At 70.5% G+C, this 57,323-nt stretch carries 50 protein-coding genes and 2 pseudogenes (1 of these 52 cut by a window edge); 30 read left to right on the forward strand and 22 right to left on the reverse strand.

Annotation, left to right across the window (positions count from 1 at the left end):
- Window positions 1–100: 100 nt before the first annotated feature.
- Entirely contained in the window at window positions 101–898 is a 798-nt protein-coding gene (ppk2, locus tag HNR40_RS47030; protein WP_184973611.1) for a polyphosphate kinase 2, read from the forward strand.
- A 46-nt stretch (window positions 899–944) separates the two neighbouring features.
- On the opposite strand, the gene HNR40_RS47035 is transcribed toward ppk2, so the two are convergent.
- The gene (locus tag HNR40_RS47035) at window positions 945–1,619 is read right to left on the reverse strand and encodes a DUF4386 family protein (protein WP_184973613.1); all 675 of its coding nucleotides are present in this window, start codon (window positions 1,617–1,619) and stop codon (window positions 945–947) included.
- 55 nt (window positions 1,620–1,674) lie between these two features.
- On the opposite strand from HNR40_RS47035, the gene HNR40_RS47040 reads away from it, so the two are divergent.
- Complete coding sequence (locus HNR40_RS47040; RefSeq protein ID WP_221341677.1) at window positions 1,675–2,283, forward strand: TetR/AcrR family transcriptional regulator; 609 nt, start codon at window positions 1,675–1,677, stop codon at window positions 2,281–2,283.
- 31 nt (window positions 2,284–2,314) lie between these two features.
- Here HNR40_RS47040 and HNR40_RS47045 read toward each other — a convergent pair whose 3' ends face one another.
- The 7 genes from HNR40_RS47045 to HNR40_RS47075 are packed head-to-tail and all read right to left on the reverse strand — an operon-like array spanning window position 2,315 to window position 9,982.
- Window positions 2,315–3,316 carry an Lrp/AsnC family transcriptional regulator gene (locus HNR40_RS47045; protein WP_184973614.1) on the reverse strand — a complete coding sequence of 334 codons (1,002 nt, stop codon included), beginning with the start codon at window positions 3,314–3,316 and terminating at the stop codon, window positions 2,315–2,317.
- Between the two features lie 55 nt (window positions 3,317–3,371).
- Window positions 3,372–4,211 (reverse strand): alpha/beta fold hydrolase, encoded by an 840-nt coding sequence (locus HNR40_RS47050; RefSeq protein ID WP_184973616.1) that lies wholly within the window; start codon window positions 4,209–4,211, stop codon window positions 3,372–3,374.
- A gap of 9 nt (window positions 4,212–4,220) precedes the next feature.
- Window positions 4,221–5,390 (reverse strand): M24 family metallopeptidase, encoded by a 1,170-nt coding sequence (locus tag HNR40_RS47055; protein ID WP_184973618.1) that lies wholly within the window; start codon window positions 5,388–5,390, stop codon window positions 4,221–4,223.
- Window positions 5,387–6,241, reverse strand: coding sequence for an ABC transporter permease (locus HNR40_RS47060; protein WP_184973620.1), 855 nt, complete (start codon window positions 6,239–6,241; stop codon window positions 5,387–5,389). Before HNR40_RS47060 ends, HNR40_RS47055 begins: the two co-directional genes overlap by 4 nt.
- Window positions 6,238–7,191: an ABC transporter permease gene (locus HNR40_RS47065; protein ID WP_184973622.1), complete on the reverse strand. Its 954-nt coding sequence runs from the start codon at window positions 7,189–7,191 to the stop codon at window positions 6,238–6,240. The genes HNR40_RS47060 and HNR40_RS47065 overlap by 4 nt, the downstream gene beginning before the upstream one ends.
- A gap of 5 nt (window positions 7,192–7,196) precedes the next feature.
- On the reverse strand, window positions 7,197–8,774 hold the full coding sequence (locus HNR40_RS47070; protein ID WP_184973623.1) for an ABC transporter substrate-binding protein: 1,578 nt from the start codon (window positions 8,772–8,774) through the stop codon (window positions 7,197–7,199).
- A complete protein-coding gene (locus tag HNR40_RS47075) occupies window positions 8,774–9,982 on the reverse strand; it encodes a dipeptidase (protein ID WP_312896790.1) in 1,209 nt (402 codons plus the stop codon). Before HNR40_RS47075 ends, HNR40_RS47070 begins: the two co-directional genes overlap by 1 nt.
- A gap of 128 nt (window positions 9,983–10,110) precedes the next feature.
- On the opposite strand from HNR40_RS47075, the gene HNR40_RS47080 reads away from it, so the two are divergent.
- The 3 genes from HNR40_RS47080 (at window position 10,111) to HNR40_RS47090 (ending at window position 12,838) form a co-directional block, all read left to right on the forward strand.
- Window positions 10,111–11,103 (forward strand): ABC transporter ATP-binding protein, encoded by a 993-nt coding sequence (locus tag HNR40_RS47080; protein ID WP_221341678.1) that lies wholly within the window; start codon window positions 10,111–10,113, stop codon window positions 11,101–11,103.
- The gene (locus tag HNR40_RS47085) at window positions 11,093–12,049 is read left to right on the forward strand and encodes an ABC transporter ATP-binding protein (RefSeq protein WP_184973630.1); all 957 of its coding nucleotides are present in this window, start codon (window positions 11,093–11,095) and stop codon (window positions 12,047–12,049) included. Before HNR40_RS47080 ends, HNR40_RS47085 begins: the two co-directional genes overlap by 11 nt.
- Window positions 12,050–12,433: 384 nt before the next feature.
- On the forward strand, window positions 12,434–12,838 hold the full coding sequence (locus tag HNR40_RS47090; RefSeq protein ID WP_184973631.1) for a RidA family protein: 405 nt from the start codon (window positions 12,434–12,436) through the stop codon (window positions 12,836–12,838).
- Between the two features lie 163 nt (window positions 12,839–13,001).
- Here the strand turns inward: HNR40_RS47090 and HNR40_RS47095 are convergent, their stop codons facing one another.
- On the reverse strand, window positions 13,002–13,499 hold the full coding sequence (locus tag HNR40_RS47095; protein ID WP_221341679.1) for an SRPBCC family protein: 498 nt from the start codon (window positions 13,497–13,499) through the stop codon (window positions 13,002–13,004).
- A 508-nt stretch (window positions 13,500–14,007) separates the two neighbouring features.
- A complete protein-coding gene (locus HNR40_RS47100) occupies window positions 14,008–15,771 on the reverse strand; it encodes an alpha/beta fold hydrolase (RefSeq protein WP_184973633.1) in 1,764 nt (587 codons plus the stop codon).
- Window positions 15,772–15,910: 139 nt separating this feature from the next.
- Here HNR40_RS47100 and HNR40_RS47105 point away from each other — a divergent pair, with 139 nt between their 5' ends.
- From HNR40_RS47105 to HNR40_RS47115, 3 genes are all read left to right on the forward strand, one after another.
- On the forward strand, window positions 15,911–16,153 hold the full coding sequence (locus tag HNR40_RS47105; protein WP_184973635.1) for a ribbon-helix-helix domain-containing protein: 243 nt from the start codon (window positions 15,911–15,913) through the stop codon (window positions 16,151–16,153).
- A complete protein-coding gene (locus HNR40_RS47110) occupies window positions 16,150–16,605 on the forward strand; it encodes an SRPBCC family protein (RefSeq protein ID WP_184973637.1) in 456 nt (151 codons plus the stop codon). The genes HNR40_RS47105 and HNR40_RS47110 overlap by 4 nt, the downstream gene beginning before the upstream one ends.
- A 278-nt stretch (window positions 16,606–16,883) precedes the next feature.
- Window positions 16,884–17,027, forward strand: coding sequence for a hypothetical protein (locus tag HNR40_RS47115; RefSeq protein ID WP_184973639.1), 144 nt, complete (start codon window positions 16,884–16,886; stop codon window positions 17,025–17,027).
- An 85-nt stretch (window positions 17,028–17,112) separates the two neighbouring features.
- Here HNR40_RS47115 and HNR40_RS47120 read toward each other — a convergent pair whose 3' ends face one another.
- On the reverse strand, window positions 17,113–17,628 hold the full coding sequence (locus HNR40_RS47120; RefSeq protein ID WP_184973641.1) for a MarR family winged helix-turn-helix transcriptional regulator: 516 nt from the start codon (window positions 17,626–17,628) through the stop codon (window positions 17,113–17,115).
- A gap of 47 nt (window positions 17,629–17,675) precedes the next feature.
- The gene (locus tag HNR40_RS56885; protein ID WP_221341680.1) at window positions 17,676–18,860 is read right to left on the reverse strand and encodes a PP2C family protein-serine/threonine phosphatase; all 1,185 of its coding nucleotides are present in this window, start codon (window positions 18,858–18,860) and stop codon (window positions 17,676–17,678) included.
- A 128-nt stretch (window positions 18,861–18,988) separates the two neighbouring features.
- On the opposite strand from HNR40_RS56885, the gene HNR40_RS47130 reads away from it, so the two are divergent.
- The 4 genes from HNR40_RS47130 to HNR40_RS47145 all read left to right on the forward strand — a co-directional run bounded on the left by HNR40_RS47130 (window position 18,989) and on the right by HNR40_RS47145 (window position 27,299).
- Complete coding sequence (locus HNR40_RS47130; protein WP_184973645.1) at window positions 18,989–23,230, forward strand: HAMP domain-containing protein; 4,242 nt, start codon at window positions 18,989–18,991, stop codon at window positions 23,228–23,230.
- Window positions 23,231–23,307: 77 nt separating this feature from the next.
- Entirely contained in the window at window positions 23,308–25,596 is a 2,289-nt protein-coding gene (locus HNR40_RS47135; protein WP_246510662.1) for a SpoIIE family protein phosphatase, read from the forward strand.
- Window positions 25,597–25,766: 170 nt separating this feature from the next.
- Window positions 25,767–26,957, forward strand: coding sequence for an aromatic acid exporter family protein (locus HNR40_RS47140; protein ID WP_184973649.1), 1,191 nt, complete (start codon window positions 25,767–25,769; stop codon window positions 26,955–26,957).
- A gap of 108 nt (window positions 26,958–27,065) precedes the next feature.
- On the forward strand, window positions 27,066–27,299 hold the full coding sequence (locus tag HNR40_RS47145; RefSeq protein ID WP_184973651.1) for a DUF4235 domain-containing protein: 234 nt from the start codon (window positions 27,066–27,068) through the stop codon (window positions 27,297–27,299).
- 146 nt (window positions 27,300–27,445) lie between these two features.
- Here the strand turns inward: HNR40_RS47145 and HNR40_RS47150 are convergent, their stop codons facing one another.
- The gene (locus HNR40_RS47150; RefSeq protein ID WP_221341682.1) at window positions 27,446–27,973 is read right to left on the reverse strand and encodes a hypothetical protein; all 528 of its coding nucleotides are present in this window, start codon (window positions 27,971–27,973) and stop codon (window positions 27,446–27,448) included.
- Window positions 27,974–28,095: 122 nt separating this feature from the next.
- On the reverse strand, window positions 28,096–29,346 hold the full coding sequence (locus HNR40_RS47155; RefSeq protein ID WP_312896791.1) for an MFS transporter: 1,251 nt from the start codon (window positions 29,344–29,346) through the stop codon (window positions 28,096–28,098).
- Window positions 29,347–30,136: 790 nt separating this feature from the next.
- Here HNR40_RS47155 and HNR40_RS47160 point away from each other — a divergent pair.
- From HNR40_RS47160 to HNR40_RS47185, 6 genes are all read left to right on the forward strand, one after another.
- Entirely contained in the window at window positions 30,137–30,949 is an 813-nt protein-coding gene (locus tag HNR40_RS47160) for a SigB/SigF/SigG family RNA polymerase sigma factor (RefSeq protein WP_184973654.1), read from the forward strand.
- A gap of 116 nt (window positions 30,950–31,065) precedes the next feature.
- The gene (locus tag HNR40_RS47165; protein ID WP_184973656.1) at window positions 31,066–31,680 is read left to right on the forward strand and encodes a TetR/AcrR family transcriptional regulator; all 615 of its coding nucleotides are present in this window, start codon (window positions 31,066–31,068) and stop codon (window positions 31,678–31,680) included.
- Window positions 31,681–31,754: 74 nt separating this feature from the next.
- A complete protein-coding gene (locus HNR40_RS47170) occupies window positions 31,755–32,180 on the forward strand; it encodes a DUF6585 family protein (protein WP_184973658.1) in 426 nt (141 codons plus the stop codon).
- A gap of 46 nt (window positions 32,181–32,226) precedes the next feature.
- Complete coding sequence (locus HNR40_RS47175; RefSeq protein WP_184973660.1) at window positions 32,227–32,481, forward strand: S26 family signal peptidase; 255 nt, start codon at window positions 32,227–32,229, stop codon at window positions 32,479–32,481.
- 96 nt (window positions 32,482–32,577) lie between these two features.
- Window positions 32,578–32,979 (forward strand): DUF6463 family protein, encoded by a 402-nt coding sequence (locus HNR40_RS47180; protein ID WP_184973662.1) that lies wholly within the window; start codon window positions 32,578–32,580, stop codon window positions 32,977–32,979.
- 107 nt (window positions 32,980–33,086) lie between these two features.
- Window positions 33,087–33,512, forward strand: a complete 426-nt coding sequence (locus HNR40_RS47185) for a hypothetical protein (RefSeq protein ID WP_221341683.1) — start codon at window positions 33,087–33,089, stop codon at window positions 33,510–33,512.
- Window positions 33,513–33,554: 42 nt separating this feature from the next.
- Here the strand turns inward: HNR40_RS47185 and HNR40_RS47190 are convergent, their stop codons facing one another.
- Genes HNR40_RS47190 through HNR40_RS47200 form a run of 3 tightly spaced genes read right to left on the reverse strand, consistent with a single transcriptional unit; the run spans window position 33,555 to window position 37,644 of the window.
- Window positions 33,555–34,733 carry a serine hydrolase domain-containing protein gene (locus HNR40_RS47190; RefSeq protein WP_184973663.1) on the reverse strand — a complete coding sequence of 393 codons (1,179 nt, stop codon included), beginning with the start codon at window positions 34,731–34,733 and terminating at the stop codon, window positions 33,555–33,557.
- A gap of 11 nt (window positions 34,734–34,744) precedes the next feature.
- Complete coding sequence (gene dacB, locus HNR40_RS47195; RefSeq protein WP_184973665.1) at window positions 34,745–36,280, reverse strand: D-alanyl-D-alanine carboxypeptidase/D-alanyl-D-alanine endopeptidase; 1,536 nt, start codon at window positions 36,278–36,280, stop codon at window positions 34,745–34,747.
- A complete protein-coding gene (locus HNR40_RS47200) occupies window positions 36,277–37,644 on the reverse strand; it encodes a S41 family peptidase (RefSeq protein WP_184973667.1) in 1,368 nt (455 codons plus the stop codon). Before HNR40_RS47200 ends, dacB begins: the two co-directional genes overlap by 4 nt.
- 121 nt (window positions 37,645–37,765) lie before the next feature.
- Between HNR40_RS47200 and HNR40_RS47205 the strand changes: the two genes are divergently transcribed.
- Together HNR40_RS47205 and HNR40_RS47210 are read left to right on the forward strand one after the other, a co-directional pair.
- Window positions 37,766–38,419 carry a response regulator transcription factor gene (locus tag HNR40_RS47205; RefSeq protein WP_184973669.1) on the forward strand — a complete coding sequence of 218 codons (654 nt, stop codon included), beginning with the start codon at window positions 37,766–37,768 and terminating at the stop codon, window positions 38,417–38,419.
- Complete coding sequence (locus HNR40_RS47210) at window positions 38,419–39,531, forward strand: sensor histidine kinase (protein WP_184973671.1); 1,113 nt, start codon at window positions 38,419–38,421, stop codon at window positions 39,529–39,531. Before HNR40_RS47205 ends, HNR40_RS47210 begins: the two co-directional genes overlap by 1 nt.
- A 350-nt stretch (window positions 39,532–39,881) precedes the next feature.
- On the opposite strand, the pseudogene HNR40_RS57670 reads toward HNR40_RS47210, so the two are convergent.
- Window positions 39,882–39,947 (reverse strand): annotated as a pseudogene (locus tag HNR40_RS57670) (hypothetical protein); the annotation flags it as partial.
- A 39-nt stretch (window positions 39,948–39,986) separates the two neighbouring features.
- Between HNR40_RS57670 and HNR40_RS57675 the strand changes: the two are divergent.
- Window positions 39,987–40,130: a hypothetical protein gene (locus HNR40_RS57675; protein WP_312896792.1), complete on the forward strand. Its 144-nt coding sequence runs from the start codon at window positions 39,987–39,989 to the stop codon at window positions 40,128–40,130.
- A gap of 24 nt (window positions 40,131–40,154) precedes the next feature.
- On the opposite strand, the gene HNR40_RS56890 is transcribed toward HNR40_RS57675, so the two are convergent.
- Window positions 40,155–40,337, reverse strand: a complete 183-nt coding sequence (locus HNR40_RS56890; RefSeq protein ID WP_312896793.1) for a glutaminase — start codon at window positions 40,335–40,337, stop codon at window positions 40,155–40,157.
- A gap of 29 nt (window positions 40,338–40,366) precedes the next feature.
- Complete coding sequence (gene gad, locus HNR40_RS47225) at window positions 40,367–41,761, reverse strand: glutamate decarboxylase (protein ID WP_184973673.1); 1,395 nt, start codon at window positions 41,759–41,761, stop codon at window positions 40,367–40,369.
- A gap of 247 nt (window positions 41,762–42,008) precedes the next feature.
- Here gad and HNR40_RS55705 point away from each other — a divergent pair.
- The 8 genes and pseudogenes from HNR40_RS55705 to HNR40_RS47260 form a co-directional block, all read left to right on the forward strand.
- Window positions 42,009–42,830 (forward strand): annotated as a pseudogene (locus tag HNR40_RS55705) (glycoside hydrolase family 27 protein); the annotation flags it as partial.
- A gap of 45 nt (window positions 42,831–42,875) precedes the next feature.
- Complete coding sequence (locus HNR40_RS55710) at window positions 42,876–43,457, forward strand: hypothetical protein (protein ID WP_312896795.1); 582 nt, start codon at window positions 42,876–42,878, stop codon at window positions 43,455–43,457.
- A 119-nt stretch (window positions 43,458–43,576) separates the two neighbouring features.
- Window positions 43,577–44,662, forward strand: a complete 1,086-nt coding sequence (locus HNR40_RS47235) for a threonine aldolase family protein (protein ID WP_184973675.1) — start codon at window positions 43,577–43,579, stop codon at window positions 44,660–44,662.
- A gap of 240 nt (window positions 44,663–44,902) precedes the next feature.
- Complete coding sequence (locus HNR40_RS47240) at window positions 44,903–46,270, forward strand: condensation domain-containing protein (protein ID WP_184973677.1); 1,368 nt, start codon at window positions 44,903–44,905, stop codon at window positions 46,268–46,270.
- A 208-nt stretch (window positions 46,271–46,478) separates the two neighbouring features.
- Complete coding sequence (locus HNR40_RS47245; protein ID WP_184973678.1) at window positions 46,479–47,111, forward strand: DUF6875 domain-containing protein; 633 nt, start codon at window positions 46,479–46,481, stop codon at window positions 47,109–47,111.
- A gap of 2 nt (window positions 47,112–47,113) precedes the next feature.
- Window positions 47,114–51,316: a non-ribosomal peptide synthetase gene (locus HNR40_RS47250; protein WP_184973680.1), complete on the forward strand. Its 4,203-nt coding sequence runs from the start codon at window positions 47,114–47,116 to the stop codon at window positions 51,314–51,316.
- Window positions 51,313–52,614 (forward strand): MFS transporter, encoded by a 1,302-nt coding sequence (locus HNR40_RS47255; protein ID WP_184973682.1) that lies wholly within the window; start codon window positions 51,313–51,315, stop codon window positions 52,612–52,614. Before HNR40_RS47250 ends, HNR40_RS47255 begins: the two co-directional genes overlap by 4 nt.
- A gap of 49 nt (window positions 52,615–52,663) precedes the next feature.
- Entirely contained in the window at window positions 52,664–53,689 is a 1,026-nt protein-coding gene (locus tag HNR40_RS47260) for a methyltransferase (protein ID WP_184973684.1), read from the forward strand.
- Between the two features lie 118 nt (window positions 53,690–53,807).
- Here the strand turns inward: HNR40_RS47260 and HNR40_RS47265 are convergent, their stop codons facing one another.
- Together HNR40_RS47265 and speB are read right to left on the reverse strand one after the other, a co-directional pair.
- Window positions 53,808–55,307: a purine-cytosine permease family protein gene (locus HNR40_RS47265; protein ID WP_184973686.1), complete on the reverse strand. Its 1,500-nt coding sequence runs from the start codon at window positions 55,305–55,307 to the stop codon at window positions 53,808–53,810.
- Window positions 55,304–56,245 carry an agmatinase gene (gene speB, locus HNR40_RS47270; RefSeq protein ID WP_184973688.1) on the reverse strand — a complete coding sequence of 314 codons (942 nt, stop codon included), beginning with the start codon at window positions 56,243–56,245 and terminating at the stop codon, window positions 55,304–55,306. Before speB ends, HNR40_RS47265 begins: the two co-directional genes overlap by 4 nt.
- A gap of 103 nt (window positions 56,246–56,348) precedes the next feature.
- Here speB and HNR40_RS47275 point away from each other — a divergent pair, with 103 nt between their 5' ends.
- Window positions 56,349–57,323 carry the 5' portion of a PucR family transcriptional regulator gene (locus tag HNR40_RS47275; RefSeq protein ID WP_312896794.1) on the forward strand. Its footprint extends 468 nt past the window's final position, so 975 of the gene's 1,443 nt are visible here — the first part of the coding sequence; its start codon is at window positions 56,349–56,351; its stop codon lies off the right edge, out of view.

Here is a 57,323-nt window from a genome sequence, read left to right on the forward strand (position 1 = left end):
CCCGAAGCCGTCCGCCTCGCCCACGCATGATCACCCATACCGCGTTGATGCCACCCGTGTTTCCATGCGCGACTTCGGTGGCCGGGGGAACAAAAGATTTATGAAGCCGAGTCGCTTGCCGCGCAAGCCGTACGAGAAAGAGCTCTTCAGGTTGCAGGGAGAGCTCGTGAAGCTGCAGGAATGGGTGCGCGTGTCAGGGCAGCGCGTGGTGGTGATCTTCGAGGGGCGTGACGCGGCGGGCAAGGGAAGCACGATCAAGCGGGTCGCCGAATACCTGAACCCGCGGGTCGCCAGGATCGTCGCGCTGCCGGCGCCGACCGAGCGTGAGCGGTCGCAGTGGTATTTCCAGCGGTACGTGGATCATCTGCCCGCCAAGGGGGAGATCGTGTTGTTCGACCGGAGCTGGTACAACCGGGCGGGCGTCGAGCGCGTGATGGGGTTCTGCACCCACGAGGAATACACGCGTTTCCTGCACCAGTGCCCGATCTTCGAGCGGTTGCTGGTGGAGGACGGGATCATGCTGCGCAAGTACTGGTTCTCGGTGAGCGACGAGGAGCAGGAGCGGCGGTTCCGCTCGCGGCTGGAGGACCCGATGCGGCGATGGAAGCTGTCGCCGATGGACCTGGAGTCGATCGTGCGCTGGGAGGACTACTCGCGGGCCAAGGACGAGATGCTGGTGCACACCGACATCCCCGAGGCGCCCTGGTACGACGTGGAGAGCCAGGACAAACGGCGGGCCAGGATCAACATGATCGCGCACCTGCTGTCCACGATCCCCTACGAGAAGGTACGGCGAGCCAAGCTCAAGATCCCGCAACGGCCCGCCCCGACCGGCTACCAGCGCCCACCCCGGAGATCGGAGACCACCGTGCCCGACGTGTCCACGATCCTGGGCTAGACGCACCGATCATGGAGCCAGGCACGGGGGACCGAGTCTGAGTGGTCTACCGGCCGGTGGCGAGCGCGCTGGTCTCCGCCGCGCGCTCGTCCGAAGGCCGGAGCTTTCCCCCGTAGAGCACGGCCAGGCAGAGCGCCCAGAGGCTCCAGGCGAGGTAGCCGACGAAGTTGGCCAGGTCGGCGCCGGCCAGACCGAGGGGGACCAGTACCCCGGCCGCGATCGCCGCCGCGGAGGCGACGCCCAGCACGGCGAACCAGCGCGGGACTCGGGGCAGGGCGGCCAGGACCAGCACGGTCCAGGCGGAGGTGAGCAGGTAGCCCAGGGTTTCGCCGATGCCGGTGCCCAGGTAGCCGTGCAGCGCGGTGAAGACGGTCTGCGCGCTCTGCGGATCGGGCGCGTGTGCCAGTGCGGGCACGGCGAACGGCCAGCGCAGCAGCCCCAGCATCTGGACGAGGCCGGCCAGCACCCCGACGTGGACGGACAGCGTGGCCGCGGGCCCGGGAGGCAGGCGGCGGCCGAGCAGGACGGCGGCCGGGACGAGCGCCGCCGCCGCCAGGGCGAGCACCAGGAACCAGGCGGAGATCGCGGCCTGGCCGGCGGTGAAGGCAGCCAGGATCGCGGCGGGCGGCTCGTCGAGCACGCCCGGGTAGTCGAAGGTGATGGCGAGCCCGACAAACGCCAGGTTGGCGGCGAGCACGCTGACGATCATGGTCCATCTCATGAGAGCCCCTAACTCTGAACGATGTTTAGCATTAAACACCGTTTAGAGTTGTCTTGTGAAGACCGGACCGCGACGATCTGTGAACCCCGAGGCCATGCTGGACGCTGCCCTGGACCTCCTCGACACGGGAGGCCTGACCATGCGGGCACTCGCCTCCCGGCTCGGCCTGACCCCCGGCGCCCTGTACACCTACTTCCCCGACCGCGCCGCGATCGTGAGCGCGCTGGCCGACCGGCTCCTCGGCCAGGCCGACCTCACCCTGCTGCAGAACGGCCCGGGCACCCCGGACGAGCGCATCATCGCCTTCTCCCTGAACCTGCGCGAGGTCCTGATGCGCCACCCCGCGGCGATGCCCGCGATCCTGGGCGCCGCCTTCACCGGGCCGGTGGCGTTGCGGGTCGGCGAGAGCCTGTACGAAGCCCTGCCGGACCCCCGCGCCGCTTACACCGTCATGGTGTACGTGCTGGGCGCGATCGCGCTGGAGGCGGCCGAGGCCGGAAGCACTCCCGAGCCGGAGGCCGAGCGCATCGCCGCCCGCCGGGCCGCGTTCACCGTCGACCCCGAGGCGTTCCCGCACACCCATGCCGCGGCCGACACCATCGCCGCCTACATCTCGACCGAGCAGTTCCGCTGGGGCCTGGAGCGAGTCCTGTCGGCGCTCTAAGACTGCTTGAGGACGACCCTCCGAAGGCAGGCTAGCCGGGCGTCTGCGCCAGCGCCGCCTCCACCCGCGCCTCCGCCCACGGCCACATCAGGTAGCCGCGCTTGACCGCCAGCACCTGCACGTTGGCCGTCCACGACTGGATGCCGGGAATGGAGGCGAGGGTCCGCGAGGTGAAGTGGTGGATGTCGGCCGTGGTCGGCATGATCACCTCGCACATCAGCGACGCCTGCCCCAGCGTCGCCGTGATGAGCCGGACCCCGCGCTCGGCGTTGAGCCGTTCGGCGACGCTGTCCAGCATGGCCGGCTCGACCGACAGCCAGAAGAGGATCTCCGCCTCGAAACCCAGCGCCGCCGCCGGGATGAAGGTCGCCACGGTCGCGCAGCCCCGTTCGAGCATCGCCTCCAGCCGCCGCCTGGCCGTGCTCTCGCTGATGCCGAGGCCGTCGGCGACGGACTGGAAGCTGGCCCGGCCGTCGACGCGGGTGGCCGCGAGGATGCCGCGGTCGACCTCGTCGAGGTGGCCGGGCTCGCACGACTGCGGTTTCGGCGGTACGGCCAGCGTCTTGTCGGCCTGGTCCAGCAGCTGCAGGCTCCAGTCGTAGGTCACCTTGTAGGTGTGCAGGACCAGGTCGGCGCTGCTGTTGAGGGTGCCGGGGATGTGGTGGACGTAGTCGACGAGCATGGAGTACAGGTCGCGGGCCTTGGGCGCGACGAGCTCGAAGACGATGTCGTGGGCGCCGGTGACGATGGCGACGAACCGGATGTCGGGGTTGCGCGCCAGCAGACCCGCCACCTGGAGCTGGCTGCCGGGGGCACAGCTGACGCGCACCATGAAGACGTGCACCGGGCCCTCGTGCTCCAGGTTCGGCAGCACCGCCACGCGTACGGCCCCGGAGGCGAACAACTGCTGGGCACGCCGGGCCACCGTGGTGGTCGAGGTGCCGATCACCTGCGCGATGTCGGTCCAGCTGGCTCTGCCGTTCACGTGCAGTGCCGCGAGGATCCTGCGGTCGAGCTCGTCGAGATCATTCATCGGAGGCATCATCGCGCGTTCACCGCCCCGCGGACACCTTCTCGCTGAGACGAGTTCACCGGGCGCCGAGCGCCTTGTCCAGGAACGCGCGGACGGTCGCCTCCCACAGCTCGGCCTCCTCGACCTGGGGCGAGTGCCCGGAGTGCTCGAAGACGCGCAGCTCGGCGCCGGGTATCAGCGCGGCGATGGCCTCGCTGCACGAGACGGGGGTGATCCAGTCGTGGCGGCCCACGGTGACGAGGGCGGGCGCGGTGATGCCCGGCAGCAGGTGCTTGATGTCGTAGTTCGGCTGGTTGTGGGCGAAGGCGTAGTTGTGCGTGCGGTAGTGGTACGGCGTGGCCTCGGCCCGCGCGCGCACGGCCGCCGGGTCGTAGTCGTGGTCGTACAGCGGCAGGATCTCCAGCCAGCACTCGCGCAGGTCGGCGTCGTCGCGCACGGTGCCCGTCATGATCCGGTCGAGCTTTGCCCGGTCGATGCTGACCCGCGCGGAGGCGGCGGCGTTGCGGGTGGCGAGCTCCTGGTTGGCGTTGTCGGCCGAGGTGTCGCGCAGCACCATGGCGCTGACGCGCGAGGGGTGCCTGGCCGCGTACTCCATCGCGATGAACCCGCCGTAGGAGCCGCCCGCGATCACGATCTGCTCCGCGCCCGCCCACTCGCGCAGCGCCTCGACGTCGGCGACCCACTGTTCATGTGTGTACGGCCCGGCCTCGCCGCTGGCCCCCGAGCCGCGGGCGTCGAAGACCACGACCCGGTAGGCGTCGGCCAGCCGGCCGAAGCTGGAGCGCGGCTCGGCCAGCGAGCCGAGTCCGGGCGCGCCGTGGTGCGCGATGATCGTGTGCTCCCCTTCCCCGAGCACCTCGACGTTGAGCGGGTTGCCGTTGATCTCGACGAACACGTGACTCCTTCAGATGACGACGTCGGACAGCTCGCGCGGGTACGAGGTGAGGCGGCGCGGCACGCCCTCGGTGACCAGCACGGTGTCCGAGATGCGGTACCCGGCGTGCCCCGGCACGTAGACCCCGGGCTCGCTGGACAGGATCATGCCGGGGGCCAGTACGGTCGGGTCGCCGTCCTCCAGCCAGGGCGGCTCGTGGAAGCCGAGGCCGATGCCGTGGCCCTGGCGGTGCCTGAGGTACTCGCCCAGCCCGGCGTCCCTGATCACCGACAGGCAGCGGTCGTTGGCCTCCGCGCAGGTGCCGCCCGCGAGCAGCGCCCGGGTGCCGACCTCCTGGGCCTCGCGGACGGTCTCGTAGTAGAGGATCTGCTCGGCGGTGGGCTCGCCGATCACGAAGGTGCGCTCGCTCTCGACGAACCGGCCGCCGACGGCGCAGCCGAGCGAGAGCATGAAGGTCTCGCCGCGGCGCAGCCGCTCGCCGCCGGGCAGACGGTGGGGCTGGGCGGAGTTGGGGCCGCCGTAGACGAGGCCGCCGGTGAGCATGGGCACGACGACGACGTCGGTGTGCTCGGCGTACATGAGGCGGGAGCCGTACCCGATGACGTGGGTTGCCAGTTCGGTCTCCGCGGGCAGCTCTCCGCCGGCGGCCAGGGCCTCGCGCACCAGCTCCACGCCTGCCGCGATCATCGCGTCGGCGATCCTGGCGGCCTCCTCGTGCAGCACGACCTCCTCGGGCAGCTTGCGCTGCCGTACGGGACCGAGCACGTCGGCGGACCGCCAGCGGGTGCCGGGGAAGGCCCGCGCGAGCGCGTCGGCGCGGCCGACGCTCGTGGAGGGCGCGTACGCGGCCGCGCCGGGCGCGGGCACCTGAGCGGCCAGCACCTCGAACGGCGAGCGCACGCCGGGAAACTCCGGGTAGACCGCGATCTCGGCGTGCGCTCCCTGGTCGGCCGCGTACTCCCGCTCCAGGTCGGGCACCAGCAGCACCGCGGGGCCGTCGAGCGGCAGCCAGCAGGCGACGGGCCGTTCGTTCGGGAAGTGCGTGAACCCCGTCAGGTAGGCGACGTCGAGCGGGTCGTCGAGCAGCAGGGCGTCCAGGCCCAGGTCGTACATGGCGGTCCTGACCCGCTCGCGCGCCGTGTCGTAGAAGGAGACGGGCAGGCGCTGGGAGAAGCTCATGAGGCGCTCCGGTGGTTGCGCGCGTCGTTGTAGGCCACCGACAGCAGCGTGGTGGACAGGACGAGCAGAAGGATGGCGAGAGAGGGGAAGAGCGTGGTCCACCACGCGGAGGCCAGCGCGCCCGACTGCTGCGCCTTGTGCAGGATGGTCCCCCAGGACCAGCTGTTCGGGTCGCCCAGGCCGAGGAAGGAGAGCCCGGCCTCGGCGAGCACCGCCCGCGAGGTGGTCAGCACCACGGAGACGCCGACCACGGGGACGACCCCGGGCACCAGGTGCTTGCGCACGATCCAGAACGCCGACCCGCCGATCACCTTGGCCGCCGAGACGAACGGCATGGGCACGATCGCCATCGCCGACGAGCGCACCACGCGGGCCACCTCCGGCCAGCTGAACAGCGCGATCACCACGACCAGCGTACGCACGCTGGGCCCGGCCAGCGCCGCCACCAGGATCATCAGCGGCAGCACGGGCAGCGACAGCGACAGGTCGACCAGCACGCCGAGCGGGGTGTCGAGGCGGCGGAAGTAGGCGGCGCAGATGCCGACCACCAGGCCGATCACGATGGCCAGCACGGAGGCGCTGAGGCCGACCGCCATGCTCACCCTGGTGCCCCAGATGACCTGGGCGAAGACGTCCTGGCCGATGTCGTCGGTGCCGAACCAGTGCTCGGCGGAGGGCGGCTGGAAGGTGTCCTCGCCGTACCCCTCGGGGAAGGGCGCGATGAGCGGCGCGCACAGCGCGATGACCGCCAGCGCGAGCAGGATCGCGGCGCTGGCCAGGCCGAGCGGGTTGCGCCGGAACGCGGTCCAGGTCCGCTGGCGGGGAGTGAGGTCGGTGACGACGGCCGTCATGAGGTGCGCACCCGGGGGTCGAGGATTCCGTAGGCCACGTCGGTCAGCAGGTTCGCGGCCACCACGGCCGCCGCCAGCAGCACGAACGCGCCCTGGAGCACGGGGAAGTCGAGCTGGCCGACCGCCTCGTAGATGGCCCGGCCGATGCCGGGGTAGGCGTAGATCGTCTCGGTCAGCACGGCGCCGCCGACGAGCGTGCCGAGCTGGAGTCCGGCGATGGTGGTGGTCGGCAGCAGCGCGTTGCGCAGGGCGTGCTTCCACACCACCGCGCGCGGCTTGACGCCCTTGGCCTTGGCCAGCGCGACGTAGTCCTCGCCGAGCGCCTCGATGAGCGTTGAGCGCATGGTGAGCACGTAGCCGCCGAGCTGGATCAGGACCAGCGACAGGCAGGGCAGTACCAGATGGTGCAGCATGCTGAGCCAGGCGGCCGGGCCGGTGGCGTCGAGGTCGACGGCGCCGCCGATCGGGAACCAGCCGAGCGTGACGCCCATGACGTACATGAGGAAGATGCCGACGCTCGGCACGAACAACGACTGGGCGGTGACGCCGGTCAGCTGGATCACCCGGTCCACCCAGCCCTTGGCCCGGGTGGCGGCCAGCACGCCCAGCGGGATGCCGAGCACGATCGTGACCAGCATCGCCGAGCCGGTGAGGATCAGCGTCCACGGCAGCCGGTCCATGAGCACGGTGGTGACCGGGATCGACTGCCTGAAGGACATCCCGAGGTTGCCCTGGACGAGCTGGGCCAGATAGTTCAGATATTGCACGCCGAGCGGCTGGTCCAGGCCGAAGTCGGCCAGCAGCTTGGCGCGCAGTTCCTCGGTCATGTTCGGGTCGGCCACGGCCAGCACGGGATCGCCGGGCAGCAGGCGCACCAGGAAGAAGGTCACGGTGACCGCGAACCACAGGGTGAGCAGGCCGCGCAGCAGCCGGGTGACGACGAACCGCATCGGGATCAGCTCGCCGGCTTCACTGCGGCCAGCGAGAGCGGGTTGACGATGGACAGCAGCTCGCTGGGCATCGGCTTGAACCCGGTCCACTTGATGGAGTGGGCGATGTTGAAGGTCTCCACGTACAGGACGTTGTCGTAGACCTGGTCATGGATGATCTTCGCGGCCTCCTGGATGGGCGCCTTGGCCTCCTCGCGGGTCAGCGCGCGCTGGCCCTCGTCGATCAGCTTGTCCAGCTTGGGGTCGCTGACCTGGGCGTAGTTGATGAACCCGCCGGTCTTGAAGGCCAGGCCGAGGTTGGCGGGAGGGTTGTCCATGATCGCCCAGGAGCCGGCGTAGATGTCGAAGTCGCGCTTGAGGGTCTTGTCCAGGTAGGTGTTGCGCTCCAGGCCCTGCAGCTTGATCTCGATCCCGGCCTGCTTGGCCGCGTCCCTGACCATGGGCGCCCAGCGGGCGATGTTCGGGTCGGCCTGGTCGTAGATCATGCTCAGGCTCAGGTTCGTGACCCCGGCCTCCTGCAGGAGCTGCTTGGACTTGGCCGGGTCGAAGGCGTACTCCGACACGCTCGGGTCGGCGTAGTCGGGCTGGGAGGGGGTGAGCACGCTGGAGTTGGCCGACTTGGCGTAGCCCTTGAGCGCGATGTTCCTGATCGCCTCGTAGTCCACCGCGTGGGCCAGCGCCTGACGGACGCGTACGTCGTCCATGGGCTTGCGCTTGGTGTTGTACTGCAGGTGCGCCCAGCCCAGCGAGGGCACCTGCACCAGCTTGAGCTTCGGGTCGTTCTTCAGGTCGGCGGCCGTCGAGGGCGGCAGCACGTTGCCGATCAGGTCGATCTCGCCGTTGCGCAACGCCAGCACCTCGGTGTTGACGTCGGGGAAGACCCGGAAGACGATCTCCTTCACGGTCGGCTGGCCGGGCCCGAAGGGCTCCACGCGCTCCATGATGTAGCGCTGCCCGCGCTCGACCTTGGTCAGCTTGTACGGCCCCGCGCTCACCCAGTTGGCGTCGTTGGCGAACTTCTGCACACTGGGCGCCTTCTCGAAGACGTGCTTGGGCACGATCGGCAGCCAGAAGCCGACGTTGTCCAGGAAGGTGCCGTCCGGCCGGCTGAGCGTGAACTTGACCTCGGTCGGGGAGACCGCCTCCGCCTTCTCCATGGCGGTGATGAGCCCGGCGACCACGCCGAACTTCTCCTTCTGCACGGCCGTCACGGCGAACACCACGTCGTCGGCGGTGACCGGCTTGCCGTCCGACCACTTCATGTCGTCGCGGAGCTTGACCGTGGCGGTCTTGCCGTCCTTGGAGTAGGACCACTCGGTGGCCAGGTACGGGATGCGCTTGCCCGCCTCGTCCATCTGCGTCAGGTGCGGGTACATCAGGTTCGTCACCCACGAGTCGGTACGGCTGTTGCCGACCAGCGGGTTGTAGTTGACCACGTCGGCGGTGGTGCCGATGGTCAGGCGGTCACCCGTCGCCGGCGCCTGGGATCCGCCCTGGCCGGTGGAGCCGGGCACGCTGGGGGTGCTGCACGCGGTGAGCAGGGCGATCGCGGCCGCGGCCGCCAGGAGGAATCCACGTCGCATCAGATCCAGACCTCCTCGAGGACGCGCATGACGTTGCCGCCGACCACCTTGGTGATCTCCTCGTCGGAGTACCCGTGGGTGACCAGCCAGCCGATGATGTTCCAGAAGCACTCGGTCGGGTTCTCCAGGCCGTCGACGTACTCGACCTTGGGGTAGGACGTGCCCGCGTGCGCCTCGTTGATCGACAGGTGCTGGGCGAACGCGTCGTGCAGCCCGACGTGGTCGCCGAAGAGCGTGTCGGGGCCGAAGGCCACGTGGTCGATGCCGACCAGGTCCACGCAGTAGGTGAAGTGGTCCATGACCGACTCCAGCGAGTGCCTGGGGTGGTCGGGGGAGAGCGTGGTGTGGGGGGCCGCCTCCAGGCCGATGACGCCGCCGCGCTCGGCCGTCGCCTTGATGACCGAGTCCGGCTTCATCCGGTTGGTCGGCCAGACGGAGCGGGCGCCGGCGTGGGTGATGAGGATCGGCTTGGTGGAGTGGCGGATGGTGTCGAGCGAGGTCTGGTCGCCGGAGTGGGAGACGTCGATGGCGATGCCGAGCTTGTTCATGCGCCGCACGGCCCGCTCGCCGAAGGTGGTCAGGCCGCCGTCACCGCGTTCCTTCAGGCCGCTGCCCAGCGTGTTGGCCTCGCTGTAGGCGATGCCCATCTGCCGTACGCCGAAGCCGTACAGCATGTCGATCCGGTCCACCTCGTTCTCGATCATGGTCGCCGCCTCCAGGGCGAGCACCAGGCCCATCCGGCCGCTCTCGTGCGCCTCGCGCACGTGGGCCAGGCGCTCGACCTTGAGGAGATAGTCCTGGTGGGCGATGTCGGACAGGCGCATGCCGATGTCCGCCACCACGTCGGTCCACTTCCAGCCGGCCTGGCTGGTGATGCAGCAGGTGCCGTCCATGAGGTTGTCGAACACGACCGTAATGCCGGAGTGGGCCAGACCCTTGTATCCGGTGTGGTGGCGCGCCGTCCGGTTGTAGTCGACGGTCTGGCCGATGTCCTCGGGGAAGACCGAGGGGTGGTCGTGCAGGGAGACGACGAGGCTGTCGGTCAGCAGGCGGCGTACGCGTGTCTCCTGTTCCGCGCTCAGCTCCAAGCCCTGGTAGGCCGGGACGCGGCCGAGTTCGGGTGCGAGGTCGAAGACCCGGTAGTCGGGGCCTGCCTCCAGGTATTCGTACGAACGGTAGCCGGTGTACCCCTTTGCCGCTTCTAGCACCCTTTGTCTCCTCTCGGTATTTTTCTTGGAGCTTGCCAGAATCATTCATGCAGGTCAATACTGAAGGTGTTTTCGTGCATGAAGCGTCAGGGCAATGCAAAGTTCCGTCACTGGACAGAGGAGGCGTTGTGAGCGACACGGTTCTTGAGGTGCGTGACCTCCAGGTCACGTTCACGGCCTCGGGACGCCTGCTCCCCGCGGTGCGCGGCGTCGACCTGGTGATCGAGCGCGGCCAGACCCTCGCCCTGCTGGGCGAGTCCGGATCGGGAAAATCCGTCACGGCCAAGGCGATCATGGGGTTGCTCGACCACCCTGGCGTCCAGGTCGGCTCGCGGGTGGCCCGCCTCGGCGAGCACGACCTGCTCACCATGAGCGCCGAGCGACGGCGCGCGCTGCGCGGCAACGACATGACGATGGTCTTCCAGGACGCGCTGTCCGCGCTCAACCCCGTCCTGAGCATCGGTGACCAGCTCGGCGAGCTGTTCCGGATCCACGTCGGCGCCACGCGCGCCGAAGCCAGGGCCCGCTCGATCGAAATGCTGGAACTCGTCGGCATCCCCGCCCCCGGCAAGCGGATCGACGACTACCCGCACCAGTTCTCCGGCGGCATGCGCCAGCGCATTCTCATCGCCATGGCCGTCGCACTCGAACCCGACCTGATCATCGCCGACGAGCCCACCACCGCGCTCGACGTGACCGTCCAGGCGCAGATCCTCGAGCTCATCGAACGGCTGCGCCGCGAGCTCGGCACCGCCGTCCTGCTCATCACCCACGACCTCGGCGTGGCCGCGGAGGTCAGCGACCGCGTCGCGGTCATGTACGCCGGCCGGATCGTCGAGACCGGCGACGTCTACGAGCTGTTCGAACGGCCCGCCCACCCCTACACGCGGGCCCTGCTCGGCGCCATCCCCGACCTCGAACGCCCCGCCAGCGAACTGCGCGCCATCCCCGGCCAGCCGCCCAGCCCGTCCTCGCTGCCCGCCGGCTGCGCCTTCGCCCCCCGCTGCGACCGGGTCACCGCGCTGTGCACCGGGACCCGCCCGGAGCTCACCCTCCTGGACGGCGGCTCCGATCGGGCCGTCGCCTGCCACCACACCAAGGAGCTGCTCGATGTCGGCTGAGCCCGTGCTGCGCGCGGTGAACCTGCACAAGACCTACCGTGGCGGCCTGCTGTCCAAGGCCGGGGCCGTACGCGCGGTGTCAGGGGTGAGCCTGGAGCTGCACGCCGGCGAGACGCTCGGCATCGTCGGCGAGTCAGGATGCGGCAAGTCCACACTGGCCAGGATGCTCGTCGGCCTGGAGAAGCCCGACAGCGGCGAGGTCACCTTCCGCGGCCGCCCCTTCCCCGCCCGCGACGTGCGGCGCAGCGTCCAGATGGTCTTCCAGGACCCGCTCACCTCGCTCAACCCGCGCATGACCGTCCAGGACCTCGTCTCCGAGCCCCTCCAGGTGCACCGCCTGGCGAACGGCGCCCCCGCCAGGCGCGCGCGAGTCGGCGAACTGCTCGACCTCGTCGGCCTCGACCCCGACCGCATGAACCGCTTCCCCCACGAGTTCTCCGGCGGCCAGCGCCAGCGCATCGGCATCGCCCGCGCGCTGGCCACGGAACCCGACGTCATCGTCTGCGACGAGCCGGTCTCCGCGCTCGACATGTCCGTCCAGGCGCAGGTCGTGAACCTCCTCGCCGAACTCCAGCGCACCCTCGGCGTGGCGCTGGTCTTCATCGCCCACGACCTCGCCGTGGTCAGGCACGTGTCGCACCGAGTAGGCGTCATGTACCTCGGCCGGGTGGCCGAGATCGGTCCCGCCACCAAGGTGTACGGCACGCCGGCACACCCCTACACCAGCGCCCTGCTGTCCGCCGCGCCGGTGCCCAGGCCGTCATTGCGGGGGCGTAAGCGCATCATGCTCGGCGGCGACCCGCCCAGCCCCGTCGCACCGCCGCCCGGATGCCGCTTCCACACCCGCTGCTGGAAGGCCACCGCCGAATGCTCAACCCAGGAACCCGCCCTGGAACCCGTCGACGACCACTTCGCCGCCTGCCACCACGCCACCCGCCCCGCCTAACCGCTTTCAAGACGAGCCCTTAGCGCCCCACCCCTGAGCGAAGCCCCGATCCGTCGCGTCAGGACCGTCCAGCTCGATCCCGGCGCGATGTCCCGGGCGTCGAGTGGTCGCCAAGCGTGACCGATGAGCCCTACTTCCGCCCACCGCCAGATCGCCTGGCCGGGGACAGCTGAGAAAGTCCGCGCCCACGAGCTCGGCAGACCACATGGCCGTGCTCGGACGAACACCGAGAGCCTGCGACCTGCTCGGTCACCGTGAGGTTCCCCGGTCTCCAAAAGGTGCGTTCTTCCATGTCAGCGAACACTCTCCTATGGTGTCTGAGTAACCAGAAGAGAGCACGCGCGCCCCTTCGGCGCCTCGATCACATAACCATCAGGAGATCTCATGGCTGTTTCGCTCATCAACCCCGACGGGCACGTCCAAGTCCCGCTCTACCATCACGTCGCGGTGGCGACGGGCAGCAGGCAGGTCCACATCGCGGGACAGGTCGCCTGGGACGAGAACGGCGAGCTCGTCGCACCAGGCGACCTGGCCGGGCAGGTCACCCAGGTCTACCGCAACGTCGCCAAGGCTCTGGACGCGGCCGGAGCGACGTTCCGCGACGTCGTCCGCTTCACGTGGTACGCCGCGGGCTGGAAGAGAGAGATGTACGACGACTTGAACGCGGGCATCGAACAGGCGGCCCGCGAGTTCGACATCGCCACGCCGCCGGCCGCGCTGATCGGGGTGGACGTGCTTTTCGAGCCCGGCATCCTCATCGAAGCCGAAGTCACCGCGATCATCGATTAGGCGGTCACACCAGATGCGTGTGGCGGGGGCCCCGATGCCCCGGCACCGGCGCCCACTGCGTGCTGTTTCGTGCCACCAGTCTCGGCAACACCCCGCACTGACCTGCACGCCACTGGCGGCGCCTATCAGTTGGCTTCCTTCTGCGCACGGTTTGGTTCGATGGTCACTTGGGGTCGTTGAGTGCCATTCGGGCGGCGCGCATCTCAGCGTACATTTCCCACGGTCCTTGCGGGAGGACGTGCCCGGTCTCCAGCAAGGTCTTGAGGTTGGCCAGCACGGACGGCCAACCGGCAGAGACCGAGACGTGTTCGTCGTGGTCGGTCAGGTTCTCGTGAGTGACGGTGAGCCGGACGATGTCGCCGTGCGGTTCGATGTCGAAGGTGATCCGGCCGGGACCGCCGGGCCGCTCCTCGTTCGGGCCCGCCCGGGTGATCACCAGCCGCTTGGGCGGCAGGGTCTCCAGCACCGTGCCGACGAGGTCGACGATCCCGGAACCATCGGTGCGCCGGTGCTCCCAGGCCGAGCCGACCTGCCAGTCGGAGACGTTGCAGTGCTCCGCCCAGTACTCGGCGGTCACGTCGGCGTCAGTCAGCGCGTGCCAGACTCGCTCGGGCGTGGCCTGGATGAAGGTGACGTACACAAAAGCCGGCCTGTCAGCCATGTCGTGCTCCTCTACTCGTCGTTTCAGGTCGCTCAACGCTTAGCTCCTGGAGCAGCACCGGGTTCAGCCCTTCCCCGCCCCGCCGATTCGGGCTGATCAGGTTGGCGGTCTCAAGAACAGGTGCTGGACGGCACGGCCCCTTTACCTTGAGCTATCAAGGTACGCTAGAGATGGTTACTTTGACCTGTCAAGGTATGAGGGCTCCGGCGCGCCCGTAGTCGGAGGAGTTGCGGTGTGTGTCACTGCCACCTCAGCACTACGGCCGCTGCTTCGTGAGCTGGGCAGCAACGGGAGCACCTGGTTCGCGCGCAGCATGCAGGCCACCCCTGTTCGCCCACTACCGTCCATGGACCGTGACCAAGATGGGGTTTGGAGCCGGCCCTACAGTGACCCGCGCTTCGACTCCCGCACCTCCGACGAGGCGGCAGGAGTACCGCCCGGGTGAGTTCGGCTGTGGGCGTGGCCGAGGTGAACGCCGCGGTCCGGGATGTTCTGGGGTTGGGTGGGTTCAGCCGAAGGGGATGCCGTCGTAGGTGCCGGATACCTTGGTGTCGAGGGTGAACGCCTCCCACGTCAGGGTGATCCGGTGGGTGCGGCCGCTGGTCTCGGCGTGGAGGGTGGCGGTGGCTCGGCCCTCGGGTGTCAGCGTGATCGGGCCGGTGACCGGCAGGTCCTCGACGTGGCGGACGTTGTCGAGGGTGATGTCGGTGCCGAAGGTGATCTGGCCGCCGCGCAGGCCCGGCTGGGACGGACCGGTGGGCGGGCCCGCGTTGGGGTTACGACGGGCGGTGGCGTCGGCGGCGGTGGCGAAGGCGGCCGCGATGATCCGGCGCTGGGTGGTGGTGAGCTTGGCCGCCGGGTGTGGGGCGACGTCGGCGAGCCGCTGCGGGAACCGGCCCAGTGCCCGGTAGTTCTCGGCGGTGCACCCCTGGGCGGCCACCTGCTTGGTGGTCAGGAAGGTCCGCAGCACGGCTCGGGCGCAGTCGCCCATGGGCCCCGGAGTTCCGGCGAGGTTGTGCCCGCCGAAGGGGACGGTGACCACGGTCGCGTACGGGAAGGCCTTGATGGTGCGGGCCACGTCGGCGGGGGTCTCGATGTCGAGTTCGCCCGCCATCACCAGGACGGGAACCGAGGGCAGTGCCTGGCCGGGTGGGCGGGGCGGGCTGTGGCGTGGGGTCGGCCAGTCGACGCAGGGCTCCAGGCTGCCGATCGCGGGGAACACGTCGGTGATCCGGTACGCCCCCAGCGGCCGATTCCGCTCGTAGTAGCGCTCAGCCTGGGCGCGGCGCTTGGCCGGGGACGCGTCCCGGTCGAACGGGAAGGTGCCGTCACCGCAGCGGAAGGCAAGGTAGCCGGCGAAGGACGGGTCCTCCATGGGCGGCAGGGTCTTGGGCAGAGGCCGGGCCAGCCTGTGCAGCGGTGCTTTGTCGCCGCGCAGGTAGGCGTGGGCCGCCGCCACCGATTCCCGCCCGAAGACGGGATTGTTCCTGTTCATCAGGGCGAAAGACTGGAATATCGTCGCGTCCGGGTCCGGGCGTTCACGCAGCCGCTCCACCAGCCGCGTCCAGATGCCGGACGGCCTGCCCGGAAGCGCCGCGCACGCCTTGGAACGTTCGCAGGGGATACCGAGGTTTCGGATCAAGGACAGGAAGTAGTTCTTCCAGCTCGTGTACCCGTCACTGCCGATAAGGAGGGAACTGTCCAGGAAGATCGCGTCCAGGCTGCTCGGGTACCGGGCGGCGTACGCCTGGGCGTACAGGGCGCCGTAGGAGTTGCCGTAGAAGCTCGTCCTGCCGAGGCCGAGCGCCTTCCGGACGGCGTCGAGATCGTGTGAGGCCTGGTCGGCGGTGAAGTGGGCGCCGCGCGGGCCCACGCGCTCGGCGCAGGCGGCGATCTTCTCCGGCGTGAGGAGGCTGACCCCGGGACACTGCAGCGGCGAGGACTTGCCGAGCCCGCGCGGGTCCATCATGAGCAGGTTCTTGCGCTCCAGCACCGGCCCGAGCGCTTGCTGAGCGTATGGCAGCATCGGCACGCTGGGCCCCGGGCCGCCGAGGTTGGCCACCACCGTGCCGTCGGCGTCCTTGGCCGGGACGAAGGCGAAGGCGACGGTGATCCGTTCGGAGGAGGGGTCGTCCCAGTCGAGAGGGACGTCGATGCTGCCGTCGCACCGCGTGGTCGCGGTCGCGCACTCGTGCAGGCCCGTCGGCGGTGCCGGCGGGGTGGCGGTCAGCAGCGACGCGGCCAGCGTCAACCCCAGAACGTGGACGACCATGACTTCATCCTCGACCGATCCGGGCCGGGGATCATCGTCCGCGCGGAGGATTGCCGGCTGGGAGCCAGCTCCCAGCCGCACCGTCGACCGAGGGCTTGCGCGCCGAGGTCAATGGACTACGGTCTGGTACATTGTTACCATGGTACCAGTCGAACGTACGCAGACAGGGCTGCGGCTCGAGAAGAACGTGCTCAAGGTACTCAAGGGACTGGCCGAGTACCTCGACATCTCGCTCGGCGACCTGGTGGAGGGCATCGCGCTGCACTCCTTCGACGGCAAGGCGCCCTTCACGCCCGCCACCCTGGCCAAGATCGAGCAACTCAAGGCCGTGTACGGCTTGACGCTGACGTCCACCGATGCGCATCGGCTGACCGAGCGATGAGCGCCGCACAGTACACGCTCACCGGACGCCTGACGGTCGCCCTGCCGCCCGAGCAGGCATTCACGTTGTTCACGCCGCGCGGCGAGGAGCGATGGGTGGCCGGATGGCGGCCCCGGTTCCCGGTGAAGACCAGTGACGACTCCGCGCCTGGCACGGTCTTCGAGACCGGCGCGCACCGCGAACGGACCATCTGGGTGGTGGTCGAGCGCGAGCCCGCACGGCGCGTCTCGTACGCCAGGGTAACCCCCGGCTCCCGGGCCGGGACCGTCACCGTCGAGGTGGAAGCGGACGGGCAGGGCGGCAGCACGGTACGGGTCACGTACGACCTGACCGCACTCACACCAGAGGACCAGGGGCCGCTGCGCGAGTTCGCCGAGCGCTATCCGGACTTCCTGCGGTCGTGGGAGGTGGAGATCGCCCGCCATCTCGGATCCCTGCCGCCGAACGCGTAAACAGCCGCATCGACGAGAACGAAGACCTCGGAGCCGCTCCCGGCCGCCGACGCGACTCCACCCACAGGCCTGAAGGCCGGTGTCGATCACAGCTGCTACACCTGGCCTCCGGCACTCTCGTACACCTGAAGGACGAGTTCGCGAGGTCAACCCGCACATCGTCAAGGACGGTTGATCACAGTCCGGCCACATCCTCCGGGGCGTGCGACTACACCCGGGAACGCCGGGCAGCGCTGGGGTGCCCAACCCTCCAGCGAACGGAAAACAACATGGTCACCGTGACGTTGATCCTGCTCATCCTCGCCCTGGTGTGTTTCGTCCTCGCCGCGCTCAACGTCGCGGCGCCGCGGATCAACCTGCTCGCCCTTGGGCTGGCTCTCTGGATTCTGACCGAGATCATCCCGAAGATCAGCGACATGTAGACATCCGCACCAGCTGGCACGAAAAGGTCCAGACCTGGTCGAGGGTGTCACAGGAGGTCTGTCGCGGCCGGTGCGACACCTGCGGTCAGGCGAGAAGGCGTCCGGCGATGGTCGTCCAGTTGTCGTCGGAGCCGTAGGAGCGGTGCATCGTGACCCGATCCGCCGCCGAGGTGAACGCGCGCAGCCCCCGGAGAAGAGCCGTGCGAGCCGCGGGCGGCATCTCGTCGATGACCTCGGCGAGGTCGTCGCGGCGCCGGCCGCGCAACTCCTCCAGCAGTGCCTTGCCCGAGGCGGTGAGGCGGATGGTGATCTCGCGACGGTCGTCGTCGGCGACCGAGCGGCGCACCCATCCGGTGGCTTCCAGCCGGTCGCACAGGCGGCTGGCCGAGGACGGCTGCGCGTCCAGCGCCTCGCCGAGCTTGGCCAGGTTGACGTGCTCATGGGACTCGATGGTGAGCAGCGCCTGGAGCTGGATGGAGGAGATCGCGGAGGCGGCGGAGTGCCGGGAATGAGCCCAGACCGCGATCAGCGCGGCGGCGGCGTTCTCGACGGCTGCCCCGGTCGCGAGTTCGAGGTGACCGAGCTGGCGGGAATCGTTCATGCGGCAGTCCAAGGTCGAGTGAGGCGTACGTGCTTGCGCGGCGCCAGTCACGGAGGAGGGGTTTCCGCGTCCTCCTGGACGGTCCAGTCCAGGCACACCACGACCGCGTCGTCGACGACGTCCATCCCTTCCCTGAAGCCCAGCATGCCACGAATCATCGACCTCACGGCTTCGTCGGCCGGCTGCAGCCGGGTGGATCTGACGACCGTGTCGAGGCTCGCCTCGCCGAATTCCGTCCCGGCGGCGGATCGGGAGCCGTACATCCCGTCGCTGACGATGACCAGCCGATCGCCTGGTCGAAGGGCGATGGACTGCTCGGTGTAGGCGGTGCTGCCGAACATGCCGAGCGGGAGTTGCTGGTCCAGTTCGATGGTCTCGACGCCGGTGCCGCGCAGGCGCAAAATGCGTGGGGAACCGGCCTCGATGGCGGACAGCACCCCGGTGGTGGCGTCGAAGCGGAGCAGCAGGGTCGAGACGTACTCGCGCCCCCGGTACTGGGAGTAGACCGCCTCGTCGGCGAGACCGGCCTGCTCCTCCAGGCTCGCCCCTGAACGGCGGGCGTTGCGCAGGGCGGTGACGGCCAGCGTGGTGAGCAACGCGGCGCGCATGCCCTCGCCCATGCCGTTGGTGATCGAGAGTTCCAGCGAGTCGGGGCCGCAGCTCCAGTCGAAGTTGTCGCCGTAGACGGCGTAGGCGGGCTCCAGTTGGCCGGCGACCTGGTAGCCGTTGCCGCGATGGCCGTTGCCGGGCAGCAGCTCCCACTGCGTCTCCGCCGCCAATGTCAACCGGGTCAGCCGGCGAGCCCGCTGGTAGCGGTCGGTGAGACGGTCGGCGCCGCGCAGGGTTTGCACGAGGACGCCGGCCACGTCCTGGAGTTCGCGGACCTCGTCGCTCTCCGGCGGGGCGGGCAGCCGTACGCTGAGCACTCCGAACCGCTCGCCGAACGCCGTCACCGGAAGGTGGAGGGTGCCGGTGGCCTGCTCCCACTGCGGCTGCCGGGAAGCGAAGGCGCGCCCCGCGGCGCTGGAGTCGATGCGGATCTCCGAGGTTCCGGGAGGCGGCGGCTCCACCGCGTGCCTGAGCGCGACCAACGCGTAGTCCGCCAGCAGAAGGTCGACGTCCTGCGCGGCCGTATGGGCGAGGAGCGCGTCACGCACCGTTTCGGCCAGCGCGTACGGCGGTGCGGCACGCAGAGCCCGGTGGACGGCGTCCAGATCATTTCGGATGGACACAAACGGTTCCCGACGGAGAAGGAGACAGGTGGACCAGTAGACCACGGCCCCCGAACGGAGCACGTACGCTACTCTCCCTGCCAGAATATTTGCCATAGGGAAAACAATCTCGAAGGGGTAGGTGCCAGGTGAGCGGCAGCCGGTCGGGTACACGACGGGTCGGTGATGCAGGTGAGCTCGAGCTGCGGCAGCTGCTGGCCGGACTGACGGCCGTCAGGGACGGTGACTTCGGCACCCGGCTGCCCGGCGAGGCCGACGGCCTGCTGGGCGAGATCGCCCAGGTCTTCAACGGCATGGTCGACCAGCTTTCGCTGTTCACCTCGGAGGTCACCAGGGTGGCCCGCGAGGTCGGCACCGAGGGACGGCTCGGCGGGCAGGCCGAGGTTCCCGGCGTGTCGGGCACGTGGAAGGACCTCACCGAGTCGGTCAACGCGATGGCCGGCAACCTCACGGACCAGGTGCGCAGCATCGCCGAGGTGACCACGGCGGTCGCCAAGGGCGATCTCAGCCAGAAGATCACCGTGGACGCCCGCGGCGAGATCCTCGAGCTCAAGAACACCGTCAACACGATGGTCGACCAGCTGTCCTCCTTCGCGGCCGAGGTCACCCGGGTGGCCCGCGAGGTCGGCACCGAGGGCCAGCTCGGCGGCCAGGCCGACGTCAAGGGCGTGGCCGGCACCTGGCGGGACCTGACCGACTCGGTGAACTACATGGCGGGCAATCTCACCGCCCAGGTGCGCAACATCTCGCAGGTGGCGACCGCGGTGGCCCGCGGCGACCTCAGCCAGAAGATCACCGTTTCGGCCCGGGGCGAGATCCTGGAGCTGAAGAACACCCTCAACACCATGGTCGACCAGCTGTCGTCGTTCGCCGACGAGGTGACCAGGGTGGCCCGCGAAGTGGGCACCGAGGGACGGCTGGGCGGCCAGGCCGACGTCAAGGGCGTCTCCGGCACGTGGAAGGCGCTCACGGAGTCGGTGAACGTCATGGCCGACAACCTCACCGCCCAGGTACGCAGCATCGCCGAGGTCACCACCGCCGTCGCGAAGGGCGACCTGTCGCAGAAGATCAGGGTGGACGCCCGCGGCGAGATCCTCGAACTCAAGGAGACCATCAACACGATGGTCGACCAGCTCTCGGCCTTCGCCGACGAGGTCACCCGGGTGGCCCGCGAGGTCGGCACCGAGGGCCAGCTCGGCGGCCAGGCCACGGTCCGGGGCGTGTCGGGCACCTGGAAGGACCTCACCGACAACGTCAACTTCATGGCCTCGAACCTGACCAGCCAGGTGCGCAGCATCGCCCAGGTGGCGACCGCGGTGGCCGCGGGCGACCTGTCGCAGAAGATCACCGTCGAGGCGAAGGGCGAGGTCGCCGCGCTCGCCCAGACGATCAACACCATGGTCGGCACGCTCGGCGCGTTCGCCGACGAGGTGACCCGCGTGGCCCGCGAGGTCGGCACCGAGGGCCAGCTCGGCGGCCAGGCCCGCGTCCCCAACGTCGCGGGCACCTGGAAGGCGCTCACCGACAACGTCAACTCCATGGCCGACAACCTGACCAACCAGGTACGCAGCATCGCCCAGGTCACCACCGCCGTGGCCAGGGGCGACCTCACCAGGAAGATCGACGTGGACGCCCGCGGCGAGATCCTGGAGCTCAAGACCACGATCAACACGATGGTCGACCAGCTGTCCTCCTTCGCGGCCGAGGTCACCCGCGTGGCCCGCGAGGTCGGCAGCGAAGGACGGCTGGGCGGTCAGGCCGAGGTCGAGGGCGTGTCGGGCACCTGGAAGCGGCTGACCGAGAACGTCAACGAGCTGGCCGGCAACCTGACCCGCCAGGTGCGCGCCATCGCCGAGGTGACCAGCGCCGTCACCTCGGGCGACCTGACCCGCTCCATCACGGTCGACGCCTCCGGCGAGGTGGCCGAGCTCAAGGACAACATCAACTCGATGGTGAAGTCGCTGCGCGAGACCACCAGGGCCAATGAGGACCAGGACTGGCTGAAGTCCAACCTGGCCCGGATGTCGGGCCTCATGCAGGGGCACCGGGACCTGGCCACGGTGGCCGAGCAGGTCATGAACGAGCTGGCGCCGCTGGTCGCCGCGCAGTACGGGGCGTTCTTCCTGGCCGAGGAGAACGAACTGCGGCTCATCAACGCCTACGGCTACCCGGCGGGCGAGTCCGTCACCCGGTTCCGGATGGGCGAGTCGCTGGTCGGCCAGGCGGCCCGCACCCGCCGTACCATCGCGATGGACGAGGTACCGCCCGGCTACGTCAGGATCTCATCGGGCCTCGGCCACACCGTGCCCACCTCGCTGATCGTGCTGCCGATCGTGGTGGAGGAGCAGGTGCTCGGCGTCATCGAGCTGGCCTCGCTGTACTCGTTCACCCCCGTGCACCGGGCCTTCCTCGACCAGCTGATGGAGACGATCGGGGTCAACGTCAACACCATCGTCGCCAACGCCCGCACCGACGAGCTGCTGACCGAGTCGCAGCGCCTGACCGCCGAGCTCCAGGCCCGCTCGGAGGAACTGCAGAACCAGCAGGAGGAACTGCGCCGCTCCAACGCCGAGCTGGAGGAGAAGGCGGCGCTGCTCGCCTCGCAGAACCAGGACATCGAGACGAAGAACCTGGAGATCGAGCAGGCCAGGCAGGAACTGGAGGACCGGGCCCAGCAGCTGTCGCTGGCCTCCACCTACAAGAGCGAGTTCCTGGCCAACATGAGCCACGAGCTGCGCACCCCGCTCAACTCCCTGCTCATCCTCGCGCAGCTGCTGGCCCAGAACCCGACCCGCAACCTGACCCCCAAGCAGGTCGAGTACGCCGGCGTCATCCACTCGGCCGGATCGGACCTGCTCCAGCTGATCAACGACATCCTCGACCTGTCCAAGGTCGAGGCGGGAAAGATGGACATCAGCCCCGAGCGGGTGCCGCTGCCCCAGCTGCTCGACTACGTCGAGGCCACCTTCCGGCCGATGACCACGGACAAGAGCCTCGAATTCCGCATCACGACCGCGCCCGGCGTGCCGGACGGCCTGCTCACCGACGAGTCCAGGCTGCGCCAGGTGCTGCGCAACCTGCTGTCGAACGCGGTCAAGTTCACCGAGACCGGCAGCGTCGAGCTGCGCATCGAGCCGGTCTCCCGCGCGCAGCTTCCCGCCTCGGTCAGGCCGTACGGCTCGGCCGTCGCCTTCCGCGTCATCGACACCGGCGTCGGCATCGCCGAGCAGCAGCTGGAGGTCATCTTCGGCGCCTTCCAGCAGGCCGACGGGACCACCAGCCGCAAGTACGGCGGGACCGGACTCGGCCTGTCGATCAGCCGGGAGATCGCCTACCTGCTCGGCGGCGCGATCACCGCCGAGAGCACCCCGGGCAGCGGCAGCACGTTCACGTTGTTCCTCCCGGTCGCCCGGCCCGACTTCACCGCACCGCCGGTCGAGGCGGCGGCGCCGTCCACGCTCAGCCAGGCCGCGCACCCCGCGGACGGAACCGAGCAGCCCGCCGCGCAGTCGTCCCAGCAGCACAGGCGGTTGCTGGTGGTGGAGACGCGCCCGCACGGCCTGCTGTCGGTGGTGGCCGAGACCGTCCTGGCCGACCTGGCCGACCGTGACGTCGGTGACGGCCCGGTCGAGATCGTGACCGCCGTCGGCGCGGAGGAGGCCGCGGCCACGCTGGCCGCCGACCCGTGCCACTGCATCGTGCTCGACCTCGACATGCCGGCCAAGGCGGGCTTCGGGCTGCTGCAGGCCATCGACGGCGACTCGGCGCTGCGGAGCGTACCCGTGCTGGCCTACAGCAACTGGCGGATGGATCCCGCGCAGGAGCGGGAACTGCAGTCCAGAGCCGACTCCCCGCCGCTGGAGCTCCTGTCGAGCCTGGACGAGCTGCGCGAGCGCATCGCCCTGCACCTGACAGCCGAGCAGCCGGGCGACGTCCTGCCGCTGATGCGCTCGGAGAAGGAGGGCGAGCCGGCCGACCGCGAGGAGGACGGGACGCTGGCCGGGCGTACCGTGCTGGTGGTCGACGACGACACGCGCAACCTGTTCGCGCTGACCAGCATCCTGGAGATCCACGGCATGCGGGTTCTGCACGCCGAGAACGGGCGCAAGGGCATCGACACGCTGATCGCCCATCTCGAGATCGACATCGTGCTGATGGACGTGATGATGCCGGAGATGGACGGCTACGCCGCCACCGCGGCGATCAGGGCCATGCCGCAGTACGCCGGGCTGCCGATCATCGCGGTCACCGCCAAGGCGATGCCGGGCGACCAGGAGAAGAGCCTGGCCTCGGGAGCGAGCGACTACGTCACCAAGCCCGTGGACGCCGACCATCTGCTGGCGCTCATCCAGCAATGGCTCACGGTTTAGCGGTCTGCGTGTTGGTATCGGAAGGAATAGAGCACAGCATGCGTCCTGGTGATGAATCTGCCCCCAACATCGGCAGGATGGCCGCCACCATCGAGCGGCTGCGCGACCAGATAGCCCGCGCCCAGCACGCGGCCGAGGGGCGGGCGCTGATCGAGCTGGCCAAGGGCATTCTGGTCGAGCGGCTGCACTGCGGACCCACCGAGGCCGCGCTGCAGCTCGCGACACTGGCCGGCCAGTCCGGGCTCTCCCAGCTGGAGCTGGCCGCCGACCTCATCAACCAGGCCGCACAGGACCGGCTGACCCAGGTGTCCCACGAACTGCTCGCCGAGCACCGGCCGGCGGGCGCGGGCGGCGACTCGGTCGCGGTACGGCTGCGCGAGGCCGAAAGCGGCGTGCTCGGCGCCAGCGACAGCCAGATGGTGGCCGAGTCCCTGCTGCAGCACGCGCTGACGCCGATGGGCGCCACCGCGGTCGCCCTGTGGTCGGCCGGACCCGACGCCTCGCTCACCCTGGTCGGCTTCGCCGGGCACAGCACGGAAGAGGCCAGGAGGTGGCACTACGTGCCGCCCGGCGTGGCCACACCCGCCCGGCGCGCGCTCATGGAACGCCGCACGGTGTGGTTCGCCGACCTCGCCGAGACGGGCCTGCCGTCCATCGGTCACCGCCAGGACGTACCGGCCGGCCGGGTGGTGGTGCCCGCGGGCACCGGCGGCCGCATCCTCGGCGTCCTGGAGATCAGCTGGCCGGGGCCGCTGCAGCCACAACCCTCGGCGATCCACCGCCAGGTCGAGGCGCTGGCCGAGCTGTGCGCGCACACGCTGGAGGACCGCGCGACCACCCCCGCGGCGGCGCCCAACCTGGCCGAGCTGATCGAACTGGCCGACGCGCTCGCCGACCCCGCGCTCGTGCTCCGCCCCGAACTCGACTCCGGTGGGCTGCTGACCGACTTCCGCATCCACCACACCAACGCGCGCTTCGCCGACCCGGCCGGCCGGCCCCGTTCCTTGGTCGACGGCGCCCTGCTGCTGGAGGCGTACCCGTCCGCGGCGGAGGAGCACGGCCTGTTCGAGAAGGTCGAGCACGTCCACGCCACCGGCGAGGCCTTTCACACCGAGCGCATGACACTTACCTCGCTGATCGACCACGTGCCGCTGGCCACCGTCGCCGACGTGAGCATCACCCGGCACGGCGACTGCGTGCTGCTGATCTGGCGGGTGCAGAACGAGTCGCTCCGCCTGGCCAGCCTGCTGCAGCACGCCCAGCGGCTCGGCCGGATCGGCGGGTTCGAGGAGAACTCCCAGACCGGTGAGATCACCTGGAACAGCCAGCTCTACGACCTGTACGGCCTGGAGCCGGCCGACCGGCCGATCCCGCTGGAGCACCTGCGCGAGCACGCCCACCCCGACGACGCCGCCGCCATCGGCCGGTTCCTGCGCACCGTGCACCACCACCGGCGGCGGGGCTCCACCGCGTTCCGGCTCCTGCGTCCCGACGGAAGCACCCGGCACATCCGCGTCGTCGCCGAGCCGGTCTTCGACGCCGACGACCGGCTGCTCGCCGTCCGGGGGGCGTACCAGGACATCTCCGCGCAGCACTGGACCGAGGTCGCGCTGGCCGCGACCCGCGACCAGCTGGCCCACTCCGAGCAGCAGGCGGTCGAGCGCAACCGGCTGACGCTGCAGCTCCAGCACGCCATCATGCCGCCCGCCCAGGGGCCCGTGGAGGCGTTCGGTCTCAACATCGCCGTCCGCTACCGGCCCGCCGAGGAGGGCCACCTGGTCGGCGGCGACTGGTACGACGCGGTCGTACTGCCGTCGAAGAAGATCCTTCTGTCGGTCGGCGACGTCGCCGGGCACGGAGTCGAGGCGGCGACCGGCATGGTCGTCCTGCGCAACGCGCTGCGTGGCCTGGCCACCACCGGCGCGAGTCCGGCGCAGCTCATGGGCTGGCTCAACCTGGTCACCCACCACCTGACCGAACGCGTCACCGCCACCGCCATCTGCGGCCTGTACGACCCCGAGACCCGCGTCCTGCGCTGGGCCAGGGCCGGCCATTTGCCGCCTGTGCTGGTGCGCGGCGGTGCGGCGGAAGAGCTGCCGATGATCACCGGAATCATGCTCGGGGTGATCTCAGAGGCGGAGTACGAGGAGGGAGTCGTCCAGCTGGAGCGTGAGGACACCCTGTTCATGTACACCGACGGCCTGATCGAGCGGCGCGACGTCACCCTGGAGCGCTCGCAGGAACGCCTCCTCGCCACGCTCACGCGGCTGGACACCGTCCTGGAACACAGCCTCGACCGGCTCCTGATCCACAGCAACTCCGACACCGACGACGACACCTGCCTCATAGGGGTCGAAGTGCTTTGACCAGCGACGGTCGATAGACCTTCAGATCCCTGGCCGGTCTCGGACACCGGTCGCCGACTGTGTGAGCGTTGATCGGGTAGGTCGTGCGTTATGCCGGGTTTGCAGGGGTTTGGGGTCGTCGCATCCGCACATCGCCGCCGCGTACGACGTGGTCAGCGACAGGGGATCGCGTGAGTGAGCGTTGGGGGGTACGGCTGGCGGGTGTGGCGCGGAGGGAACTGCGCTATGTGCGTCAGCAGCTGACCGGGCTGGGCGAGCGTAATTCCTCCCAGCGTCTCGAACTGCGGCAGATCGCCAAGGCGACCGCGGCCGCGGTGCTGGCGTGGTTGATCGCGGATCGGTTGCTGGCGCGGGAGACGGTGTGGTTCGCTCCGGCCACCGCGGTGATCATGGTTCACGCGACCGTGTACCGCACGGTGACCAACGGGCTGCGGCGGGTCGGCGCGGTGGCCACCGGGGTCTTCCTGGCCGGCAGCATCGGCCACCTGCTCGGGTTGAACGCACTCAGCCTGGTCCTGGTGGTGCCACCGGCGTTGATCGCGGCGCGCTGGCATCGGATGGGAAGGCACGGTTCTGACGTCGCCACCACGGCCGTGCTGATGTTGTCGTTCGGCGCCGCCTCCCAGGAGCGCTATCTGGCCGGCTACGTGGTGGCGACCGCGGTCGGGGCGTTATGCGGGGCAGGGGTGAACGCGCTGATCTGGCCCCCGCTGTATCTGCGCCGCCCCTTCCGGGCACTACGCGGGCAGGGCCGGGAGGCGGCGGCCCTGCTGGAGAGCATGGCGGCGGGCTTGAAACAGCGCTGCGACCTGTCAAGTCTCCCGGAGTGGGAGAAGCGGGCAGCCGAACTGGATGCCCGCCTCGTCCAAACACGGGAGGCGATCACCGCCGGTGTCGAAAGCCGCCGCTACAACCTGCGCCGTTCACGCCACCCCGCCGAGGGGGATCACGCGCTCTTGCTGAGCGCGATGAGCCAGGCCGGCGTGCACGTCCACGCCATCGTGCGCGCACTGGCCCACATCGAGCAGCAGCCGGACGTGGACACCGCCACGGGCTGGATCAGCGTGCACTTCGCCCGCGACTACGCCGAACTGCTGGACACGCTGGCAGCCGCGCTGGTCCGGGTCATCCCGCCCACGCGCGACGACAGCGATACCGCCCATCTGCTCTCGCAGGCTCGCGAGAAGGCCGAGGCCATCCATCGGCAGATGACCACGGAGATCCGCGCCGGCGAGGTGGAACGCCCACAGGGCTGGGCCGCCAGCGGCAGCCTGCTCACCGAGGCCGAGCGCATCCTCGCCCTGCTGACCCGCCTCACCACACCCACCGAAACACCCCCGGCCGGCCCCGCGACACCATGACCGGCCCACCCGCTGACAAGGAGAAGGCCCGCAACTGGGAAGGCCGACGAGCGTGCTCCGGTACGGCCGGCCGACTAGGCCTGATCTGGCTGGGTATGCGAGACCGTCATGAAACAGGTCATCGCGAAGCCGGCACGGATCGCCGGCGGTGTGCTCGGCGGTCTGATCGCCAGCACGGTGTTCAAACACGTCTGGAAGCTCGCCTCCGGCAAGGACGAACCACCCGAGGCGGACTCGACCCGCTACGGATGGGGCGAGGTGCTGGTGGCCGCCGCGCTGCAGGGCGCGATCTTCGGGGTGGTGAAGGCGGTCATCGAGCGAGCGGCGGCGCGGGACGACTGAACCCCGCCCCGCGAGACCGACGCCGCCGCCAGGCCGGATGACCTCGGCAGACATGCCCGAGATCCATCTACGGCCCAGGGGATCCGGTTGATCTCGACGACCGGCGGCAGGATCGCCTCGGCCGGGTCGCTGATGGCCGACCCCTGTCAGGCCGTGCGCCGCACCAGCGGGTGTCGCACGAAATCCGGGTGGGCATCGCCGACATCGATGCTGTTCTCATCAAGAGCGTTGGCGATGTGGAAACGACCTGTATCGAAGACGAACTCCACGGCAAGGGTGCCGTCCGCCAGGTCATGACGTGACGCCGGCCGCCACTCGAGCAGAGCGACCTCGCGGAGTTCCTGGCCGAGGAACGATGCGAGCCGCTCGTCGGCGGAGGACCACGCTGGTGTCCGCTCGGCATCCTCCCAGCCACCGATCGCGGCCGTCGTGTCGATGGAGTTCCAGCCGATCGACACCTCATCGAACTTCCAGTGGCAGATCTCCACCTGGACGCCGTCGAAGTCCAGGACGACGGGGCAGTCGGCGAACCAGTCCCCGTCCTCGACGAAACGCACGAGCGCGAACCGCGTCAGACGCCGGCCGCCAAGCGCGGCCAGGACCGGCCCGTGTTCCTCGCGGACGACGTCAAGCCCGACGAGAAAGATCGGCTCGAAGCCGGAGATACCCATCACGATAGGCGATCCTGCAGGTTCGTCACTGAACCTGCCAGCCAATTTTCACCGCGGAGCCGTAACGCCACATTTGACACCATCGCCGCAGATTCCACAGAGGGCAGGGATCTGGTCGGCGGCGTTCAGGCTTCCCCGGTGAACTGGCGCAACTGTGGGCTGAGCGCGGCTACGGCGGCGGTCAGGCCGAGCAGTCCGCCGAGCACGATGAGCGACGCCGCGCCGCCCAGTGCCGCGGCCAGTGCACCGCCGAGTACTGGCCCGAGGGGCTTGAGCGCCATCGCGCTCATGCTCAAGACCGCGCCCATCCGGCCGAGCATCGCTTCCGGCACCATCCGGGTGACCACCACGTTCATCACCACGTTCAGCGAGGGCGTCGACAGGGTGATGAACACCAACGGGACCATCGGCCACCACACCCCCCACGGCAGTGCCGTGGCCGCCAGCGCGGCACCGAAGACCGTCACGACGGCCGGCAGCAGTCTGCCGGGAGGCAGGAGCCTGCTGATGCGGCCCGACAACAGCGCCCCGGCCAGCCCGCCGATACCAAGACCGGCCAGGACCGTCCCGGTGATGACCGCATCACCGCCGCGTTCGCCGACGAGCACGATCAATGGGATCAGGAACGCCCCGCCCAGCAGGTTGAGGACCATCACCGCCGCGGTGACCTCCCGCAGGCCATGCCGGCGCCACAACCATGCGACGGCCTCGGCCGCTTCCCGGCGCATGTCACGCCGGATCGCCCGCCGCTCCCCGCCACCACCTCCCGCGGAGGTTCGCGGCTCGTCCGCCGGGCGGCGCGGCACCTTCGCAAAAGCGTAGAAGAGCGTGGCGGCCAGGAAAGTGAGGGTGTCGACGACGAACGGCACCGCCCGCCCCAGGCCGTACAGCAGGCCACCGAGCGGAGGCCCGAGCAGCCCGGCCGCGTGAGTACGGGCCTCCTCCTGCGCGTAGGCACTGTGCAGTTGGCCCGAGGGGACGACGCCGCGGATCGCCGTGCCTTGCACGGGATCGATGAACGCGGCGCACAGCCCGTCCAGCACCGCCAGCGTGACGAACTGCCAGACCTGGACATGACCGGTGACGATGAGCGCCGCCAGCAGCGCCGAGACAACCGCCTGGAGGCCCTGAGCTGTGACGAGCGTGCGGCGGCGGTCCCACCGGTCCACCCAGACGCCGGCTGGTATCTGGACCGCGAGCAAGGCGAAGGTACGGGCTCCCGCGACGATGCCCGCGACCCCGGGCGAACCGGTGAGCGCCAGCACCAGCAGCGGCATGGCGAGCCTGGTGAGCTCCGACCCCAACTCGGAGACCGCGCTGCCGACCCACAGCAGTTGGAAACGCGCGTTCTTGCGCAGCGGGACGATGTCGGTCACGAAGCGTCTTCCTTGGAAGCGGAGCTCTGAGGCGCCCACGTTCGGCGGTGAGGGCCGCGCGGTTCCGGCTTCGGACAGGCACGGGCGGGACCCGGAGAACATACCTACCGGAGACGGCACTGTCTACCTGATAGAGCCGGTCAGGGGTGGACCCAGCGCTGACACTCACGCGGTTCGGGAGTGTCCGAACGCGGCGAATGCGCCAGGCCCAGCTGTACTTGGCCAAGATCTTGATGACACGTGGTCGCAAGTGGCTGATCATGAGTAAGTCCTCCGGGCGTAGTGGAGTTAGCCGCTTCACCAACGCATCGAAGGTCTTGATGAGCCACGCTAATGCCCCCTTTGGCAGGGCCGGTGCGGGGCCGATCTTTGCGTCGTCGCTCTGCGATCATGAGGCCACAGTGCGTGAATTCGGGCTAGGAGGGACAGATGATCTGGTGCTGGCGGTGAACGAGGCGGTCACCAACGTTCTGGATCACGCCGGTGGCCGCCTCTGTGACCAGGTCGTCATCAGCAGAAATCACGGCTCCTCGCAGGTACGGCTCCGCATGAAGCACCCGCCGGCCAACAACCAGACATGCCGGAGACATCGTGATCGCGGCAGGTGCCCGCGCGTCCCGCCCGCCGTGATCGCATTGTGACCTCTTGGCAGGAGTGACGAGCCGATCTGGGGCAATTACTCAGGTGAGGTCCAGCAGAGGGCTTCGTCTCGTCAGACGTACGAGGCGGCTTCTGTCTGGACTTTTTGTCTTGGATGAGGCGGCCTGCACAGCCGGGAGCAGAACACATCATGACCGTCCAGGACATCACCTTCACCGACATGAGCGCCGAAGAGCTTCTCGTGGCCATGGTCGACCCCGACACCTCGGAGGAACACCGGACGCGCCTGCGCGAGCGGCTCGTGGAGACGCACCAATGGCTGGTGAACGAGATCACCCGCCGCTACCGCCACCGGGGCGAGCCGATGGAGGACCTGAAGCAGGCCGCCTACGTCGGCCTGGTCAAAGCGATCAACGGCTTCGACGCGGGCCTGGGCCACGAGTTTCGCGGGTACGCGGCCGTGACCATCGCCGGTGAGGTCAAGCGGCACTTCCGCGACCGCACCTGGTCCATCCGGGTCCCGCGCGTCTACCAGGAACGCCGCTCCGAGCTCAACCGGGTCAGCGGCGAACTCACCCAGGCACTGGGCCGCTCACCGAGCATGGCCGAACTGGCGGCCAGGATGAACGTGTCGGAAGAAGAGGTGCTGCTGACCTTGGACGCCTCCTCCGCCTACAGCACCCTGTCCCTGGACGCGCCGGTCGGCTCCGACGACGGCGACGGGTCGTGCCTGGGGGACCTCATCCCGGGCAACGACGACACGCTCGACACCTTCATCGACACGCAGGCCGTACGCCCCCTCATCGACGCGCTGCCGGAGCGGGACCGGCACATCCTGCTGCTGCGCTTCCACGCCAACCTCACCCAGGCCGAGATCGCCACCGAGTTCGGCATCTCCCAGATGCACGTCTCCCGCATCTTGCGCGCCACACTCACCCGGCTGCGCCAAGCCCTCACCACCACCGATCGCCGTCCGGCCGGCACCATGCGCATGGCCGCCTGACCTCGGCGGCCCGCCGCCCCACCAGCGCTGACCACAAGGTCGCCGGCCTGTTTACCCCGAACCCGCCGGCGTGGAGCAGGATGAGCCGAGGTCGCCGGTCTGGTTAGGGTCGCTGCATGGATGGAGTTCGGCGTCTTCCGCGTGGCCGGCATGCCCTTTCGCCCGAGGCGGTGGCCGAGGCGCAACGCGATCGGCTGATGACGGCCATGGCGCAGGTGATGAGCGAGAAGGGCTACGTGAAGACCTCGGTCGAGGACGTGATCAGGCGCGCGGTCATCTCCCGGCAGAGCTTCTACCGGCACTTCACCTCCAAGCAGGACTGTTTCATGGCCGCCTTCCGCCGGTCCACGCAGGTGCTGGAGCAGCGGATCGCCACGGCCGCCTCGGGTGACGGGGGGCCGGTGGAGCGGTTCGAGCGGGCGCTCGCGGACTTCCTGGAGGCGCTGGTGCTCGATCCCGCGAGTGCCCGGCTGTGCGTGAGCGAGGTGTATGCGGCCGGGCCGGAGGCCGTGGCGCATCGGACCGACTTCCAGCGGCGGCTGGGGGAGCGGATGGCGGCCATGCTGGAGGCCGGGACCGAGGCCGGGCAGTTCGCGTGCCAGGTGCTCGTCGCCGCGATCGCGACCATGGTGGCCGGGCCGCTGGCCACGGGCGAGCAGGAGGCTCTGCGCGCGCTGGGGCCGCCGCTGGTGGAGCATGTGCGCGGGCTCAAGGCCGCGGGACTGATCTGAGGAAAGGCTGGATTTCTGCGGATCCTTAAAAATACACTCTTGTTTGTTTGAGAGTGGATCCGAGGGAGGTCCCCATGAGGAGCGCGCCCATGGACGGGCTGGGCGGCCATCTGATGACGTATCCCGCGCTGCCGCGCTCGGACACGCTCACCCGGCCCGACGGTGGCGCGGCGCGGATCGGGCGGGCGTTCGCGCACCCCGAGCAGTGGGGCCCGCACCTGCAGGACGCCGTGACCCGGGCTCAGCTGCCCGGCGTCCTGGCCGCGATCCAGGCCGGGCGCGGCGTCCGCTTCGCCTCCATCGAACTGCGACGGAACGCCATGCGCGCCGGCCGCCGCGAGGTGGAGTGGGGGCGGGTGGAGGAGCCGGAGTTCAAGCAGGGGCACGTCATCGTACGCGCGGCGGGCCGGCGGGCGGCGCTCGTCCACGACCGGGTGAGCTCGATCCCCACCGTCTTCGTGTTCGCCGCCGCGGTCGTGCACCTGAGGGCCGCCGCGTGAGGCCGGTCGGCATCCTCGCGGCGGCGTTGGTGCTGCTGCTCGCCGGGTGATCGGGCCGCCAGGCAGCCGCGTGGCCTGCTGCGATCCAAGAGGACACCTGCTGCTGGACGGACGGCCGATGGAGGAGCCGTACCTCAAGGACGCATCCTTCGTCCCGCTGGGTTCTGTCGAGGTGAGCGTCCCGATGGGCCGGTTGTGGGTGCTGCCCGACAACCGGGCCGGCTATCTGGGCTCCGACAATGCCGGCCTCCCTCACCGGGGGACCGTCGCGCTCGTCGACGTCATCGGCGTTCTCCCCTGAACGGGCCGGATGCCTCACCAGCTCGAAGCCTGCTGGACCACACCGGCGCGGTGCCAACGCGGCCACCCGGCCGCGCGAAGAGAATGGAGTGTTCAAATGATCAAATGGGCTGGTTGGCTCATCACCCTGTTCGGAGCCGCGCACACGGTCGGCGCCCTGACCGTGGAGAAGGCCGCGAGCCACGCCGGGACGTGGTTCAGCGGCGGACTGCGGGCGGACGACCTGTCCGCGATGAGCCCCGCCAACAGCGCCTACTGGCTGAGCGTGGCCAGCTTCGGCGTGCCCCTCGTCGTGGTCGGCCTGACCGTGCTGTGGCTGGAGCGCCGCGGCATCACCCCGCCGACGTTCATCGCCTGGATCCTGGGGATCTGGACCGGGGTCGGTGCCGTGATCCTCACGTTCACGCCCTGGCCGCTCCTGGCGATCGCCGTCGTCCTGCTGCTGCTCGCCGCCCGCCGCGACAACCTCGCACCCCAGACCGGGCTGGAGAAGGCGTGAACACACCGCCGGATCCGCCGCGGCCCGGGTTTCCTCAGTACGGCGCACCGTGGGGTGGCGCCCCGAGCCCGTTGCCTGCGCCGCCGAGGGCGAATGCCTCGGCGGCGGTGATCGCCGGCATCCTGGCGCTGCTCACCGCCGCCATGCTCGCCTGGTTCGCGCTCCACAACGTTGTTTACGCCATCGGGCCCACCGGTGGCTGGTCCAGCGTGGTGCTGCTGAACGTGGCCGGTGGCCTCATCAGTGCCGTGGTGGTGTTGGTCCCGGCGGGATTCACGTTCGCCCGCAGGATTCCCGGCGCGTGGACACTGTGCGCCCTCTGCGCGCTCTATTCGGTGACGCCCTTCGTGATGGCGCCGCTACTGTTCGGCACGGCCTTCGACGTTCAGCTCACGTTCCTGTTCGCCTTCGACGAGGGCGACAGCATCGCCATCGCACTGGCGATCATCTTCGCCGCCCTGACAGCGATCATGGCGGCGATCGCCGGCAGCACGAGGTCGCACCGGCCAACCACCACCCACGAAATGCCGTGACCCCGACACGAGCAGCCCGAACCCCATGGAGATGAGAAGGGTTCACCCCGGCGTGGCCAGCTGGCGGGCCAGGGCCACGATCGGCTTGACGCTGGTGTCGTGGTTGCTGAGGACGATCACCGTCAGCCCGGCGTCGGGGAACACGTCCAGGTTGGTCGCCCGGCCGGGGCCGCTGCCGGAGTGGCCGACGACCCGCCGGGTGGCGGTGACGGCCTCGGTGTGGCCGTAGCCGTAGAACTGGATTTCGCCGTCAACGGCCGGCCTGTCGGCCGGGCCGAGCGCGTGCTTGCCGCTGGTGACGATCCGGGTGTACGCGGGACTGAGCAGCCGGTTGTCGTGCAGGGCGGTCGCGAACCGGAGGATGTCGGGCGCGGAGGAGAACGCGCCGTGGTAGGGGCTGCCGATGTAGGGCAGCCAGGGTGTGGTGGTGATGTCCACGCGCTCGCCGGAGGGCTGGGTCATGTAGCCGTGGGCGATGCCGCGATCGGCGCGCACCGCCGGCCTGGTGTAGAAGTCGGTGTCGGTGAGGCCGGCCCGGGTGAACACGTGCCGGCGCACGTAGTCGTAATAGGACTGGCCCGACACCTTGGCCACGACCTCGCCGAGGATGAAGTAGCCGTCGTTGCTGTAGCCGTACTGGGTGCCCGGGGTGAACCGCAGCGGCAGCGTGCGCAAGTAGGACGTCATGCCCCGCCAGACGTCGTCTTCGCTGTCCCATTCCTCCTCACCGGGCGGGCGCTGGTTGGTCTGGCCCGGTCTGCCCGCGCCGGAGGTGTGGGTGAGCAGCTGGTGCAGGGTGACCTTCGCGACGTCGGCCGGGAAACCGTCGAGGTAGGCGCCGAGCTTCTCGTGGAAGGCCAGCTTTCCCTCCTGCGCGAGCCGCGCGATGGCCACCGCGGTGTACGACTTCGTCATCGACGCCAGGTCGAAGCTCGTCTTCGTGTCGTTGGCCACCTTCCGCGCCTCGTCGGCCAGGCCGTGGGACCTCGTCAGCACCGGCTTGCCCCGGTAGGCCACCAGGATGGTGCCGGAGAACTGGCCGGCGGCGCCGCGTTCGGCGACGAACCGGTCGAAGCGCCCGCCCGGCAGGAGGTCGCGCGGCAGCCGGCGTACCGCGTCGTCCGCGCCGGCGCTGCCGGCCGTGGTGAACACGCCCGCGACGGCGACTGGCGCGGCGCCGAGCAGGCCGAGGATCGATCGTCGTGATGGGACGGTGGGCACAGGTGTTCCTCTCATCGGGTCAGTGACTCGTAGACGGCCGTGGCGATCTCGCCCTGCGCGATCTCGACGACGCGCTGCAACTCCATCGCCTCATCGAGGGAGCCGACGGGCGTGTTCATGAACTGGGCGAACACCACCAGCCGGTCGTCCGGCAGCACGACGTAGCCGGCCAGCGCCTTGTTCAGGACCTTGCCCTGGCTGGCCGTGCCGGTCTTGGCGAAGACCCGGCCCGCGGCGGGCGAGCCGGGCAGCACGTGGGCGATCGACCCGTCCCGCCCCATGATCGGCATCGCCTGCCGGTACGCGGTGAAGTCCCGGCGCCGCGCCATGTGGCTGAGGAACTGGACGAAGAAGTCGGAGGTGTAGCGCTCGTCCACGGGATCGTCGGGGTCGAGGCCGAACCGCCGGAACAGCTCCCGCTGCAACCGTTCGCCGGTCGCCTTCGGGGTGTCGGGGTCGCGACCGGCGGTGGCGCCGACGAGGTAGGGGAAGTGGGCGGTGTGCGGGTTGGAGCTGACCTTGAGCATGACCTTCACCTGCTCCGACAGCGGCGGGGACACGTGCTCGGCCAGCGGTTCCCGGCGTCCCTTGCCCGATGCGGCCCTGCCGTCCGTGACGCGTACGCCGGCCTCGCGCAGCGCCGCGCCGAAGGCGATCTCCGCGAAACGCACCGGATCCGGCACGTAGTACGGGGCCACGACCGGCTGCCCGCCCGGCCGCACGTCGCCGGTGAGCCGCACGGTGCGTGTCCGGCCCGCCGCCGTCGGCACCTCGGTGAACGTCAGCCGCCGCACGGGGTTCAGGACCGTGGTGACCTCGTTGAGCACGGTCAGGTACGCGGGGTTCGGCGACACGCGCAGCCTGGCCGGAGCACCGGCATGGCCACCGGGCGTCACCACGACGTCGATGATGTTGTCGTTGATCATCATGGGCGAGACCGGGATGGAGATGTTCCCGTTCGCGATCCGCTCGCTGCCCTGCCGGAACAACGAGGCGTCCACGATCACCCGGCCCTCCACCCTCCGGATCCCGCGGCGCGCCACCTGCCGGGCCAGGTGGCGTACCTGCTGGAGGGGGTCGCCGGGAACCAGCGCGGTCGCGCTGCCGTAGGAGTGGTCGGGCACCGGCAGGGCGAGCTTGCCGTGCGGCCGGATCCTCGGCCCCAGCAGCAGGTCACCGTCGGCCACGAGCACCAGGTCTCCCTTGAGGACACCGTGGACGACCGGACCGGTGCCGTGGACGGTCGTGCGGAAGCGGCGATCGGCGCCGAGTGCGGCGAAGGCGGAGCCGGCGATGAACACCTTGAAGGCGGAACCGGCGACGAACCGCTGCTCGGGGTTCAGGGAATAGACGGGCCCCGCCCCGGCCAGCTGGAACCGCATGCCCCAGTGGGAGCCGGTGAACTCGGGCCGCTTGGTGATCTCGGCGATCCTGGCCGCGAGCGAACGATCGGCGCGTACCGGCGCGATGGCGGGCAGCCCCGCGGCGGCGACGGGAACCGCGCCGAAGAGCTTGAGCACGCTACGGCGTGAGTGGTTGCCCGTCACAGCAGCGACACCGCCTTGTCCAGCGCCGTGTCACGGCCGGCGGACAGGTCGGCGGCGGTCGTCGGGGCGAAGTGGTCCGGCGCGACGCCGATCGTGTTCACGATCTCCTTGTTCGCCATGATCCCGTGGTACTTCGGCAGCATGACGAGGGTTCCGTTGTCCAGCTTGTACATCTCGCCGGGGCCGGAGACCATGCCCGCGGTCCGGGTGCCGACGAGCGTGCCCAGCTTGAGGTCTTTCACCGCGCTGGAGAACGAGTCGCACGCCGACGCGCAGCGCCGGTCGGTGAGCGCGACGAACGGCAGTTTCAGCAGCTCGACCGAGTCGTCGGTGCGCTTGGGCGTGCACCGGCCCTTGACGTCGCACAGGTAGCCGAGGATCTTGCCGTGCGCGAGCGAGCCGAGCAGCTTGCTGACCGCGTCGGGGCTGCCGCCGCCGTTGCCGCGCAGATCCAGGATCACGCCCCTCACCTGGGTCTTCGCCCGCATGCCGGCGATGGCGGCCAGCACCTTGTCGGCCAGGTCAGGGGCGAAGCCCGGCAGGCTGACGTACGCGACGTCGTCGTCCACGAGCCGGGACGTGATGTCCCTGGGCGACATCGGGTACCGGGCGCCGGTCACGGCGGCGGTGAACGTCCGGCCGGTGGCGGGCCGGCGCACGGTGAGCTTGGCCGTCGAGCCGATCCGGCCGTCGGTCACCCAGGACAGCGCGCCCCTGTTGAGGACCCCGTTGGTGAACAGCGGCACGCCGTTGACCGCCAGGACCTCGTCACCCGGCTTGAGACCGGCCTTCTCGGCCGGGCTGCCCGCGTCGATCCCGGTGGCGTACGCCGGTTCGGCGGCCACCGGGTCGACGGCGCCGGGGCCGGCCGTCACGGACAGGTTGAGTCCATAGGCGCCCGGGAGGAACGTGTCCACCCACCGCGCGTGGTTGTCGTCAAGTTTGTCGACCATGGCCTTGATGGCGGCTCTGCCGATGGCCTCGCGGGCCTTGTCGTCCGGCAGCGCGTCGGAGATCCGCTGGTAGACCCTGCCGAACGCGGCCCAGTCGGCGGTCTTGCGGCCGGTGAGCGCCGGCAGGGTGGCGTCGGGCTGGTCGAGGCCGCGGCGCTGCATCTCCTGCGTGAGCGCGGCGAAGGCCGGCACGAGCAACGTGCGGCTGTCGAGCACCGGCCCGCTGTAATAGTTGTCGAAGATGCAGTGATAGGCCTGCTTCACGGTGGCGAGCGTGGTGGGCGCGGGCGTCGGCGGCTGTCCGGGGACGGCCTTGGCGCAGGCCGCCGACCGCTCGGCTAGGGCGGGCGTGGCACCCGCCGTGGCGAGTACGACCGCGCTGATGACGAGCGAGCGCCATCGGTGTTTCATGAGATCCCCTTGCTACCCGTGGATGTCCGGCGACAGCGAGTTCTACGCGAGAAGGGGTTTCGGCATGGTTTCAGGCGCGATGAAACGCCACCGAAACCAGGGCCCGGCGATACTGGCACGTGTGCGAGTGCTGGTCGTCGAGGACGACGAGGAAATGGCCCACACCGTGGCCACCGGGCTGCGGCGGGCGCGGATGGCCGTCGACGTGGCGCTGGACGGGACCGGCGGCCTCGAACGCGCGCTGCACATCAGCTACGACGTGATCGTGCTGGACCGCGATCTGCCCGGCACGCACGGCGACGACGTGTGCGCGGAGCTGATCGCGGCCGGGTGCCGCAGCCGGATCCTGATGCTGACCGCGGCGGCCAGCACCGAGGACCTGGTCGACGGGCTCGGCTTCGGCGCGGACGACTACCTGCCCAAGCCGTTCGACTTCCGCGTGCTCGTGGCACGGGTCGGCGCGCTGGCGCGGCGGGCCCACCCCGCCGCGCCGCCGGTGATGCGCCACGACGATCTGGTGGTCGACACGGCTCGGCGCCTGGCCATCCGCGGCGACCGGCCGCTGGAGCTGGCGCCGAAGGAGTTCGGCGTGCTGGAGCTCCTGCTCGCCGCGCAAGGCCGGGCGGTGTCGGCCGAGGAACTCCTGGAACGCGTGTGGGACGAGGCGACCGACCCGTTCACCAACGCCGTGAAGATCACGATCAGCCGACTGCGCGCCAAGCTCGGCGACCCGCCGGTCATCGAGACCGTCGCCAAGAGCGGCTATCGGATCTGATGCGGGCGTTCATCCGGTATCTGCCGCGCCGTACCGTGCGACTGCGACTGACGCTGCTGTACGGCGGGCTGTTCCTCCTCTGCGGCGCCGGCCTGCTGACGGCCACCTACTTCCTGGTACGGCATGCCGTGATGTCGTCAGGCAGGGTACGCGTGTTCCGGCACCCCCTGGCCCCGCCGGCAGGCTCGCCTCCTCCGCCCAGCCTCGAGGAGGCACTGGCGGCCCAGCGGCAGGAAGTGCTGGACCAGCTCGTGATCCAGTCCGGGATCGCCCTGGCCATGATGGTGGTGCTCGCGCTCGTGCTCGGCTGGTGGGTCGCCGGCCGCGTCCTGCGCAGGCTGAGCACGATCACCACGGCCGTACGGAAGATCTCGGCGACCAACCTGCACCAGCGCCTCGCGATGGCCGGCCCGGACGACGAGCTGACGGAGCTCGGCAACACGTTCGACGACCTGCTCGACCGGCTCGACACGTCGTTCCAGGCACAACGCCAGTTCGTGGCCAACGCCTCGCACGAGCTGCGCACCCCGCTCGCCCGCCAGCGCACGATCGGCCAGGTGGCGCTCGACGACCCGGACGCGACGGCGTCGTCGCTGCGCGCCGCGCACGAGCGGATCCTCGCCGCCGGCGTCCAGCAGGAACGGCTGATCGAGGCCATGCTCACCCTGGCTCGCGGCAACACCGGCATCGACGTCCGCGACCCCTTCGACCTCGGCGAAGTGGTCACCGGCGTCGTCGAGGTCCGCCGCCATCCGGACATCGCGCTGCGCGCCTCGATCGCGCCGTGCCCGGTCTCCGGGCACCGCGCGCTGACCGAACGGCTCGTCGTGAACCTCGTCGACAACGCGATCCGCTACAACGTCGCCGGCGGGTGGGTCGAGATCTCGTGCGGCTCAGGCGTGCTCAGCGTGACCAACACGGGGCCGGTGGTGCCCGAGGCCGAGGTCGAGCGGCTCTTTCAGCCGTTTCAGCGGCTCGGGCGGGCTCGGACGGGGCACGGGCTGGGGCTGGGGTTGTCGATCGTGCGGGCGATCGCCAACGCGCACGACGCTCGGGTGACGGTGACACCGCGGCGCGAGGGCGGGCTGGCCATCCTGGTCAGGTTCGCCTGAATTCTTGTTCCTCGGTGCCGGCAGCAGGGGGTGAGGGCCCGTGCTCTCCCACAAGCCGTCACAGCTAGGAGAGGACGGGTCGTGACCGAAGCGGCCAGGCCGGTGATGGAGGGGAACCAGCGCGGGTGCGGGTGGTCGTCGGTGACGGTGGCCACGGCCTGGTTGGTCGCCTCGTTCCACCCGGCGCCGGTGGCGATCCAGGCCACGAACAGGGTGATCAGGATGAGGCCGGGCACGACGGTGCCGGCCATGAAGCCGTATTTGGCGACCTTGGTGGCGAAGTGGTTGCTGACCAGCGCCACGGCGGTGCACAGCCAGAACGCCACGAAGCCGGTGCGTTTGCCGAACGCCTCGCCGACCCACACATACACGCCGCCCTCCCGCTTGCCGAACGCGCCGCCGAGCTCGGCGGCCACGAGCCCGACCGGGATCAGGAACAGGAAGGTGGAAAGCCGATGTGGGCGAACATCGTCAGCTCTTCCTTGGCCATCATCGCCGGCCCGCGCCGCGAGGTGACGATGGAGGCGGCGGTCACCCGCCCCAGGGTGGAGACCGCCATGTACCTGGCGCTCTGCCCCCGCTTCGGGTGTCGTTCATGACGGATTTCCCTGCCAGGACAGTGATCAGAAGAGCGACAGCCCGCTCGTCCTGGCGAAGGTCTCCAGCGCGATCGTGGCCGAGACCGAGTTCCCGTGCGTGTCCAGGCCCGGCCCCCAGGCCGCGACACTGCACTGTCCCGGCACGATGGCCAGGATCCCGTAGTCGGCGACTTTGCCCTCGCCGATGTGCGGTGTGGCCGCGGTCACCGCCTGCCCGACAAGCCTGTCGTAGTCCGTCAGTGGTGGAACCCGATCCGTGACACATCCGCCGGCAGCTCGGCGGGCTTGCCCGCGGTCAGCCGGTGCAGGGCGCGGCGCAGGTCCTCGGCCAGTAGTGCCGCCTCGTCCATCCCGATGCCGTGCCGGATGAGGATGCGCTGGATGACGGTGTCCTCCTGGTCGGCGGGCAGCGGGTAGGACGGCACCTGCCAGCCGCGCATGCGCAGCAGGTCGGTCAGGTCGTACAGGGAGAACCCCGCGTCCGCGGGGTCCTTCAGCTTGTAGGAGATGGCAGGCAGCGCGCCCTGCCCGTCGTAGAGCAGCTCGAACGGCCCCATGGCGGCGACCTGCTCGCCCAGGAACCCGGCGGTGGCGGCGCAGGCCTCGTACACCTCGCGGTAGCCCTCCTTGCCCAGGCGCTGGAACAGGTAGTACTGCGCGACGATCTCGCCGCCGGGGCGGGAGAAGTTCAGCGCGAAGGTCGGCATGTCGCCGCCCAGGTAGCTGACCCGGAAGATCAGTTCTTCCGGCAGCAGTTCCGGCTCGCGCCACACCACCCAGCCCACTCCGAGGGGGGCCATGCCGTACTTGTGGCCGGAGGCGTTGATGGAGGCCACCCGCTCGACCCGGAAGTCCCACACCAGCTCGGGATACAGGAACGGGGCGATGAACCCGCCGCTGGCCGCGTCCACGTGGATCGGAATGTCCAGCCCGGTCTCGGCCTGGATCCGGTCCAGCTCGGCCGACAGCTCGGCCACCGGTTCGAAATCGCAGGTGTAGGTGACCCCGAGGATCGCCACGACACCGATCGTGTTCTCATCGACGTACTCGGAGAGCTGGTGCGGCCGGAGCCCGGTCGCGCCCTTCTCCAGCGGCACCTGGCGGATCTCGACGTCGAAATAGCGGGCGAACTTGTCCCAGCAGATCTGCACCGGGCCTGCCACGATGTTCGGCTTGTCGGCCGGCTTGCCCTCGGCCAGGCGTCTTTGCCGCCAGCGCCACTTCAGCGCCAGCCCGCCGAGCATCGCCGCCTCACTGGAGCCGGTCGTGGAGCAGCCCATCGGCGCCACTCCCGCCGGGGCGTTCCACAGGTCGGCCAGGATGTTCACGCACCGCGACTCGATCTCGGCGGTCTGCGGGTACTCATCCTTGTCGATCATGTTCTTGTCGAGGCACTCGTTCATCAACCGGTGCACCTGCTCGTCGGACCAGGTGGTACAGAACGTCGCCAGGTTCTGCGAGGCATTGCCGTCCAGCAGCAACTCGTTGTGGAGCAACTGGTAGACGGCCTCAGGCCGCGACGCCTGCTCCGGCATGCGGTTCTTCGCGGCGACACTCGTGCCCACCGGGCCCGCGAAGAGGTCCGTGGCGTCCTCGGCCTGCTTGTGAGCCCTGGCCTTGTGCAGCGCCATGACCATCCCCCATCCGGCAGAACATTTTGATCATGGGAGACATCCCCGACAAAGCATCAACACAGCGGCACAACCGGCCAATAAGCCCACCAAAAGGGCTCCAGCCCGTCTATCACCCAGGCGTGCACGGAGGCGTTGTCGTGCGGCTGCCAGATGCTCGGAGGTCAGCGGACGGTGAACAGACTCTGGATGGCCACGGCGGCCGCGCCACGCGCCCACTGCTCGAACGGCCGGGGGCGGCTACACCTACCTCAACATCGACGCCGGCTGGAACGCCACCCTCGACTGGACCTTCCACTCCGACGCCAACGGCATCCCCAACCTCGACAGCGGCCGTTTCCCGAGCGGCATCGGCCCCCTGGTCTCCTACGTCCACGGCAAAGGCCTGAAGATCGGTTTGTACGGCGCGGCCGGCCTGGAGAAGGAGGCCTACGACAAGGCGGCCCCGATCATCGGCACCTCCTGCACCACCCGTGACATCGCCGTCCAGCCGCTCACGCCGACCAACAAGTGGGGCGGCAACTGGAAGATCGACTACGCCAAGCCGTGCGCCCAGGCCTACATCGACTCGATCGCCGCCCGATACGCCTCCTGGGGCATCGACTTCGTCAAGATCGACGGCGTCGAGGCCGCGAACGTCCCCGACATCAAGGCCTGGTCGCAGGCGATCGACAGGACCGGTCGCCAGATGTGGCTGTCGGCCAGCGCGTGGCCGGTGGAACTGGCCGCCGGCGACGGGCTGCGGCCGTGGGCCAACGGCGTACGGATCGACACCGACATCGAGTGCTACTGCGACACCACGGCCACGTGGGCCAATTCGGTCGACGACCGCTTCTCCGACCTGCCGAACTGGCTGAGCAAGCTCGACCCGCCCGGGTACTTCCCCGACCTGGACGCGATGCCGATCAACAACAACACCGGCAGCGGCCTGCAGGACGGCCTGAACGACGTGGAACGGCAGACCGTCATGACCTTCTGGTCGATGGCCTCCTCGCCGCTGTACGTGGGTGGCGACGTGTACTTCATGGACGACAAGGCGATCTCCATCCTGTCCAACCCCGAGGTGATCGCGGTCGACCAGGCGTCGGTGCTGCCGATCCAGGTCAACGGGCAGGTGTGGAAGAAGGTGGTCGGCGACAGCACGTATGTCGCCGTCTACAACCTGGGTTCCTCGCCGGCCGACGTCACCGTCGACTTCGCCGACCTGGGTATCTCCGGACGGCCTGCCGTACGCGATGTGGCCGCCCGCACCGACCTGGGCGCCTTCGCCGGCAGATGGACGGCCGCGGCCGTGCCCGCGCACGGCTCCAGGCTGATCAAGATCTCCGCCGTGGGGAGCGGCACCGGTTTCGAGGCCGAGGCCGGCGCCTTGGCGGGCCCGGCCCGCGTCTCCGGCTGCCCGGCCTGCTCGGGCGGGAAGAAGGCCGGCTACCTGGGGAACGGCGGGTCCGTCACGATCGGCGGCGTGCCGGGTGGCGGCAGCCGTACCGTGCGCTTCACCTACGTCAGCGGCGACCCTCGGCCAGCGGACATCTCGGTCAACGGGGGAGCGCCGATCCGGGTGGACTTCGCCTCGACCGGATCGTGGAACAGCGTCGGCGTCAAGGACGTGACGCTCACGCTGCCCAACGCCACCAACTCCATCACGATCGGCGGCTCCGCCTACGCCCCCGACATCGACCGCATCGATCTGTGAGCCGCACCCGGTGAATCCAGCTCCGCGGGGCGACCCCGGCCGCCCCGCGGGCACCGAGCGCGGCTGCGAGCTCCGACCATACTGTTGCACATGAGTCGCAACTACGAAGGAGCTGCCTTATGCGCGACGCCAACCCGCCCGTACGCAGGTCGCTGTTCCTGCACGCCCCGATCCGCCGCACACCACGGGTGATGCTGGAGCAGATGCTGGCCCTGGTGGACGACGGCACGCCGGCGGACGGCCCCGGCGGCCCGGTCGCGGTGCTGGAACGCCGGTTGGCCGAGTTGCTCGGCAAGGAGAGTGCGCTGTTCTTCCCCAGCGGGACGATGGCGCAGCAGGTGGCGCTGCGCCTGCATGCCGACGATCGCGGGCGCCGTACTTTCGCCGCACATCCCCAGTCGCATCTGGAGGTGTGGGAGGAGCAGGGCTACAACGCCGTGCACGGACTGCGGATGCGCCGTGCCGGGGACCCGCACGAGCTGATCACCGTCGGCGACCTGGCGGCGATCGGCGAGCCGCTCGCCGCGGTCGTCTGGGAGCTGCCGCAGCGCGATCTCGGCGGCCTGCTGCCCGAGTGGGAGGAGCTGTGCGCGCAGGTCGAACTCGTACGTGCCACCGGCGCCGCCGCGCACCTGGACGGCGCCCGGTTGTGGGAGGCGCAGACCTATTACCGGCGGCCGTTCGACGAGATCGCCGCGATCTTCGACACCGTCTACGTCTCCCTCTACAAGAGCCTGCAGGGCGTGCGCGGTGCGGTGCTCGCCTCCGACGCCGCCACGATCGACGCCGCCCGCGTGTGGCGCCAGCGGCTCGGGGGCGGCATCCGGGACGCCTGGCCGCTGGCCCTGGCCGCCATGGTCGGCTTCGACACCCTGGCCACGCGCATGCCCGACTACCGGGAGCACGCCGTCGCCATCGCCGCCGCGATCAACGCCGACGGCGCCGCCCGGGCCCATCCCGACCCGCCGCAGACGCCGCTGTTCCACGTCCATCTGCCGGCCGGTCGGCGCGCCGTCGAACGAGCCGGCGAACACCTTCTCGCCGAGCAGGGCATCCAGTTGTGGGGCCGGGTCCGCTCCGCGCCTGATCCCGGCCGCTGCAGCTTCGAGATCAGCGTCGGCGACAACTCCATGGACTTCACCCCCGCGGAAGTGGTCACCCTGATCCACGAACTGCTCGACCGCGCCCGGAGTTCGCCTGCCTGATCGCCGGGCGGGAAGGCCCGTCGGCGAAGAGGCTGAGCCGCCGGAGAAGGCGAGTAGCACCGGCGCCACGGTGGCTTCTTGCTGTGCCTGCTTGTTCACGTCTTAATGAGAAGCGTTGACAACCGTCCAATGCCGATTTGTCGCATCAACCGATGAATTCTGTTGTCGGATTTTTTCAGGATTCGCGGTACATTTTGCGCACGCGCGTGCCCACCCCTCAGCCAGAGAGCGTGAGATGACATGGACACACAGGCCGTACGCAGCGGTGACCTCACCTGGGCCCAGCGCGACTGGTTCTTCTGGGTGCCCCTCGGCGCCCCCGCCGCCTTCGAGGCCAACCAGAACCCCCGGATCCCCGGCTTCGGCGCCGGCCGCGCGCACGTGGTCGCCGCGGTCCGCGACCTGCTCCTGCGCCACGAGGGGCTGCGGACCCTGGTGACCCGCGAGGGCGGTGCGCTGAGGCAGCACGTCCTGCCCGTCGACGGGGCGCGCCTGGCCGAGGCGGTCGTCGTCACGGACGAGGAGCCCGGTGGCCCGGTGACGGCGGCCGCGGTGAGGACCGCCTTCGATCTCGGGACGCGGTGGCCGGTCCTGTTCGTCCTCCATGTCGCGGGGGAGAGGGTGCGCGAGGTCGGGATCGTCCTCGACCACTCCGCGGTCGACGCGTGGGGCATGCGCGTGCTCTGCGGCGACCTCGCCACGGCGATCAGGGCGCGGGCCCGAGGGCGTGAGCCGATGTGGCGGAGCGAGGCGGAGCAGCCGCTCGACGCGGCGAGGTGGGAGGGTTCGGTCGCCGGTGAGCGGTATCGGGTGCGAGCCGAGGAGCGCTGGGCGCGCACCCTGACCGGGCTGCGGGAGTCGCTGGGCGACCACGGGCCCCGGGACAGGGGCGCGGTGGCGCTGTCGGCGCGGCCGTACCACTCGTGCAGGCTGGCGTCGGGACGGCTGGCCGCCGCCGCCACCGACCTGGCCCGTACGGCGGGCGGCTCCGTCTCCGCCGCCTACCTCCACGCCTTCGGCGCCACGATCTGCGAGGTGGAGCGGTCGCCCGCGGCGGGGGTGTTCGCCTTCGTGCTGAACAGGCCCTCCGCGGGGGCGATGGCCTCGGTGCGCAAGACGATCATGCACACGCCGGTGGCCGTGCCCTCCGTGGACGCGGCGCCGTACGGCAAGGCGGTCGCCGCGACGGCCGCGAGGCAGTTCGACGGCCACCGCTTCGCCAACCTCGACCCGCACGTGTCCGAACGGCTCTGCGCCCACCACCTCGGGCCCCATCACAGGACCGGCGTGGCCTTCGCGAGGTTCAACTTCATCGACGACTCGGTCGTCGGCCCCCTGGCCAACTCCCGGTCGCTGGACGCCGAGGGGATCCGGTTCCAGGATCCGGCGAGCCACGGGCGCGTGACCTTCGGGGAGGCGCACATGGACGGCTCGGAGTACCTCCTGACGGTCCAGCACGGCGCGGCGGGCGCGCTGCTGACGCTGTCCTGGCGCGAGGACACCGGATGGGGCCCGCACGCCGAGGGGATGCTGCGGCACATCGAGCGGCTGATGGTGTGGGGGGCGTCGGGGGCGGCCGAGAGGCTTCCGCAGTTGATGAATAGTTGAAAACTGTCAGATAATTTCACTATCATCTCGACAGATTGAAAGCTGCTTGTCGACTTCTTGCGTAGTCGTGTCGACTTGATTCATTCTCGTGCTGACGAGAGCCCGGCCGCCGGCACCAGCTTCCTCGCCCTGGGAGTCGGCTCGCTGACCGCCCACCTGACCTCGATGACCAGCGGACCCTGAGCCTGCGGGAAAGGACCACCGCACCGTGATCCACCACCCGACCGAGCCGGACCTGTGGCTGACGGACGTCGCCGACACCGACCACTTCCCCGAGGAACACCGCGACGACCTGCGCGCGGTCGCCACCTGGGCCCGCGAGTACCTCTGCGAGCCCCTCCAGGACCTCGGCAGACGAGGCCCCGTCTGCCCGTACGCCCAGGGCTCCATCGACAGGCGCCGCTTCTACCTCACCGTCCGGCTGGGCACCCCCACCACGGTGGCGGAGATCGTCGCGGCCATGGAGCCCTACCGCTCCTGGTTCGCCCAACTGGCGCCCGGGCGGTGCCCCGAGTCGCTGCACACCGCCGTTCTCGTGCTCTTCCCGGGAGTACGTGATCACCTGGCGCTTATTGACGCGGCGCAGAGCCGCCTCAAGGATCACTATGTGTCCCACGATCTGATGATCGGTGAGTTCCACCCGGGCCCGCCGGACAAGGGCGGCCTGTGGAACCCGGAGTTACGCCCGCTCGCCGGCCCCGTGCCGATGCTGGTGATCCGCCACATGGTGCCGACCGACCTGCCGTTCCTCGTGGGCGACCCCGGACATCTGGCCGCCTACCGCGAGCTGCACGGCCACCACGTGCCCGCGAGGCTGCGCGGCGTCCTCGCGGAGGGGTGACCATGCGACAGCCGGCACCGCCCGGTGAGCCATCGGCCGGACGCCCACTCAGCCCCGCGCAGGAGCGGCTCTGGTCGCTGCAGCGCGCGGGGCTCGACGGCGCGGTCTACGTGGTCTGGATCGCGCTACGGATCAGCGGGCCCCTTGACGCCGCCGCACTGCGCGGAGCCCTCGGCCGGCTGATGGCCAGGCACGAGGCGCTGCGCTCGGCGATCGTCGCCGACGCGTCGGGACGGCCCTTCCAGGTGGCGCGCGAAGGGCTGGCCGTACCCCTGGAGGTGGCCGACGTCGCCGAGGCCGACGCTCTCGCGGTCGCCGAGGGCTTCCTGGCCAGGCCGTTCGAGCTGGAGACCGCGCCGCTGGCGCGGGCGCTGCTCATGCGGCTGGGTGCGGAGGAGCACGCGCTGGTGTTCGTCGTCCACCACTCGGTGTGCGACGGGCCCTCGCTTGAGGTGATCCGGCAGGAGTTCTTCCAGCTCTACCAGGGCCTTGGGCTTCCACCTCCGCCCGTGCCGCCCGCCGCTGAGGCGGTCGACCTCGACGAGGCGCGTGAGTACTGGCGGGGTGAGCTGGAGGGGGCGCCGGCCCTCCTCGACCTGCCCCTCGACCGGCCGAGGCGCGCGCGGACGAGCTCGCGGGGGCGCCGGCACAACGTCGAGCTGCCGGCCGCGCTGCTCGACGGCGTGCGTACGGCCGCGCGCGAGTCCCGGACCAGCGTCTTCATCGTCGTCCTGACGGCGTTGGCAGTCGTGCTGTCGAGGTACGCCGCCGAGGAGGAGGTGGTGATCGGGGCGCCGGTCAGCGAGTGGGGCGAGCGGGAGCGCGCGGTGGGGATGTTCGTCAACACCCTCGCCTTCCGCGCCGACCTGCGCGGGAACCCGACGCTCGCCGAGGCGCTCGTCAGGGTCAGACGGAAGGTGCTGCGCGGGCTCGGGCACCGGGCGGTGCCGTTCGACGAGGTGGTCGAGCTGGTGCGCGAGGTACGGGACGCGCGGCACCATCCGGTGTTCCAGGTGATGCTCGTGGTGGACACGCCGCCCGCCGGGGTGCCGGAGGGACCGCCCGGCCTGACGGTGACGAGCTGGGAGCTGGTGCCGGCGGTCGCGAGGTTCGACCTGACCGTGGTGGCCACCGTGGGGGAGAGCGAGGGCAGGCTGGCGCTGGACTACGCGGCCGACCTGTTCGACGAGGCCACCGCCGTACGGCTGGCCGACGACCTGGCGGCCGCGCTGACGGTCGTGACGACCGCGAGGGAGACCAAGGTCAGGGACATCCCGCTGCCCAGCGTCGCGCGGGCGGACGCGGACGTGCCGCCCTTCGACTACCGGCCCGCGCACGAACTGGTCGCCGCGATGGCCGCCGCCGATCCCGCCGCCCCCGCCGTGGTGACCACGGACGGCACGCTCGACTACGCCACGGTGGACCGGCGGGCGAACCGGCTGGCCTGGCGGCTCCGTGAGCGCGGAGTCGGCGCCGAGACGTCGGTGGGCGTCGCCCTCCCCGCGGGCGCCGACGCGGTGGTGGCCATCTTGGGGGTGCTCAAGGCGGGCGGCGCCTACGTGCCGCTCGACCCGGCCCAGCCGCCGGCCAGGCTCGCCGCGATGCTGGCTGACACGGGGGCGCGGCTGGTGGTGGGCGGCGCCGTACCCGGGTGGGAGAGCCTCGCGCTCGACGGCGGCGAGGCCGCCTCGCCTCCCGGCACGACGTGCCCGCCCCAGCGGCTCGCCTACACCGTCTTCACCTCCGGCTCCACGGGCCGTCCGAAGGGGGTCGCCGTCACGCACGGCACGCTGGCGCGGCTGTCGGCGGAGTTCAGGCACGCCCATGGCTGCTTCACCGCCGGGCAGCGGGTGCTGATGCTGCCGCCGCTGACGTTCGACGCCTCCGTCGGCGACCTGTTCCCCGCGCTGACCGGGGGCGCGGCGCTCGTGCTCCACCCCGATCCGGCCGCGCTCGGCGGCGGCGCGCTCGTCTCGTTCTGCGCCGCGTACGGCGTGACGGCCGTGGACGCGGCGGCGCCCCAGTGGCGGCAGTGGACCGAGGACCTCAGAGGCACCCACGTACCCGACACCTGGCCGGTGACCACGATGATGGTGGGCGGCGAGCGGGTTCCGGTGGAGACGCTGCGCGAGTGGGCGCGGGTGACCGGTGGGCGGCTGGCCTTCCACAATCACTACGGCCCGACCGAGGCGACCGTGTGCGCCACGGTCCACACGACGGTCGACGGGTCGGAGTGCGGCGAGGCGCCGTACCTCCCGATCGGACGTCCGCTGCCGCACGTGCGGGTCCACGTGCTCGACCGCCACGGCGTCCGCGTCCCGCCCGGCGGGCGCGGCGAGCTGTACCTCGGCGGCGACTGCCTGGCCAGAGGCTACGCCGGCGCGCCCGCCCGCACCGCCGGCCTCTTCCTCCCCGACCCCTCGGCATCGTCGCCCGGCGCCCGCGTGTACCGCACGGGCGACCTGGTGCGGCAGCGGGCCGACGGCACGCTGGAGTTCCTCGGCCGCGCCGACCGCCAGATCAAGCTGCGCGGCCGACGCATCGAACCCGGCGAGATCGAGGCCGCGCTCACCGCCCATCCCTCGGTACGCGCGAGCGTCGTGGTGGTCAGGGACGACCTGCCGGGAGGCGCCGCCCTCGTCGCCTACCACGTCCCCGCGGGGCCGTCGGCCCCGCCCGAGGAACTGCGTGCCTTCCTGCGGACCTCGCTACCCGACTACCTGATCCCGAGAACGTTCGTCGAGCTGGACAAGCTGCCCCTGACCACCCACGGCAAGGTGGACGAGCACGCCCTGCCCGCGCCCGGCCACGACGCGGTCTCGCGCGGGCACGCCGAGCCGGAGGGCGAGGTGGAGATCGTGCTCGCCGCCGTCTGGGCGCGCGTGCTCGGGGTGGAACGGGTCGGTCGCCACGACGGCTTCTTCGATCTCGGAGGCCACTCCCTGCTCGCCGCCTCCGTGGCGGCCGAGTCCGAGCGCGCCCTCGGCGTCAGCGTGCCGGTGCGAGCCGTGTTCGACGCCCCCGACCTCGCCGGCCTCGCCGCCGCCGTGGCCGGAGCTGAGCCGGTACGCGAGTCCGTCGACCTGGACGCGGAGACCGCGCTGCCCGGCGATCTCCGGGTGCGCGGAGCACGGACAGGACCGCCGGAGCACATCCTGCTGACCGGCGCCACCGGCTATCTCGGCGCCCACGTCCTCGCCGAACTGCTCGCCAGGAGCCGGGCGAGGGTCCGCTGCCTCGTCAGGGCCGCCTCTCCCGAGGCCGCCACCGCGCGGCTGACCGAGACGCTGCTCCGCCACGGCCTCAAGGGTGACGCCCACCGCGTGGAGGCCGTGCCCGGCGACCTGACCAGGCCGAGGCTCGGCCTCGACGATGAGCGCTACGCGTCCCTGGCCGAGGAGAGCGACCTGATCTGCCACGCCGCCAGGCTCGTCGACTTCGTCCGGCCGTACGGCCGCCTGCGCCCGGTGAACGTCGGCGGCGTCCTGGAGATCCTCCGCCTGGCCACGACCGGCACCGCGACGCCCGTCCACCTGGTGTCGACGCTCGGCGTCTTCCTGGGGAGCACGGGCACCGTGACCGAGTCCACGGCCCCGGCCCCTCCCGGTGGGGCGTACTACCTCAGCCGCTGGGTGGCCGAACGGCTGGCCGTGGCCGCCCGCGAGCGCGGTCTGCCCGTCTCGATCCACCGCCCCGCCAGGATCGGCGGCCACAGCCGCACGGGACGCTGGCACACCGGCGACCACTTCAGCAGGATGCTCGTCGGATACGTCCAGCTTGGCCTGGTTCCTGAGCTGGAGCACGAGGAGGACCTCATCCCCGTCGACCACGTGGCCGCCGCGGTCGCGCGCCTGGCGCTCGACGGTGTCCGCGCCGACCTCCACTACGTCAACCACGCGACGGTCACCTACGGGGAGATCGCGGCGGCCCTGGCCGAGGCGGGCGGCGCCGTCGAACAGGTCCCCTGGCCGACGTGGATCGCACGCGCCAGAGCACGCGCGGACGAGGGCGGTGAGTTCGCCGTCACGCCGCTGCTGCCGACGCTGCCCGACGACCCGCCAGACCCGGGAAGGCCCCGCTTCGACTGCTCGGTCACCGAGAGCACGCTCGCCGAAGCGGGCATCCCGGCGCCGGCGCACGCACGCGACCTCGTCCGTGCCTACGCCGCCTTCCTCGTCGGAGGCCGCGCCGGGAGCGCGGGATGACGGGCCTGACGGCGCGCCGTTTCGCCGTGATCTGGTCGGCCGAACTCGTGTCGGTGATCTGTTCGAGCCTGACCGCGTTCGTGCTGAGCGTCTGGGTCTACCAGGAGTCGGGCTCGGAGACCCAGTTCGCGCTCAACCTTCTCTGCGCCACCCTGCCCGGGCTGCTGATCGGCCCGTTCGCCGGGGTGATCGTCGACAGGTTCGACCGGCGCCGGGTGCTGGTCCTGGCCGACGCGGGCGCCGCGCTGGCGACAGCCGTACTGGCGGTGCTCGCGCACACGGGCAATCTGCAGGTCTGGCACGTCTACCCGGCCACCGCCGTCGCCGCGATCTGCGGGACCTTCCACGTGACCGTCTACCAGGCCATGACCCCGCTGCTGGTGCCGGAGCGCCACCTGGGGCGCGTCAACGGCCTCATGCAGACGACGTTCGCGCTCCAGGTGGCGGCGCCGATCGTCGCGGGCGCCCTGATGGAGGCCATCGGCCTGCGCGGCGTGTTCGTGCTCGACCTGCTCTCCTTCGTGCTGGTGGCGTGCGTGGTGCTGTCGTCCAGGCTGCCCGCCGGCCTGCTCCGCCCATCAGGTACGGCACCGCCCAACTCCTTCCGCGCCGACCTCGTCCACGGCTTCGCCCGCCTGCGCACCGGGGGGCTGCTCGGCCTGGTCGGCGCCTTCACGGTGTTCACCTTCGTCTTCGCGTCGGCGGGCATGCTGATCCGGCCGCTCATCCTGGCGTTCGCGTCACCGGCGACGCTGGGCGCGCTGGTCTTCGCCGGTGGCGCCGGGCTGTTCGCGGGCAGCCTCGCGATGGGCGCGTGGGGCGGACCGAGACGCAAGGTCGTGGGCGCGGGCATCTTCATGGGGCTCGGCGGCGTCGCGCTCGCCGCCCACGCGCTGAGCCCCTCGGTGCTCCTGATCGCGGTGGTGGCGCCGCTGTTCCTGTTCACGATCCCGGTCGTGAACGCCTGCTTCACGACCGTGATCCAGTCCAGCACCGAAGCGGCCGAGCAGGGGCGCGTCCTGGCCTCGGCCAGAACCCTCACACAGGCGGCCATGCCCCTCGCCTACCTCGCGGTCGCCCCGCTGACCGAGAGGCTGGCGGAGCCCGCGCTCATGCCGGGAGGCGCCCTGGCGGGCAGTGTGGGCGCACTGATCGGCACGGGGGAGGGGCGGGGGATCGCCCTGGTCTTCCTGCTGGACGGGGCGCTGCTGGTGGTGCTGGCCGTCGTGACGCTGGCCGTACCCCGGCTGCGTGGGCTGGGCGCGCGGCCGGAGGAGGAGCCCGCCACCGTCACCTAGAACGGCCGGACCCCGCACACCTCAGCCCTCATCACAGAACGGGACATTCATGCCGCTCGATCTCACGCCCGAGGAGTCGGAGCCCTACTTCAGCGGGCAGGCGCCGGGCCCGCACCTCGACGTGATCGCCGCCATGGCCACGCACGCGGCCGCCGCCGGGCTCAGGCTCGGCGTGTTCGACGCCCTCGCCGAAGCCCCGGCACCCGCGGCCGACCTCGCGGGCAGGCTCGGCGCCGATCCGGCCGCGCTGGAGGTGCTGCTCGGCGCGCTGGCCGCCACCGGCTACCTCGCGCGGGACGGCGACCGGTACGCGGCCACCGGCACCGCGCGTTCGCTTCAGGGCTACGGCGACAGCCTGCTGTTCTGGCACGACGTCCTCACCGGCATGTGGGGCGGCCTGGAGGAGTCGGTCAGATCGGGAAAGCGGCAGGGCGACTTCTACGAGTGGATCGCCGGACGCCCCCAGACCCTCGCCCGCTTCGAGGGCATCCTGCGCGGCCAGGCCGGATGGCTCAGCGAGGAGATCGTCGCCCTCGCGCCGCCGCCTGCGGGGGCCACGCGGCTGCTCGACCTCGGCGGCGGGCACGCGCGCTACAGCATCGCCTACTGCGCGGCCGGGCCGGAATTGCGCGCGACCGTGGTCGACCTGCCTTCGGCGCTGGTGGCGGGGCGGGCCGCGGTGGTGGAGGCGGGGCTGGAGGAGCGGGTCGAGCTGCGGGCGGGGGATCTGCTGGAGGCGCTGCCGTACGTGGGGCAGGACTGCGTGCTGCTGTTCAACCTGCTGCACGGGTTCACCGCCGAGCGGGCGGAGGAACTGGTGCGCTCGGCGGTGGGGACGCTGCGTCCAGGGGGGAGGGCGATCGTGCTCGAACGCGATCCCGCCGGGCGGGGTGATCCGGTGGCCGACGCGTTCACCAGGATGTTCGCGCTGAACCTGCACCACACGCAGGGCGGCGTGCTGCATCCGCTGGAGCGGATCGCGGGCTGGCTGACCTCGGCGGGGTGCGCGCCACCGGAGACGATGGACCTGACCCGCTCGCCCGCCCACCGGCTCCTGGTGACGACCGCGACCTGAGCGGTACACCGTGTACGGCGCAAGCCCGGCCTCTTCTTCACCAGGACGATGTCGGCGCGTCGACGGCCTCTTGCCCGCCGTACTGGGCGTAGAACCACGAGAACCCGGTGGGCCTGACCTATCTGGCGGCGGGCACGATGGGCGGCACGGGCGTGTCGGCCGAGCGGACCAGGCGGGGTCCGGCGGGCCCGAACACCTCGCGGGGTTCGGGGAACCACGACAGCAGCGCCAGGTAGAGCAGCGCGGCCAGGGCCAGGCCGATGGGCAGGGAGACGTCCACGCCTCCGGCCAGGCCGCCGAGCGGGCCGACGAACTGGCCGGGCAGGTTGACCGACAGCAGCGCCACCAGCGCCGAGACGAGCCAGGCGGTCATGGCCCGCCAGTTCCAGCCGTGGGTGAACCAGTAGCGCCCGCCCCGCTGGCGGCGGTTGAAGACCTGCAGCGCCTCGGGGTCGTACCAGCCGCGGCGGGTGACGTAGCCGATCGTCATGATCACCATCCATGGGGCGGTGCAGGTGATGATCAGGGTGGCGAAGGTGGAGATGCTGGCGGTCAGGTTGGCGGCGAAGCGGCCGATGAAGATGAAGACGATCGACAGGGTGCCGATGAACACCGTCGCGCGCACCCGGGAGAAGCGCGGGAAGACGCTGGAGAAGTCCAGGCCGGTACCGTACAGGGCGGTCGTGCCGGTGGACATGCCGCCGATGAGCGCGATGAGGCAGACGGGAACGAAGAACCAGCCGGGGGAGACGGCCAGCAGTCCGCCGACGTAGTTGGGGGCGGCGGGGTCGACGTACGGCGCGGCCTTGACGGCGATGATCGAGGCGGTGGCCAGGCCGAAGGTGAAGGGCAGGATGGTGGCGATCTGCGACAGGAACGCCGCGGCCATCACGCGGCCCTTGGGCGCGGAGGCCGGGATGTAGCGTGACCAGTCGCCCAGGAAGGCGCCGAACGAGACCGGGTTGGACAGCACGATCAGCGCCGCCCCGATGAACGACGGCCAGAACAACGGGTCGCCGGAGGAGATCGGGCCGACGTATCCGGGGTCGAAGTCCCCGGCGAAGGCGACGGCTCCCACGGCGAACAGCAGGGACGCGGCCACCACGGCGATCTTGTTGACGAACAGCATGAAGCGGAAGCCGTACACGCAGACGACCAGGACGAGACCGGCGAAGATCGCGTAGGCCAGCCCGCGCATGACGTCGTTCTCCGGCAGCCCGGCCAGGCGGTGGGCGCCGCCGACGAGCGCGTCGCCGGAGGACCACACGGAGATCGAGAAGAAGGCGATGGCCGTCAGCAGCGACAGGAACGAGCCGATGATGCGGCCGTGCACGCCGAGGTGGGCGCTGGAGGAGACGGCGTTGTTGGTGCCGTTGAGCGGGCCGAACAACGACAGCGGCGCCAGGATGAGCGAGCCGACGACCAGGCCGAGCACCGTCGCCGCCAGACCGTGCCAGAACGACAGGCCGAACAGGATGGGAAAGGCGCCGAGCACGCAGGTGGAGAAGGTGTTCGCGCCGCCGAAGGCCAGCCGGAACAGGTCGAAGGGTGTGGCGCTGCGGTCGGCGTCGGGGATGCGGTCGACACCGTAGGTCTCGATCTCGGTGATGGTGCTCACGGCGACTCCCGGGGGGTGTTCAGGGCGAGGAGGCTGACCAGGTCGTAGGCGACGTGGGCCGCGGCCACGGAGGTGATCTCGGCGTGGTCGTAGGCGGGGGCCACCTCGACGACGTCGGCGCCGACGATCGCGCGGTCGGCCAGGCCGCGCAGGATCTCCAGCAGTTCCCTGCTGGTCAGGCCGCCCGCCTCGGGGGTGCCGGTGCCGGGCGCGTGGGCGGGGTCGAGCACGTCGATGTCGACCGAGATGTACAGCGGGCGGTCGCCGACGCGCTGGCGCAGGATGTCGACGACCTCGTCGACGCCGCGGCGCATGACGTCGGAGGAGGTCAGGATGCCGAAGCCGAGGCGCCGGTCCTCCTCCAGGTCGCGCTTGCCGTACAGGGGGCCGCGGATGCCGACGTGGCTGAGGGCGGAGGTGTCGAGAAGGCCCTCCTCGACGGCGCGGCGGAAGGGGGTGCCGTGGGTGTACGCGGCGCCGAAGTAGGTGTCCCAGGTGTCGAGATGGGCGTCGAAGTGCAGCAGCGCGACCGGGCCGTGCCGCTCGGCGGCGGCGCGCAGCAGTGGCAGCGCGATCGTGTGGTCGCCGCCGATGGTCACCAGGCGGGCGTCGAGGGCGGCGGCCGAGGCGGCGATGGTCTCCACGGCCTCGCCGATGTCGAAAGGGTTGCAGGCGATGTCGCCGGCGTCGGCGACCTGGACCGTCTCGAAGGGGGAGAGGTCCAGGGCCGGATGGTAAGGGCGCAGCAGGCGCGAGGCCTCGCGGACGGCGGCCGGTCCGAACCGCGCGCCGGGCCGGTAGGAGACGCCGCTGTCGAAGGGCACGCCGACCACGGCGACGTCGGCGCGGCCGACCTCGTCCAGGCGGGGCAGCCGGGCGAAGGTGGCGGGCCCGGCGAAGCGCGGGATCTTCGAGGAGTCGAGCGGCCCCCGGGGCATGTCGTGGTCCTTTCGCGTGACAGGTCCTTTCCGGAGAGTGTGCAATCCCCGCGCCGGACCGGACAATTGTGGCCGCCATGGAATAGCTGCCTATGCTTTGTGGGTGACCACAAAAGTTTCGGTGGAGGATCTGGTCCGCTCGCCCGCACTTCAGCTGCGGGTGCTGGCCGGGCGGGCCGGTCTGTCGCGGTCGGTGTCGTGGGCACATGTCAGCGAACTCGACGACCCGACGCCCTGGCTGCTGGGGGCCGAGGTCATCATGACCACCGGGATCGGCGTGCCACGCGGGGCCGCCGAGCAGCGGGCCTACCTGGAGCGGCTGGACGACGCGGGGGTGTCGGCGCTGGCGTTGTCGGCCCAGCTGCACGTGCCGCCGCTGCGTCCGGAGTTCACGGCCGCCGCCGAGGAACGCGGGATGCCGGTGCTGGAGGTGCCGCTGGCGGTGCCGTTCATCGCCATCGCGCAGGAAGTGGCGGCGGCCGTGCAGGAGGACGCGCGCCAGCGGCTCGGCGCCCAGCTGCAGGTGTTCGGAGCGCTGCGCTGGCTGGCGGCCGAAGACCTCGACAGCGCGACCCTCGTGCGGCGGCTGGAGCGCTTGTCGGGCTACGACGTCTACGCCTGCACACCTCAAGGACGGCCGCTGCTGGACGGCGTGCCCGTCCCCGACCTGGCGGTCATCCCCGCCGAGCCCGACGCGCCGCCCACGATCGCCGGCGGGTTCGTGCTGCCGGTGCCCGCGCCCGGCGGGCCCGCCGGCTTCATCGTCGCCTTCGAGCGGGAGGGCGCGCGGCCCGCCGGGCTGGCCGTCGCCCAGCACATCGCCACCGTCGCGGCCCTGCGCGTCGCCATGGAGCGCCACGACCGCGAGACCCTGCGCCGCGAAGGCGCGGAGACGCTGGCCGAACTGCTGCAGGACGTACTCGATCCGGCCACCGCACGCCGCCGCCTGGGCAGGCTCGGGCTGACAGGCGAGATGGTCCTGCTCGTGGTGCGCGGCGTGCCGGGCGAGTCGCTCCTGCGCGCCCTCGACGAGGTCCCGCACCTGCTGCTGCGCCGCGGAGAGGACCACCACGTGCTC

Source organism: Nonomuraea endophytica, from assembly GCF_014203235.1.
Lineage (GTDB): Bacteria > Actinomycetota > Actinomycetes > Streptosporangiales > Streptosporangiaceae > Nonomuraea > Nonomuraea endophytica.

What these genes read in the sequence shown, in the direction of transcription:
- HNR40_RS47165 (WP_184973656.1), top strand. Translation starts at nt 31,066, where the DNA reads ATGGATGGAGTTCGGCGTCTTCCGCGTGGCCGGCATGCCCTTTCGCCC.
- HNR40_RS47210 (WP_184973671.1), top strand. Translation starts at nt 38,419, where the DNA reads ATGCGGGCGTTCATCCGGTATCTGCCGCGCCGTACCGTGCGACTGCGA.
- speB (WP_184973688.1), bottom strand. Translation starts at nt 56,245, where the DNA reads ATGCCCCGGGGGCCGCTCGACTCCTCGAAGATCCCGCGCTTCGCCGGG.
- HNR40_RS47070 (WP_184973623.1), bottom strand. Translation starts at nt 8,774, where the DNA reads ATGCGACGTGGATTCCTCCTGGCGGCCGCGGCCGCGATCGCCCTGCTC.
- HNR40_RS47055 (WP_184973618.1), bottom strand. Translation starts at nt 5,390, where the DNA reads ATGAGCTTCTCCCAGCGCCTGCCCGTCTCCTTCTACGACACGGCGCGC.
- HNR40_RS47235 (WP_184973675.1), top strand. Translation starts at nt 43,577, where the DNA reads ATGCGCGACGCCAACCCGCCCGTACGCAGGTCGCTGTTCCTGCACGCC.
- HNR40_RS47090 (WP_184973631.1), top strand. Translation starts at nt 12,434, where the DNA reads ATGGCTGTTTCGCTCATCAACCCCGACGGGCACGTCCAAGTCCCGCTC.
- gad (WP_184973673.1), bottom strand. Translation starts at nt 41,761, where the DNA reads ATGGCGCTGCACAAGGCCAGGGCTCACAAGCAGGCCGAGGACGCCACG.
- HNR40_RS47100 (WP_184973633.1), bottom strand. Translation starts at nt 15,771, where the DNA reads ATGGTCGTCCACGTTCTGGGGTTGACGCTGGCCGCGTCGCTGCTGACC.
- HNR40_RS47120 (WP_184973641.1), bottom strand. Translation starts at nt 17,628, where the DNA reads ATGAACGATTCCCGCCAGCTCGGTCACCTCGAACTCGCGACCGGGGCA.
- HNR40_RS47065 (WP_184973622.1), bottom strand. Translation starts at nt 7,191, where the DNA reads ATGCGGTTCGTCGTCACCCGGCTGCTGCGCGGCCTGCTCACCCTGTGG.
- HNR40_RS47135 (WP_246510662.1), top strand. Translation starts at nt 23,308, where the DNA reads ATGGCCGCCACCATCGAGCGGCTGCGCGACCAGATAGCCCGCGCCCAG.
- HNR40_RS47060 (WP_184973620.1), bottom strand. Translation starts at nt 6,241, where the DNA reads ATGACGGCCGTCGTCACCGACCTCACTCCCCGCCAGCGGACCTGGACC.
- HNR40_RS47180 (WP_184973662.1), top strand. Translation starts at nt 32,578, where the DNA reads ATGATCAAATGGGCTGGTTGGCTCATCACCCTGTTCGGAGCCGCGCAC.
- HNR40_RS47200 (WP_184973667.1), bottom strand. Translation starts at nt 37,644, where the DNA reads ATGAAACACCGATGGCGCTCGCTCGTCATCAGCGCGGTCGTACTCGCC.
- HNR40_RS47250 (WP_184973680.1), top strand. Translation starts at nt 47,114, where the DNA reads ATGCGACAGCCGGCACCGCCCGGTGAGCCATCGGCCGGACGCCCACTC.
- ppk2 (WP_184973611.1), top strand. Translation starts at nt 101, where the DNA reads ATGAAGCCGAGTCGCTTGCCGCGCAAGCCGTACGAGAAAGAGCTCTTC.
- HNR40_RS47095 (WP_221341679.1), bottom strand. Translation starts at nt 13,499, where the DNA reads ATGGCTGACAGGCCGGCTTTTGTGTACGTCACCTTCATCCAGGCCACG.
- HNR40_RS47255 (WP_184973682.1), top strand. Translation starts at nt 51,313, where the DNA reads ATGACGGGCCTGACGGCGCGCCGTTTCGCCGTGATCTGGTCGGCCGAA.
- HNR40_RS47110 (WP_184973637.1), top strand. Translation starts at nt 16,150, where the DNA reads ATGAGCGCCGCACAGTACACGCTCACCGGACGCCTGACGGTCGCCCTG.
- HNR40_RS47145 (WP_184973651.1), top strand. Translation starts at nt 27,066, where the DNA reads ATGAAACAGGTCATCGCGAAGCCGGCACGGATCGCCGGCGGTGTGCTC.
- HNR40_RS57675 (WP_312896792.1), top strand. Translation starts at nt 39,987, where the DNA reads ATGTGGGCGAACATCGTCAGCTCTTCCTTGGCCATCATCGCCGGCCCG.
- HNR40_RS47045 (WP_184973614.1), bottom strand. Translation starts at nt 3,316, where the DNA reads ATGAATGATCTCGACGAGCTCGACCGCAGGATCCTCGCGGCACTGCAC.
- HNR40_RS47240 (WP_184973677.1), top strand. Translation starts at nt 44,903, where the DNA reads ATGGACACACAGGCCGTACGCAGCGGTGACCTCACCTGGGCCCAGCGC.
- HNR40_RS47035 (WP_184973613.1), bottom strand. Translation starts at nt 1,619, where the DNA reads ATGAGATGGACCATGATCGTCAGCGTGCTCGCCGCCAACCTGGCGTTT.
- HNR40_RS47260 (WP_184973684.1), top strand. Translation starts at nt 52,664, where the DNA reads ATGCCGCTCGATCTCACGCCCGAGGAGTCGGAGCCCTACTTCAGCGGG.
- HNR40_RS47085 (WP_184973630.1), top strand. Translation starts at nt 11,093, where the DNA reads ATGTCGGCTGAGCCCGTGCTGCGCGCGGTGAACCTGCACAAGACCTAC.
- HNR40_RS47105 (WP_184973635.1), top strand. Translation starts at nt 15,911, where the DNA reads ATGGTACCAGTCGAACGTACGCAGACAGGGCTGCGGCTCGAGAAGAAC.
- HNR40_RS47170 (WP_184973658.1), top strand. Translation starts at nt 31,755, where the DNA reads ATGAGGAGCGCGCCCATGGACGGGCTGGGCGGCCATCTGATGACGTAT.
- HNR40_RS47160 (WP_184973654.1), top strand. Translation starts at nt 30,137, where the DNA reads ATGACCGTCCAGGACATCACCTTCACCGACATGAGCGCCGAAGAGCTT.